The sequence below is a fragment of the Rheinheimera faecalis genome, assembly GCF_021290965.1.
Lineage (GTDB): Bacteria > Pseudomonadota > Gammaproteobacteria > Enterobacterales > Alteromonadaceae > Pararheinheimera > Pararheinheimera faecalis.
In genome coordinates this window covers 346,029-403,699 of sequence record NZ_JAJOYT010000003.1, presented here as the reverse complement: position 1 = coordinate 403,699, position 57,671 = coordinate 346,029, and the positions used below count along the sequence as shown (strand labels likewise).

Here is a 57,671-nt window from a genome sequence, read left to right as displayed (position 1 = left end):
AGCTCCTTGTGTAAACCATCACAACAAAGCTGGTTTAGCTGGTTACAAGGGAATAGCCGTTCTACCCAATTTCATTTTGTTGACTTACTGGAGTTACTGAATCGTTTTGACCGCAGAGGTTAAAATGGATAAAGCACCTAGCTTTAAGCAGGTACTCAAAGCAGTATTAGGCGCTATTGTTGGAGTTCAATCTGAGCAGCAACGTCAACAAGACTTTCAAACCACTACGATTTGGCCTTATTTAGTTGCAGGCATCTTAGCTGTTGTCGCTTTTATTGTGCTCTTGCTATTAGTCGTCAACTGGGTTGTTCCAGGCTGATGAGTTGTTGCGTATAACGCAAAAAGCTCAGCGACCTTGCCGCGTGTTGCCCCCTTCTGACTGATAGAGCGTCCTACCTGAATCGAAGTTAACTTTGCCTTCTCATACAGCTTTCGGGTTAAGGTGGTGTCGTGATTACTGATCACTACACTGACACCGCGGCTTTGGCAGTTTTCCGCTAAATTAGCCAATTGGGCCTGATCGTCTAAATCAAAGCTATTTTTCGCATAAGAGGTAAAACTGGCCGTGCGGCTCAGTGGTACATAAGGTGGATCACAATACACTACTGCCGGTGACTTGATTTGCTGCATCAGTTCGTTGTAATCCATACAAACAAACTTAGCTTTTTGTGCTTTTTCAGCAAAAAACCATAACTCAGCTTCCGGGAAGTACGGCTTTTTATAGCTGCCAAAAGGCACATTAAATTTACCACTGCTGTTATAACGGCATAAACCGTTGTAGCCATGACGATTTAAATACAAAAACAACAAGGAGCGCTGATAGCTGTCTGTGCTTTGATTAAACTCTTCCCGAAATGACAGATAACTACTTTTCTCATTGCTGCTTTGTACAAATAAATTCTGGGCATCCGCAATAAAATCAGCAGGTTTAGTTTGCAACAACTGATAAAGGTTAATCAGATCCGCATTGATATCATTCAGCAAATATTGTGGGTAATCGGTATTTAAAAACACCGAACCAGCGCCGACAAAAGGCTCAACCAATAATGGCGCCTTTGGCAGTTGCAGAGAAATAGCATCTACTAAATTGTATTTGCCGCCAGCCCATTTCAGGAAAGCTCTGGATTTCTTTAGCATATGCCAGCCACCCAAGCGCCCTTCAGCTTTATCACATCAGTTTGCATTGGCGGAACGGATCTCACGCTGAATGTCGCTTAAAGGCTTCACGAAAGGCGTTTGTTGCCTTAGCTCTTCCGGCAAAGACTTCACTTGCTGACGCGCTGCGCCACCATTGACATAAGAAGCCGAGACCACGACAAATTGCGTTTTGCCTTGCTGCTGACGCTTATAAAGCTGCAGATTCAAGCTGGAGTACTGCTGTAAAAACTTTTTCGCAGCAGCTTCCTGGGAGAACACACCTAACTGAATCGCCACAGTATCAGGCAACATTCCTAATAAAGTCGCAGCATCATGTCCGGCAGAAGCATCAGTTGCCTCAGAGTTAGTAGCAGTTGGAGCCGCCTCAGGCAAAGTCTCTGGAACAGCTTCAGCTGCATCAGCTTCCATTTCTGCTACTAAATCATTTTGCTCTGGTGCAGTTTCAACAGCGGCTGGTTTTACAGGAGTTTCAGCTACTGGCTCTGGATCAGTTGCAGCAACTTCTTCGCCTGCTGCTGGTAATGCAGGGATCACAGGCTGTTCGCGCATAGGCTCAGATTCAATAGTCATAGAGACAATTTGCTTCTGAGGTAAGCCGTTATCATCTTTGGCCACTTCCTGCTGAACCGTCATACTGGCGGTGTCGGTGTTTTTTTCCAGTGCCATTTGGGGCATGCCCTGATCGGCAGCATCAGGCTTAGCTTCATTAGTTTTGGCCGCTGTTTGAGTCACGGCAGCAGAAGCTGTCTCTGCAGGAACTTCTTGTTTGATCTCTACTGTAGGTTCGAACTGGCGATCTTTTTGTAATCGCTCTGCCGCGCTTGTATCTGTGGACGATGGGTAATAAGGCACCATATCGTCAGCTATAGGCTGGCGGAATTGCTGTTCAGTCCACAACCAGAACATCACGACTGCTGCAATCAAACCAAAACCCAGACTCAAGACTAAAAAAGGAGAAAAGAACTGCCCTGAAGCTTGTTTTGCTGGTTTTGTCTGTTCAACGGCGCCAGGGCGATAGTCACTGCGTCGCTCTGTTTCTATAGAAAAAGATGGTTGTTCGTCTGTTGTGTCTATAGCGCGCAAACCGAGAGGATTGTCTCTGCTATTTAAATCAAAACTGCTATCCGCTGCACTGGCCACAAAAGCCGGAGCTTCAACCTCTTCGCGGGCTGAAAATGCCAGAGGCGAGGCTGAAGTTTCAGCCTTTGGCTTTGCGCTAACGGCGGTTTTACGTGGCGGGCTTACACTCAAACCATGCAGCAGTAAATGCAAATCACCTGCACAATCTTCAATACGTTCACGTTGTTCACGGCCAGCTAAATTGTAGGGAGCCAATAATTCAGCCGCTTCGTCTTCGCTAAAGGCAGGAATATTCATCGCCAGACGAATATCACTTTTCGCTTTTAAGCTGCTGATAAACACGCTGACAGGCAATTGTTGAATAAGTTGCCAGCTGGCTTCATTCAGTTGGTCTGCATCATCAACCAATAACAGATATTGTTCTGTTTTACTCAACTGAGCCACAAACTCAGTCAGAGTGCGGGGCATAGCTGCTGAGCCAATCCATTGTTGCTGCAGTACTTTTAATACATCCACAGGGGCCAGACCCGGATCGGCCTGCAACAAAGCCACATTAAACTGCTCAGAACAAATTTCGGCTAAAGTCAGGATCAAAGTTGATTTCCCGCTTCCGCTTGAACCTACCAGTTGTAAACGGTCTGGCTGGTTAAACTCCAGTTGTAGCAATAAACGTTGCAATAACTGACGCTGAGAGGCTAAAAGGCCTGAATATTGGGTTAAACGCTGTTGCAGAGCTTGTTTACTCATATGCTGAAGAGAGCCATTAGTTCTTGTTCGGTCACGTCATCGACTATTGCACTTTGTCCCAAGGCGGTAGGGACTATAAAGCGCATTTTGCCGGCCTGTACTTTCTTATCTGTTTTCATATAGGGCATAAAATCTGCAATGCTCATTTGCACCGGTGGCGCCACAGGCAAATCAAAAGCAGACAATAAACCTATAATACGTTGTAATTCTTCTTTACTGACATCACCACGGCTGACCGCCAATTGTGTTGCCATCACCATACCCACAGCCACAGCTTCGCCGTGTAACCATTGGCCATAGCCTAAAAAGGCTTCAATAGCATGACCAAAGGTATGGCCTAAATTTAATAAAGCCCGCTCGCCCTGCTCTGTCTCATCGCGGCTGACAATGTCGGCTTTCATCTGGCAACAATGACGGATCATTTCACCTAACACTGCAGGTTGCAGTTCACGGATAGCCTGTTGATTTTGCTCCAGCCACTTGAAAAATGCCAGGTCGCTGATTAGCGCGTACTTGATGACTTCCGCCATACCGGCAGCGAATTCAGAGGCAGGTAAAGAGCTTAAAACAGAGGTATTAATAAGCACCAGATCAGGCTGCTTAAAAGCACCTATCATATTTTTACCCAGCGGATGATTGACCGCCGTTTTCCCGCCAACAGAAGAATCAACCTGAGATAATAAAGTGGTCGGCAGTTGAATAAAACGTACGCCACGCTGGTAACAAGCAGCAACAAAGCCGGTCAGATCGCCTATCACTCCGCCACCTAAAGCCACCAGCAACACATCACGGTTGATTTTGTGCTCAAGCAAAAAGGACATCACCTGCTCAAAAGAATTGAGGGTTTTGTAGGCTTCGCCGTCAGGTAAAATAAAGGAATGAACTACAGAGTCGGGAAATAATGCAGTGACAGCAGGCAAATACAGCCCTGCAACCACTGGATTAGAAACAATCACCACCTGACGGGCTTTAGGTAAAAACTCCGTCAGAGGTTGACTAAATAACTGGGGGCTGATCAGGATAGGGTAGCTGCGCTCTCCAAGTTGTACTGCAACTTTTTGCATCAACAGCTCTCCTTATATCCCTGAAAAGTTATCTCAAACTAGAAACCAAGTTGTTCAACGATTTGATTCGCCACTGAACGGGCACTTTGCTCGTCTGTACGTACGGTAAAATCAGCGATCTCTTCATACAGAGGATTACGCTCAGCCGCCAGACGTTCCAGCACCTCTTTTGGTGCTTCTTCGGTTTGTAACAACGGACGTCTTTTGTCACGTTGAGTACGAGCCACTTGTTTCTCTATAGGGGTTTCTAAATAAACCACTATGCCACGCGCGGATAAACGGTTGCGGGTTTCTTTGCTCAGCACTGAGCCACCGCCAGTCGCCAGTACTATGCCTTGTAATTCTGTTAAGTCCGAGATCACGTTTTCTTCGCGAACACGGAATCCCTCTTCGCCTTCCAGATCAAATACCCAGGCTATATCTGCACCAGTGCGGCGTTCAATTTCCTGATCTGAGTCGTAGAATTCGAGATGAAGCATGTCTGCTAAATGACGGCCAATTGTACTTTTGCCTGCACCCATTGGGCCTACCAGGAAGATATTGCGTTTTTCTGCCATAGTTCGTAATGCTGCTGCGCTAACTTAGAAGGTTAATTTCAGGACCCGAAAGCTCCCACGAAAATTTGAAGCGGTGAATTATGTCAGCAATAGGCTTGGCTTGGCAAGCGAATTTTCTGCCGGAGCCAGCGTCAGCTCCGGCCTTGCTTTAGGTCCTGCTACAAGCTTTCTGTCAGAATTTTTGGTGTGACAAAAATCAGTAATTCGGTTTTTTCATTAAAGTCATTACGGCGTTTAAATAAATTACCTAAATACGGAATGTCGCCAAAAACCGGCACTTTTGAGGTGGTGTTGGTCATCTGCTGCTGATAGATGCCACCTAAGACTACTGTAGCGCCATTATCGACCAGCACCTGGGTCTGGATGCGCTGAGTGTCTATCGCCTGCGCTGGGCCATTGCCCGTCGATACAGTTTCACCGCGGGTGTCCTGAGTGATCTCTAAATCCAGGATAATTTTATTGTCTGGTGTAATTTGAGGTGTCACTTCAAGGCTTAATACCGCCTTTTTAAAGGTGACTGTGGTGGCTCCGCTGCTGGACGCTTCCAGGTACGGAATTTCAGTGCCCTGCTCTATCCGGGCTTTTTTCTGATTGGCCGTCGTAATACGTGGGCTGGCAATGATTTCACCTTTATTTTCCTGCTCAAGCGCCGACAACTCTAAATCCAGCAAAGTGCCATCGGCAAATTTAGTGACATGAAAAGCTATACTGCCGGCAGGGTTCGCTACGGGTAAATTCACATTCCATCTGTCATTCAGCGCTGGTACTGTGCCGCCTGCCAGATCATTGGCGCCAGGTGCATTACCGGACCAGGCTCTGTCATTTTGCTGATCACTAAAACCCCAGCGTAAACCTATTTCATCCCGCACATTGTCTTTGACTGTGACCATACGGGATTCAATCAGCACTTGTTTCACCGGCACATCCAGACGCCGTAATAAACGCCGCACGTTTTCAATAGTGGTCGCTGTATCTTTCACCAATAAGGTATTGGTTCTGTCATCCACTGCGACATTGCCACGGGCAGATAATAAGGTCGCTTCTTTATTGTTAAGTAAAGCTGCTATATCCGCCGCCTTGGCGTAGTTGATCGGCAGAAACTCAGAGATCAGAGGTTCCAGTTGTTCAACCTGTTGCTGAGCCTGCAGCTCTTTGGCTTCGCGGGCTGCCAGTTCGTCAGACGGTGCTATCATCAGAATATTGCCGTCCATACGTTTATCCAGCCCACGCACTTTCAGCACTATATCCAGCGCCTGATCCCAGGGTGTACCGTCCAGCCGTAAAGTGATATTGCCTGTCACTGAGTCGCTGGTCACCAGATTAAAGCCGTTGTAATCCGCAATGATCTGCAGCACGGTGCGGACCGGAATATCCTGGAAATTTAAAGAAATAGCCCGACCGACATACTGGCCTGCTGCAGCTGATTTGGTCTGTTCTGCAGATTTTTTCTGCACCACCAGATGGAATACTTCGTCAATTTGCTGGTAGCTGTAGCTAAAAGCGTCGAGGGTTTCAATCACTAACCTGGCCTTGTTACCTTCACGGAAAGTTTCAATGCCTTTGACCACAGTGGCAAAATCCAGCACATCCAGTTGGTACAACAACTCATCGCTGATTTTTGTATCGTGGAAATCCAGCTGAATTTGGCCATTTTGTTCAACAACATCCACAGCAGCCGAGTTTTGTTGCAGAAACACCAGCACCTTGCCTTCGCCTTGTTCACCCCGGCGAAAATCTATCGAATCAATTTCATTAATAAAGTCTTTGCTATCTTGCTGCGCGAAAGCCCAAGCCGTCACAAACAAGCAAAGTAAACACATGACTTTACTAAAGTGGAGGAGCCTGCAGCTTGTTTTAATTTTTATCATAATTCAGCTCGCTCAGTTAGTTTCGGCTGCATCAATGGACGCCTCCAATAATTGCAATTTGCTGTTCCTCTGCACAGTGCAACCACTGCCATCAGGAATAAATTCAGTGATTTCAATATAGTCTGGCTTTACAGCAATTACCTTGCCATGAAATAAACCCAGCCGATCGTTAATGCTGATCCTATGCATACTTTGATCGGATGCTTCAATCAAAGCCCATAGCTGATCGGCATGACCTAAAGTGCCGCGCATTTTAAGGTTATCTATAGCGTATTGTTCCAGTGCTTGTTTTTCGCGTTGATTATCCAGTTGAATACAACCCGGCTGATGCAGGGGCTGCTGATTGTAAGCCTCCAGCGACGGCACACTAAAAGGGCTACGCAATTCTGAGCTGGTGTAGGGCAAATGTTCAAAGGCTTTGACAGGGGGCAGAGGCGGAATTTTTGCATTCGAATTTGCTTTCACATCCGCCATAAACTGCTGAATATCTGTGGTATCGTCAAAACAGCCCGCGAGCGTGATCAAGGAGACAATCAAAACAACAGGAGTCCATGTCATTTTTTCAGCTCCTTGTACCTGTAAGTTTTGGCAATCACACTAAAACTCTGATTTCCTTCTTCTCTGCTTTGGATCACAAAATCATGCAAGCTAACAATACGGGGTAATTTGGCAATTTCACTGACAAAGTTACCAATCTGGTGATAATCCCCTATGACTTCAATTTGAATTGGCAGCTCAGTGTAGAACTCTTTTTCAATTTCAGGCATCCAGTTAATACGGACAAAAGTAAGCCCTACTGAAGTACCGGCAAAAGTAATATCATCTAACATGCCAGGCGTTTCATGGGTTGCCGGCAACTGTTTTAATAACACCGAAAAGGTTTTTTCCATTTCCAGCATTTGTTGCTGGTACAACTCCAGATTGATTGCCATCACATATTTTTTTTGGTAATCAACCCGCAGATCCAGCTCTTTTTGTTGCGCTGTTTCCAGGTTCGTCACCTGAGTTTCAATCAGAAAAAAGTAACTCAACAGCATAACGGTTACAGCCACCACCAAAGCCAAGCCGACTTTTCCGGCCTTAGGCCAGGCACCCATGTTATTAAAATCAATTTCAGATAAATCTATATCGGACAAGTTAATGTTCAGGCTCATTTGCTTGCTCCGGTTTTATTCGCTGCTGTGCCAGCCTTGCTTTTAGGTTCTGGTGGCGGTGGTGGAGCTTCTGCGCCGACCAAACCTAAGTGCATTTTGAAATCACTTAATAACCCACTATCATCTTTGCTGGCCTGAATAAACTCCAATACAGGCCGGGTGAGTAAAGGAGACTGCTCAATGACCCGCAGTAAACTGGATAATCTGTTGTTCGATTCACTTTTGCCCGTGATCAGCAACCTGTTAAATTTTTTATCCAAGGACACCAGATAAACGCCTGCCGGAACAGTTTTAGCCACTTCATCCATAATCTGAGTACCCAGATTTCTGCTGCGCTGCAATTGTTCTATCAATGACATGCGTTGCTGCAAACCGGCTTTTTGTTTTTCCAGTGCCCTGATTTGAGCGATTCGCTGGTCCAGCACCTGGATCTCAGTCTCAAGCAAAGCATTACGACTGATTTGCCCTTCCACCCTAGCCTGATACAACCAGTAGACAAAAAACATCAGCACAAAAGCCAACACCGCCACCTGTGCTAACACCGTCAGATAATTCAGTTGTTGTTGTTTGCGCGCGGCTTCACGCCATGGCAGCAGGTTTATTGATGCCATGAGTTAAAACTCCGCAGTGCCAGCCCGGTCGCAATCATTAAATAGGGCGCTTTTTCGGTCAGCTCCTGACGATTGACTGTCGCAGCAGATTCCATATAACGAAATGGATTGGCAATCACAGTCTGGATAGCCAGCTCATCGCTGATCAGTTTATCTATGCCATCCAGCAAGCTGGTGCCACCACTGACCAGTAAATAATCCACCTGCTCTTTGCCGCTGGTGGTCAGGTACATTTGAATAGCACGGCGGATTTGTTGTAATAACATGGTCTGAAAAGGGGCGAGCACTTCAAAGCTGTAGCTCGGAGGCAAATCAACCAGGATTTTCGCCTGCTCCGCTTCTTCGTAGCTTTTATTGTAGTAATTCATAATGCTGCGGCTGTAATGCTCGCCACCAAAGGCAATATCTCTGGTGTAGAGGTTTTTATCCCCCTCCACTATGCTCAGCAAGGTCATAGTGGCGCCTATATCCAACACGGCGACCACTTTTTCTGCGGCGTCTTCTGGAAGTTGATCCAAACATAATTCGGCAGCACGGCTTAAAGCTGAACTTTCAACATCTATGACTTTGGCAGTAAATCCGGCGGACTCCAGTGCAGTCACCCTTGCCTGTACACTTTCGGTGCGGGCGGCACTCAACAACACATTGACTTTACTAGGGTCGGTTTCATTGGCTTCAAGCCGTTCAAAATCTAAACTGACTTCGTTCAGCGGGTAAGGGATTAAACTATCGGCTTCTAATTCAATCTGACGGGCTAATTCAGTGTCTGTTAAACTGGCATCCATAAAAATGACTTTACTGATCACCAAAGAACCTGACACGGCAGCTGCGGCATACTTGATTGATTTATCTATTTTTTTCCTGATATTTAATAAAGCATGGGCAACAGCTTCTATATCCTGAATTTCACGATCCACCATTGTGCCTTTCAGCATAGGTTCTATTGCAAAGGCTTCTACTTTATAATGCTGGTTGTGTTGGCTCAATAACACAGCTTTCACAGCGTGTGAGCCAATATCGACCCCTAACATCAAAGTTTTTTTTGTTTGAAACAGCTGTTTTAGCATAGCGTCCCGTGCACAGGTCAATGATTTATATTGATCTTCTGTCAAGAGCTTAGTCGTTTCATGCAAGATTGCGTAGGGTAGGCAAAAAGCTTTTTAAAAAAAATAGACTAGCATTCCCGCTAGATCCAAAAATATACATTGAGGTTAATCAGTGTCGTGGTTTAAAAAACTAATCATTCTGGTGATTGCAGGTGTTTTTTCCGTTGTAGCTTTAGTTGCAGCAAGTTACTGGTACGTCAAAGATGACCTGCCAAGTGTAGCCACATTAAAAGATGTGAAGCTGCAAACACCTATGCGTGTCTTTAGTCAGGACGGCGAGCTTATTTCACAATTTGGTGAAAAGCGCCGTATTCCGTTAAAACTGGAGGAAATGCCTGATCTATTGATTAAAGCCGTGCTCGCAACCGAAGACAACCGCTTTTATGAGCACCCTGGCATTGATGTCATTGGTATGTTCCGCGCGGCTACAGTAGTTGCTATCAGTGGTGAAGCCAGACAAGGCGCCAGTACTATTACTCAGCAGTTGGCCCGGGTGTTTTTCCTGACCCGCGAGAAAAAACTGATCCGTAAAATTAAAGAAATCTTTTTGGCTTTACGTATTGAACAAGAGCTGACGAAAGATGAAATTCTGGAACTGTATTTAAATAAAATTGAGTTAGGCCAGCGCTCTTTTGGTGTAGGTGCTGCCGCCCAGGTCTATTTTGGTAAAAACATTCAGGACTTAACTTTATCTGAAATCGCTATAATTGCCGGTTTGCCACAAGGCCCTTCGGTACTGAATCCGGTGCGTTCACCAAGCCGCGCCCGTGCCCGTCGTAATATAGTACTGGGTCGTATGCTGAATGAAGGCTACATCACTCAGGCTCAGTATGATGAAGCATTGCAGGAACCTATTTTATCCAAACTGCACGGCGCACAAATCACAGCTTCTGCACCTTATATTGCAGAAATGGTACGTCAGGAAGTGGTGGATAAATACGGCGAAGAAGAAGCATACTCCAAAGGTTTTCAGGTGTTTACCACTGTAGATTCCAGATTACAGGGCAAAGCTGTCGCTGCGGTGCAAAAAAATGTTGTAGGTTATGACGAGCGTCACGGCTATCGTGGTCCTGTTGCAACCTTGTGGCAAGCCACACCAGAGCCACAACAAGATGGCTCTGTGAAGTTCGCTGAAAAAGATCGTCTGAGCGATGAAGCCATTTTGGCTTATCTGGATACACAAGATGGCTTAGAGGATTTAATCCCTGCCGTCATCACTGAAGTAGCAGGTCAGCAGGCTGAAGCCATTTTATCCGGTGGCCGTAAAATTACTCTGCCATGGCAAGGTTTGAACTGGGCCCGTGCTTTTATCAGCCACGACAGACAAAGCCACGCCCCTAAAGCCGCTGCTGATGTATTAGCGCCAGGTATGCATGTGCTGGTGCGCCCTGCTGCAGGCGAATGGCGTTTAGGCCAAATTCCTGGTGTCAGTGGCGCTATTGTGGCTATTAATCCAAAAGATGGTGCTGTACAGGCCTTAGTAGGTGGTTACAGTTTTGCCATGACACAGTTTAACCGCGCTACCCAGGCCAATCGTCAGGTCGGTTCAAACATTAAACCTTTTATTTATTCGGCTGCTTTGGAGTCCAATCTGACGCTGGCGACTTTAATGAACGATGCGCCTATTCATGAATGGGATGAAGGTTCAAATCAGGCATGGCGTCCTAAAAACTCACCTGAAGTTTATGACGGTGCTATCCGTATTCGTGAAGCTTTGGCCAAATCGAAAAACGTGGTGGCAGTACGCTTATTGCGCGCTGTGGGTATAGAAAAAACCCGCCAGCATCTGACGAAGTTTGGTTTCAGAGAAAAAGACTTACCTCACAGTGAAACTCTGGCTTTAGGTTCTGCGTCTTTAACTCCGCTTGAACTGGCGACAGGTTATGCGGTATTCGCCAACGGCGGCTATTTAGTGAAGCCTTATGTCATTACCAAAATTCTGGATGATCAAAACAACCTGATCTTCGAACATGTGCCTGTGCCTGTCTGTTACGACTGTGAACAACAAGACTTAGCAGCCAAAGCGGCTGCGGAACAAGCGGCAAAAGAAGCTGCAGCTTTGGCTGAAACTGCAGATCCTGAAGCTCAGCTCGAAGCTACCTTTGCCGGGCAAACCGCCGCCACTAAACAACCTGTTGTTGCTGCAGCTCCGGCTTATGCTCCACGGGTTTTATCCGCGCAAAATTCCTTTTTAATTGCTGACGCGTTAAAAAGCTCGATTTGGGGTGGCGGTGACTGGAAAGCCGGCACTGGCTGGAACGGCACAGCCTATAAGTTAAAAGAGTTAAAACGTCAGGATTTATCAGGTAAAACCGGTACTACCAATGATGTGAAAGATGCCTGGTTCTCCGGTTTCTCACCTGATTTAGTGGTGACATCCTGGGTAGGTTTTGATGACGCTGAAAGCCGCTTAGGCAAAACAGCCTGGAATAATAATCTGGGTAAAGATCAGATCGCTGGCGGTGAGTCAGGTGCGAAAACCGCATTACCGGCCTGGCAGGAATTTGTAGGTTTTGCCTTAAAAGATAAACCCCAGGTTTTTGTGCAACCGCCTGTAGGTATTACCTCAGTGCGCATCGATTTGAAAACTGGTTTGCTGACTCAGGCGACAGATAACAGCAGTGGTTTTGAGTTTTTTATTCAGGGCACAGAACCTAAAACTTATACCAATTCGTCAGTACAGCAGCTGCCTACACAAAATAATCAGCAACAGCAGGAAGAAATCGAGTTGTTCTGACGGCTAATACCAACTAAAAAACAAGGCCGCTTTTGCGGCCTTTTTTGTCACCAATAAATACTGCATACCCATAGGGATTAAGGTCTGGCGGCGATCACTTCTATCTCAACCAACATGCCGTCAGCCACTAAACCTGCGATTTGCACCGCAGAGCGGGCTGGTAAAGCAGGTTGCTCTTTAGTGCCAAAATACTGAGTGTAGCCTTTCATAAAACCGGCAAAATCCATTTTTCCACCCAAAGCCGGATCGCCTACCAGAAAAACTGTCATTTTAATCACATCGCCCATACCCAAACCTTTTTGCTTTAATGAGCTTTCAATCTGGCTCAGCACACTTAAAGTTTGCTCTTCTGTATTGCCCCAAAACTCCACAGTGCCCTTGGCTGCCTTTGGATCTTTAGGGGCTGGCACTTTGCCACTTTCAAACACCAGCTTGTTCACTTCCACCGCATTGGCAATAGGAAAGGTACTGTTGTCAGGCAAAGGATAACGTTTTACTTCAGCCATCAGGCTGCCACTTGCAACACAAAGTGATAACAATGCTAATTTGGTCAGGCTTTTCATTCGGTAGTTTCCTCTTATTTTTTACTATCCGTGGTTTGAATTTTTGTTGTTTGTATGTCGGTGTTTGGCAGGCTCAGCGTATTGATATAAGCCACAAGATCAGTCAGATCCTGCTCCTGTTGCAGCGTCGCTGCTATTTGTTTCATCACAGCACCACGGCTATCGTTTTCGTCAGCCCCTCGCTGTCCGCTGCGGTAGGCTTGTAACTGACGTAATAAATACCAGCTGTATTGACCAGCCAGAGGTGGAGCGCCCATAGGCTGATTCCCTTGCGCTTCAGCACCATGGCAAGCGGCGCAAGTCTGAAACAGCTGCTTACCATGACTGACATCTCCAGCTACAGTTTCAACCGCTTTGCTGGCCTGAAAGCCCGTGATAAAACCAATAGCACGTTTTACGTCCTCCGTACTCATACTTTTAGCCACTGCCATCATTTCTTTACTGTAAGCATCTGTAGTCTGATGACCCCGCCAGCCGGATTGAAAAGCCTGTAACTGAGCGGATAAATACCAGTCAGGTAAAATAGCCAGATTAGGTGCACTGATGGCTTCATTGCCTTGTGCATTGCTGCCATGACAGACCAGGCAATACTGCGCATCCTGATGAAAAGTCTCAGCCTGAACAGAAGCACAAATCAACAGACAGCCTAAAATCCAGTCCTTCATACCGCCACCTGCTGCTGTTTTTGTTGCTCTTGCTGCTGAAGACTTTCCATCGCATACCAGGCAGAGCGCACAGCCCCTTCCTGCCAGCCGGGGTGATAACTGACCTGATCACCAACCATATAATGCCTTCCCACAGGAGCTTGTAAGGTGGCAAAACTGGTTTTCAGCAAATCTTCCGACCAGACAGCACCACAACCCAACATATGATTCATGCGTTGCCAGCAAATGCTGTTGCCCTGCTCTATGTATTTGCCATAATCCGGATGCAGTTTCGAGCCCTGACTGATAGCAGCGGCTATACGTTCCTGATGGGTCATCGCAGAAAAACGATCCGAGATGGCAGGGTCCCAGCTATAAGCCCCCAGTAAAATGCCTTTGGTTTTAAACATGCCATGTGACGGATACCAGATTTGAGTGATGTCCTGATTGGTCCAGCTGATGCCGGAGTAAATCTGCTCTTTCTCCCAAAAACGCTCTTTGGCCTGCAGGGCTATTTTCGATAACTTTCCACGCTGAAGCTGACGCATCACGCCAACATAATCGGCTGGGAAATTATTTTCTATGCCCGCCATTAACTGGGCGGGAATGCAGTTCAGGCAATAATCGGCCTGCTCTGTCTGCAACTGACCATCCAGCCAGTAACTGACCTCCACCCCTTGTGGCAACAGTTGCACTTTCTGTACCTGAGCTTTTAACTGCACCTTACCAGCTAGACGACTCAAAAAAGCATCAACAATTTTGTCCATGCCACCAACAGGCGTCATCAATGCAGCGGACTGATCCGATATTTCGCCAAAATGCATAGCACCAGCCCAGAAATTACTTTGCAGTAAATCAGCAAAAGCTTTTGGTTTTTTCAGCACACCAGGCGATAAAATACCGCCAGACTGATAACCAGCTCTTTCGCTGCCTTCATAAGTAAAATCACTGGATAAATCGCCGTAAGCACGGCAAAAATCGATCAGTTTTTGTCGGTCTATGTCATCAAAAGGGGCATCCAGTTTGGCTTGTGACTGAATAGATTTCGCCATCAGTTCACTGAAAAAACCCCGGATATCCGCTTCGTATTCACGGATACGTACGGGTTTTCCTGCAAAAGCATTGTCATCCTGGGTGTAGCAGTTTTTGTTGTAGTTACAAAACATCTGCATTTCTACTGCAAACTCGCGACAGTAATGCAAAATGGCAGTGTGATGGGCAGGAATACGGGCCGGGCCTGCATTAAAATACAGATCGGGGTCTTTATCAAAGTTACAAAATTGCGGGGTTCCTAGCTCATCGATAAAATCGCCATGACGAATGGTGAAGTTTCGGCCACCCGCTCTGTGCGAGGCTTCAAGGATTTTGCACTGATATCCTGCTTTGCCCAGTTCATAAGCAGCGACCAGGCCGCTGATGCCAGCTCCGAGTATCAGAACAGTTTTACGCCCCGTGGTCAGAGGTTTTAGTTTCACCAGTTCAGGTTGAGCCGCAACTGGTGCTGTCGAAAGTAAGCCAAATAAACCTGCTGCCTGTAGCATGGCGGCTGAACCACCCACTTTTCCTATCCACAGCAAGGCTTCTCTTCGGCTTAAGCCTTTATTACTTATATGTTTTTGTTCTGGATTTGTCATAGGCTTTGTTACCTCAACATCCTGCAAAAGCAGACGGGTCAACATGAAAGAAAACAGAACTCAGGTTGCGGTATCCCTGATGCAGCCTGAGCTCTGTCCTACTGCTAAATCAGAAGGTGTAAACGCCCCGGAAGTAGTAATAACCGCCATTAAAACCATAAGGCGAAGTGACAGGGTATTTAGCCCCTACAGAATCACCATAAGGATTCAATCCCGGATATTCATCAAAGGCATTTTGTGCACCCACTATCAGTTCTATGTTGTTGCTGAGCATGTAACCCAATTCAAGATCAACCAGAAATGCTGAACCTTCTGACATGCCCTGAGTGGCATCGTAAGTATCGTCCACTTCCCAGAAAGAACCAAAGTAGTTCACCCTGGCCAACGCACGCCAGTTGTCCTCCGAGTGATTAAAGCTGACGCTGCCACGGGTTTTAGGTAAGTTCTCTTCCAGAGTGCGGATTTTGACATCATCAATATTGGTGGTCAGGGGATCAACAGTGACTTCGGTTTTGTTCCAGTTCATTACAAAACTTAATTTGGACGCACCAGATCCCAAATCCAGATCCTGGCTGATCACTAAGTCTGCGCCTGTGGTTTCAGTATCAAAGTCGTTGGTGAAAAAGGTAATAGTGGAATAACTGGTGGCATCGTTAATGCCCATCGCCAGCAGCGCAGCCACATCCTCTGCTGTCAGTTCCAGCGCAGAGGTTTGGCTTAATCTGTCTTCCACATCAATACGGTACATGTCTAACGAAACATGGGTAGAGCCAAACTCACCCACCAGGCCAAAGGAGACGTTTTCCGATTCTTCCGGTGTTAAAGGTTTACCGCCTTTTTGGATGGAAATAGGGTTATCAGGCGGCAAAGTAGCCTGATCCACCAAACCGTTTGGACCAAAAAGTGTACTGACGTTCACCACTTTACTTTGACCTATAGTAGGAGCACGGAAGCCTGTACCAGCAGCTGCACGAACTGACAGACTGTCGGTCATTTTAAATAAACCAGACACCTTCCAGTTGGTGGTATTACCAAAGTCGGAGTAGTCTTCATAACGCACAGCAGCGTTGAGCATCAGGCTTTCAGACACCCAGCTGGACACATCGGTATAAAAAGATAAATTATGACGACTGAACACCCCAGCAGTTTCAGGTTTAAAACCTGGAAAACCATTAGAGCCAATACCAAAGCCTTGATCAGCTAACACACCCACAGAATAAGAGGCAACATCACCGGCTTTGACTTCAAAGGTGTCTTCACGCCATTCCATGCCACCGGCCAAAACCACCGCATCATAGAGGCCCACTTCAAATTCGCGGAACAAATCCATATTTAATCCAAGTTCACTTTGTACATAAGTGCCAGGACTAAAACTGGTCGGCGAATTGGCGCCTAAGGAGGCGTTCACTGTGTTATTAATTTTAAACTCAGCTTCGTTACGGCCGTAAGACGCACTCAAGTCAAAAAACACTTCATCAACCAGTTCGCCTTTTACACCACCAGCAATGGCGCTGTCGGTCACTGTGCCACCAAATGTAGGTGTAAAACCGCCTGGGAACATTTCAACAAAAGACCAGCAATTTGGATCTGCAGTAATAGCGGCCAGATCAGAAGCAATTGGAATGCCGTTAGCATCCAGACGCAGTGGAGCACAACTGTTGCCATCATCCGGTGTCATGTCTCCGACCAACACAGAATTGTAATCGACTCCATCCACAGTGACTTCAGGACCGGCATAAACACCACCCCGGGTATTGGGATTACGGTAATAAAAACCGCCTTCTACATCACGCGAGGCATGGTTACCAAAGGCATAAGCTTCTTTACCGTTTTTTAAATCCAGTTCCAGGTTAGCAAACAGCTTATAGTCATCTTTGATTTCCGGTGAACCCCAGACCTGAGCTGGATTTTTCACGTCGGTATTGCCGGCTTCAATCAAAGCGGCGGCATCAGAGCGCTGCACACTGCGATCGGTAGGATCGGCGTTTTTGTATTCAAAGCTGAAGTTGGCAGAACCTGAATCTGTTAAAGGTAAGCCGATGTTACCGGCCAGAGTTTCGCTGGCGCCGTCGCCTTCATAATGCTGGCCCCACTTGGCTTCCAACACTCCACCTTCACTGTCATTTTTTAGCTGGAAGTTCAATACACCTGCTATCGCATCAGAGCCATACTGAGCGGCAGCACCATCGCGCAACACTTCGACTTGTCGTATCGCCACCGCAGGGATCACAGAGATATCAGGGCCCTGAGCGCCGTCAGAAATACCACCACCAGCAAAGGCAATAACAGAGGCTCTGTGCCGTCTTTTGCCATTCACCAGAACCAGGGTTTGATCCGGACCCAGGCCACGCAAATTGGCTGGGCGGATTAAGGTGGCAGCATCACTGATTGCCTGGGCATTGATATTAAAACTGGGTACAAGAGTACTCAGCATATTGAGCATATCCGGGTTGCCCTGATTGGCGAACTCCTCTGCCCCTATGATATCAATAGGCACAGGAGACTCCCCTACAGAACGTGGTGCGGCGCGGGAGCCGACCACTGCAATTTTCTCTACATTTTCTTTCTCTTTGGCTGCATCGTCCTCTTCGGCCGCTAGAGCAAAACTACTATAGCCCAGTAAAACAGCACCTTGTAATGCGGCACCTATCTGCAGACATAACGCACTTTTTTTTATTTTCATAGTTTTTATCCAGGGTGAGAGGTAAACTGATGTTCCTGCACTACGCGACAAAAACTGCGACGCCGCCTGCTGATTTTCCATTCACTTAATCAACATATAAATACAGTCCTACTTAGTTCCACTCACGTCAATTGAATAAAAATTAACCATCAGATGAAAATTAGTATTTTATATAACATGATGTTTACACTGACTTTTAGCAGGTAAATATCAGAATTAAAGTACTGCACTACAATAAAACAATAAGATAAACACCCTGTCACCGAAATGAATATAAATGCACCACTGCTGCTCATTAATTTACACTTTGATCTTCTTAGTGCAGCCTGCTCAACCCTATTTGGTGCATATTTTTCAAACAAAAAATCCATGTCAAAAACAGCTGTTTTTAACCAGCCTGCTGCCCGTCCAGATACATTCACTTACACAAGCCAATGAATTTTTTAAGAAAACAGCGGTCAGACCTATTAATACAATTCAGGATGATAAAAGATGATGAATACAAAAGGTTTGTTAGAGCAGTTGTTAAAAGCTGGCTCTGATGTGATACAGAAAAAAACATCGGGCACACCGGGAGCTAAAACTGCGGATTTATCCTCTGTCAGTAGTTTACTGTCAGGTTTTGGTGGCGGGGCCTTGTCCGGCGGCGCTTTAGCTATGCTACTTGGTTCAAAAAAAGGCCGTAGTATCGGTGGTAAAGTCATCACTTATGGTGGTCTGGCTGCTTTGGGTGTGCTGGCTTATAAAGCCTATGGCAACTGGCAACAGCAAAACAAAGGCAAAGTTGATCAACACGAACCACAGACTGTGGATCGCTTACCGGCTCCAGAGGCAGAGCTGCACAGTAACGCTATTTTAAAAGCGCTGATTGGTGCTGCCAAAGCTGATGGTCATATTGATCAACAGGAACGCGAATTGATCGACAGCGAAATCGCCAAACTGACCTCGGACTTAAGTCTGCAGCGCTGGTTTGATCAGGAACTGGCCAAAGCTTTAGATCCTGCCGATATCGCAAGCGCAGCCACAACACAGGAAATGGCCGCTGAGATGTATCTGGCGAGCCTGTTGGTGATCAACGAGCAAAACTATATGGAAGGGGCTTATCTGCAGGAACTGGCACGTCAGCTTCAATTACCGGTTGAGCTGAAAGCTGAACTGGATTTTCAGGCCAAGCAGGCGTTAGCCGCTTAACTTTTGGCTGAGGTAAAAAGCAAAAAGCCGGATCAAAAATCCGGCTTTTTTCGTTGGAACAGATTAATTCAGAGTGCTTCAAACCAAACTTTGGTTGCGTCCAGAGCTTCTTTGACCCGCTCAGGACTGGTACCTGCTAAAGAAGCGCGTTTGGCCAGACCTGCTTCAATGGTCAGGGCTGCAAAAACATCATCGCTGATTAAAGGCGATACCTGCTGCATTTCAGCTAAAGCTAAAGCTTCCAGTGGTTTTTGCTGTTTCGAAGCCACCAGCACCAACTCACCGGATAATTCATGAGCGTCGCGGAAGGCGATGCCTTTCCCTACCAGATAATCGGCTAAATCAGTGGCATTGCTGTAGCCCAGCTCTGCAGCTAAACGGCAACGCTCTACATTAACCGATAAATGCGGCAGTACGGTCGCCAGCACCAGCAAGCATTGTTGCCAGCTTGCCATCAAATCGAAAAAGCCTTGTTTGTCTTCCTGCATATCTTTGTTGTACGCCAGAGGCAAACCTTTGAGTACATGCAAAATAGCCACTAAATGACCCAGCACCCGACCGGTTTTGCCACGTAATAACTCAAACACATCAGGGTTTTTCTTTTGTGGCATCAAGGATGAGCCACTGCTGATGGCATCACCCAGCTTAAAGAAAGCCGCTTCGCCTGAGCAGAAGAAAATCACATCTTCAGACAAACGCGATAAATGTGTCATACACAAAGAGGCTGTGGCTGACAGCTCAACCACATAATCCCGATCAGACACTGCATCTAAGCTGTTGAGTGCGGCTGATTTAAAACCTAAACGCTGGGCTAAAGCGGTGCGGTCGATTTGAATACCAGTGCCCGCTAAAGCACCACAGCCTAAAGGACAGACGTCCATCCGCGCTAAAGCATCGTCAATGCGGCTTAAATCCCGTTTAAACATTTCGATGTAAGCCAAAGCCCAGTGACTAACCAGCACAGGCTGAGCCCGTTGCAGGTGGGTAAAACCCGGCATTACAGCACCAAAATGCGCATCAGCAAAAGTAATCAATGCACCAATAGCGGTGATTAACGTGCTGCGAACCTGGCTGGCATTCAGTTTGGTCCACAAGCGTAAGTCGGTTGCCACTAAGTCGTTACGGCTGCGGCCCGTGTGCAGCTTTTTCGCCACAGCACCAATTTTTTGCTGCAACTGAGCTTCCACCCAGCTGTGAATATCTTCTTCCTGCGTCTGCAACGGCAGCTTAGGATTAGATTCCAAAGCTAAAGCTAAATCAGCCAAAGCATGATCCAGTTGCTCTGCTTCGGCTGCGGTAATAATGCCGGCTTCAAGCAAGCCTATGGTCCAGGCTCGGGAGGCCTGAATATCCTGTTGCGCCAGCAGATAATCAAAACTTAATGAGTCATTAAATTCACTGAACTCGGCCAGACTGGCTTCGGTAAACCGACCACCCCACATCGCCATGATAAATACCCCAAAACTTGAAAAGAGAAACGGCTCACAGTTGAGCCGTCTTGATGCTCAGAACCATTAACCTTTGCTATGCAAGGCACGAATACGGCTGGCTAAGCTATACAGGCGGATAAAACCTGCAGCATCTTTTTGGTTGTACACTTCATCGCCTTCAAAAGTAGCGAAGGCTTCAGAGTACAGGCTGTTTGGTGAACGGCGTTGCGTTACAGTCACGTTGCCTTTGTACAGTTTGACCACTATGTCACCTGTCAGTTGATCAGCCAAAGAAGTGGCAGCAGCTAACAAGGCATCTTTTAACGGCGTAAACCAACGACCATCATAGACCAGCTGAGCAAACTCTAAGCCCACTTCTTCACGGTATTTCAGTGAAGTGCGGTCATACACCAAAGATTCCAGTGCACGTAAGGCTGCCACTAAAATAGTGCCGCCAGGAGTTTCGTAACAGCCACGGGATTTCATACCCACTAAACGGTTTTCAACAATGTCGATACGGCCTACGCCATGCTCCGAACCAATAGCGTTCAGCACTTCAATGGCTTTGACAGGAGCAACAGCTTCACCGTTTAACTTGGTCAGTTCACCTTTTTCAAAACTTAACTGAATATGTTCAGCTTTATCCGGCGCCTGCTCCGGAGATTTAGTCCACATCCAGATTTGGTCTGATGGCTCATTCCACGGGTTTTCAATCTCACCACCTTCGTGCGAGATATGCCATAAGTTGGCATCACGGCTATAGATTTTGGTAGCTGAAGCTGTGGTTGGCACATTTTTCTCAGCCAGATAATTTAACAGTGACTGACGTGAGTTAAATTGCCATTCACGCCATGGCGCTATCACTTTTAACTGCGGTGCTAAGGCGGCAAAAGCACCTTCAAAACGCACCTGATCATTACCTTTACCAGTACAGCCGTGGCATAAAGCATCAGCACCTAATTTCAGCGCCAGCTCAACCTGAGCACGGGCAATCACAGGGCGTGCCATAGAAGTACCCAGCAAATACTGGCCCTCATACACTGCACCTGTTTTTAAGGTGGGGTAAATCACTTCTTTGACGAGCTCTTCGCGCAGGTCAACCACGTAGCACGAGCTGGCACCTGACTTAATGGCTTTTTCTTCCACCCCAGCCAGTTCTTCATCGCCCTGACCTACGTTGGCAACAAAAGCTATCACTTCACAGTCATAGTTATCTTTTAACCAAGGCACAATGGCTGATGTGTCTAAACCACCTGAATAAGCTAACACTACTTTTTTGATACTCATGTCCAACCTCAACTAAATAAACTGACTAATACTGCATTCTGAGCGTGCATACGGTTTTCTGCCTGTTGCAACACTAACGAATTATCGCTGTCCAGCACTTCGCTGGTCACTTCATGCCCACGGTGTGCAGGCAGGCAGTGCATAAAATGTTTGATGGCTAAACGCTGCATCACTGCAGTATTGATCTGGTAAGGCGCAAACAGGTTCTCGACCAGTTTAGGGTCGGCCTTCGCGCCCATCGACAACCAGGTGTCGGTGTAAATAGCATCCGCACCAGCAGCAGCTGACACATGCTGACTTAAAGTCAGTTTAGCGCCGCTTTTTTCTGCTATCGCCTGAGCTTTTAACAATACATGAGCATCAGGACCAAAGCCTTGTGGTGTGACCACAGTCAGCGTCATACCCATAATGGCAGCGCCTAACATCAGCGAGTGGCAAACATTGTTACCGTCGCCGACAAAAGCCAGATGCACCTTGCTTAAATCGCCATAATGCTCTTTTAATGTCAGCAAATCTGCCAGAGCCTGACAAGGATGGTACAAATCACTCAGTGCATTAATCACTGGTTTTTTGCTGCTTTGCGACAGCTGCACTAATGTTTTCTGAGAATAGACCCGCGCCACTATGGCGTCACACCAACAGGCCAGGTTACTGCCAAAATCTTCCACTGATTCGCGTACGCCCATAGCTCCGTTTTGCTGATCCAGATACACACTGTGACCACCCAATTTATTGATCCCTACATCAAAGCTGACGCGGGTTCGCAAAGAAGGTTTTTCAAACAACAAGGCAATGCTTTTGCCTTTGAGCGCAGAGCTGTACTGCTCTGGTTTTTGTTTGATCTGAAGCGCAAGCTCCAGCAGGTCGGATAATTGCTTCTGATCTAATTCAGCTAAACATAAAAGCTGGGTTAATTTACTCATAAAAACACACTGCATGTCCGCTAGGCGGCATCCTTATCGTTGCAACACACCCTTATGGTGTGTTTTGTTTCGGGATCAATACACGATGCAAGTACCTACTGCTTCTTGTTGCATCAACTTTAATAAATCGTCCGGATGCTGCCATCCTGCCACTGTAATATTACGTTTCAGTGCTTGGGCTGTTTCCAGCGCTGCATCCAGTTTTACTTTCATGCCACCTTTAATCACGCCATCTGTGACCAGTTGCTGGGCTTCTGCTGCAGTTAAGGTTGGGATCAGCTGCATATTGGCATCAAGAATGCCAGGCACATCGGTCAGCAAGACCAGTTGGCCCTGCACCAGCTGACAAATAGCAGCGGCTGCGATATCGGCATTCACATTGAGTAACTGACCATCGGCACTTAACCCAATAGAGCTGAATACAGGCGTAAAACCCTGGGCCAATAAGGTATTCAGCAGTAGTGGATTATTAGGTTTGGCAATACCAACAGCGCCCAATTTATGATTAATATCAAAAGCTAAACTACCACCTGCTGCCAGACTTAAACCCACTGGATTTAAGCCCTGTAATGTGGCACGGGCCACCATATCAGCGTTGACCGCGCCATCTAAAGCACCGGTGATCACAGGCATTTGTTCTGCTGGTGATACCCGCTGGCCATCAATTTTTTCAGTGGTAAAACCAAATTTTGCCAGCCACTGATCCACCTGATCGCCACCACCATGCACCAACACGATCGGATACTGAGTTTTCAACTGAGCACAGACTTTTAATAAGGCATCTAAAGCGGCCTGATCCTGTAATAAACGGCCACCCATTTTAAGTACTAAAGGTGTCTGGCTCATTCTGCTGCTCCTGCAAATAAACCTGCGGTTTCAGGAGCACCAAATTTAATATTGGCCGCCTGCATCGCCTGAGCGGCAGCACCTTTGAGCAAGTTATCAATACAAGAGACAATCACCAGTTGCTCACCATCCTGTTGCCAGTGGATATCACAAAATGGCGTGCCTGCCACATCAGCCACATTAGGCGAATGTTTGACTAAACGCACTAATGGCTTAGTTGCATAAGCCTGCTGGAAAGCTGCAGCCACTTGCTCTGCAGTGACACCAGATTTTAAGGTCACCACGCTGGTGGCCAGAATGCCACGTTTAAAGTTGCCTAAATGCGGTGTAAACACCACTTTGCGGCCTAAATTCTGCTCGATTTCAGGTCTGTGTCTGTGTTTAAAAAAGCCATAGGCATTCAGGCCCACTTCGCAAAATGACGTGCTTAATGCCGCTTTACGGCCAGCACCTGACACACCGCTGGTGGCGTTGATCACAGGAATACAGCCATCGGCCACTAAACCTGCTTTTAATAAAGGCAATAAGGCCAGCGAACAGGCCGTTGGGTAACAACCAGGCACAGACACCAGCTGTGGCAACGGCTTATCCAGCCACTCCATCAGTGAATACACAGCTTGATCCAGCAGTTCTGGATGCTGATGCTCATAGCCATAATATTTAGGATACAAAGCCGGATCTTTTAAACGGAAAGCACCGGATAAATCAAACACGGCTATGCCTTTAGCCAATAACAAAGGTGTAACAGCTTCACTGACTTCATGTGGTAAAGCTAAAAAAGCTACATCCAGCTTGCCTGCTAAGTCTTCCACTAAATCATCTGTCCAAGGCTGAACCTGGATATCCACAACACTCTGATAACGTGGATATAAATTCGAAAAAGGTTCAGCAGCGCGGCCTGCGGAAGCAAAAGCGTAACTCAACTCAAAATACGGGTTCCGTGCCAACATAACGGCCAGTTCGGCGCCGCTATAGCCGGCAGCACCTAAGACAGCGCTGCGCAGTTTGGTGGTAGGGGAAGTGGATTGAGTGGACATAGGTCGCTGAGTCTCCGAAAACAAAAATAATAAATTAAGGCCACGCCAAAAAAGTGTGGCCAGTGTAGTGGCTTCGCCATGCAGTTTCAAGAATTATTATGCTGAATTAGTGAATTTTTATTTTATTTAATTCATAAATCCAAACAAGCACCAGATCCACTGCAGAAAGACCACAGCTTAGACCAAAATGGCCCAAGGCAGAAGTCGAACTGACTTAAATCAAAGACCCACAGCTTCGTCCTGAGGATCAATGTTCTGACCCGGCAGGCTGTTTAGCGCATCAGCTAAGGTTGAATAAAAACTCAAAATACCAGGCAAAGGTTGCACCTTGGCTTTCGCCAGAGTTTTTAGCGGTTGAAAGGTTAAGTCTGTCACCAATAAATGCGTGCCCTGCTTTTCAGCCAGACTGACCAGTTTGGTAAAAGCTGAGAGTCCACCCGCATCCATCAAAGTCACGGCATCCATCACTAAAATAGCGCCTTGCTGCTGTTTAAGTTTGACCGATAGCTCACCAAAAACCCGGTCTGCTGCAGCAAAAAACAAAGGACCACTGACCCGAAATGCTTTCCAGCCTTCAGGCAAAGGCTCTGTCAGGTATTTTCTGTTATGACTGATATCCGCTACGCGGGTCATATCGGCCACTTGCTTCACAAAGAAAAAAGCCGCTATGACCATGCCACAGCTGATGGCAATGACCATATCAAACAGCACTGTACAGCCAAAACAAATCAGGAAAATAATGATGTCGTTACGGGGCGCTGTTTTTAGCAGATGCACAGCTTTAGGCGCTTCACTCATATTCCAGGCCACAACCAACAGCAAAGCGGCCATAGCCGCCATAGGCAAATAGGCCAACACAGGCGCCAGCACCAGCAGGGCCAATAATACCACCAGCGCATGGATCATGGCGGCTACAGGTGACTGAGCACCAGCCCGCACATTGGCAGCAGAGCGGGCTAAAGCCGCTGTTGCAGTAAAACCGCCTAAAAATGGCGCCACTATATTGCCTATGCCTTGACCCAATAATTCGCTGTTCGCACTGTGCCTGCGCCCTGTCATACCATCCAGCACTACAGCGCAAAGCAAAGACTCTATAGCGCCTAACATTGCCATTGCAAAAGCTGCTGCCAGTAAGTCTTTCACCATTTGAGTGCTGAACTCTAAGGCTTGCCCGTCCGGGCCAGCTTGCAACCAGGGCCAGGTGAATTCGGGTAATACAGCAGGTATGCCCTGCCCTTGCGAGCCATCAGGCAATAGATAACTAAATCGACTGCCTATGGTATCCAGCTCCAATCCGAAATGAGCCAGCGCTAAAGCCAAAGTTGTAGCTACAACAATAGCGGGTAAATGCGGTGGTAAAGGCAGTTTGAGTTTTGGCCAGAGCCACATCACAGCTAAAGTGACAACTGCCACCAGCAAGGATGGCCAGTGCAGATCGGGTAAAGCGAAAGAGAGTTGCTGTAATTTTTCCAGATAATGCTCTGACATTTTGTCTATCGGCAAACCAAACACATCTTTAATTTGCAAAGTGGCAATCACCACAGCAATACCGCTGGTAAAACCTAAAGTGACAGCTTCGGGAATATATTCGATAAAGCGGCCAAAACGCATAGCAGCCATCACAATCAACATTACACCAGACAAAATGGTCGCCAGCAGCAATCCGGCCAGACCATAACTTTGGGCCACAGGGTACAATATCACCACAAAAGCAGCGGTAGGCCCGCTAATGCTGTAACGGGAGCCACCGGTCAGGGCGATCAGAAAACCTGCGATCACAGCTGTATACAAACCGTATTGCGGCGGTACACCACTGGCTATCGCCAGCGCCATCGCCAGAGGAATGGCGATAATACCGACAGTGATACCAGCCAGCAGATCCAGCTTAAAAGCGCTAAAGCTATAACCTTCAGCCAGACATTCCCGTAGCGCATGACCAATACGCAAAGAAAATAAATAAGAGCGGTGCGACATCTGAATCCGTCCAGTGGCAAAACACAAGCTGAGTGTAACTAAGTCTAGCTGCTAAGGTGTTGATCTAGCATAAAGGTTTAGCCCTTTGGGACTAAAGTATAAGTTTCGACACTCTGATAGCTAACGCCCTGCTCTGAGCTGATGGAATGATACAAAGCAACTTCTGTACAAAGCAGACTCAAAGGCTCAACAGATAAAGGAAAAGCATCTACAGACTGAAACTTACGTGCAAGGGTGACATGAGGCACAAAAATTTCCGGCACAGGCGCATTTAGAAAAGGCAAAGCCAGCTGTTGCAGCTGTTGTTGTAAGGCCATCAGAGCTGCAGGAGGTTGTGAGATCCCCAGATACAACACTTTGGCGTGGCTGAACTGATCCAACTGGTCAAAACAGAGTTCGAAAGGCGGTAGCTCGTGAAGCAACTCCAGGCTTTGTGACCATAACTGCTGTTGCACAGTGAAAGCTTGCTGACCTAAGAACACCAATGTCAGATGCAGATTATTGGCTGGGTGCCATTTGGCGTTCTGACAAGAAACCGGCTGCTGATAAGCATGTAGCAGCCGTTGTTGCTTTGGGCTGAACTTCAGACTAAGGAAGCATCTGTCGTTCATGCTATCAATGATGTCAGGCAATGGCGCTCTGCGGCCGTACGCCTAACAAATGGCAGATGGCATAACTTAATTCGCAGCGATTTAAGGTGTAGAAGTGGAAATGATTCACCCCTTCACGGCTTAAAACTTTGACCATATCCATGGCTATATTAGCGGCGACCAGATTACGGGTCGTTGCGTCCTGATCCAGGCCCTCATAGGCTTTATTCATCCAACCTGGTATAGCCACGTTCGTCATAGTGGCGAATTTGGTCAGTTGCTGGAAATTAGTCACAGGCAAAATGCCCGGTACTATTTCGACATCTATACCAATAGCGGCGCAGCGATCGCGGTAGCGTAAGTATTTTTCCGGTTCAAAAAAGAACTGGGTAATAGCACGGGAAGCGCCGGCATCCACTTTGCGTTTTAAGTTCAGTAAATCAAACTGAGCGTTTGGTGATTCAGGGTGTACCTCAGGGTAAGCCGCCACTGAAATATCAAAGTCGGCCACTGAACGTAAAATTTCTACTAAATCTGCAGCGTACAAAGCTGGTTTTTCTTTATTGCCTGGCGGTAAATCACCACGCAAAGCGACAATATGACGAATGCCATTGTCCCAGTAGTCTTTGGCGATACGCTCAAGTTCAGCAGGGCTGGCATCAACGCAGGTTAAATGCGGTGCAGCTATTAAGCCGGTACGCTGTTTAATCGACTTAATAATGTCGTGTGTACGGTCGCGTTCACCTGAATTGGCACCATAAGTCACAGAGACAAAAGAAGGTGCCAAAGGCGCTAAACGTTCAATCGATTGCCATAAGGTGTTTTCCATCTGCTCTGTTTTTGGTGGGAAAAACTCAAAGCTGACGTTGACCTTGCCTGCCACATCCTGCAGGTTGCGGTTTATGGACTCTAAATACTGTGCGCTGACAAAAGACATATTATTTCTCACTTCACCCAGGCTGCGGCCTGAGCCTGACTATGTTTAGCTGCTTTGGCAGCGGCAATTTTTTGTTTGGCTAAAATGGCTAAGTCGGCATGAACACCACCAGCCGTCACCTGACGACCAGCGCCAGGGCCTTTTAACACCAAAGGATTTTGTTGATACCAGTCGGACTCAATGACAAAAATATTGTCACAAGGCAAAATGGCCGCCAGCGGATCAGTCTGCTCTACAGCCACTAAAGACACCTGCGCTTTGGCTTTGCCTGCTGCTATCTTTAAATCGGCGACATAACGTAAGACTTTACCCGCAGCCTGAGCTTGTTGCTGTAGCTTAGCTAATTCCTGATCAAGCACTTCACGCCCTGCCCAAAAGTTATCAATGCTGCCAGCGCTTAACGAAGCGGGTAATAAAGGCTCCAGCTCAATCTGATCAATGTCTAAATCTAAATCCAGCTCACGGGCCAGCACCAGCAATTTACGTTGTACATCTTTACCCGATAAATCATCGCGTGGATCAGGTTCAGTTAAACCTAATTGCTGTGCTTCTAATACAAAGTTGGAAAAGGCTTTGCTGCCATCAAATTTCGCCAGTAACCAGGACAAAGTACCGGAGAAAATACCGCTGATTCTATGCACTGTATCGCCGCTGCTTTTTAATTCCTGCAATAAACGCTGTACCGGTAAACCTGCACCTACAGTGGTATTACTCAGCCACTGCACCTGCTGCTGTTCAGCCGCTTGTTTAATCTGCTGATACTGTGCCAGTGGCAAGGTCACACCTTGTTTATTGGCACTGATTAAGTCTAAACCTGCGTTGATAAACTGCGGATAACGTTCAGAAAAAGCACGACTTGGCGTTAAATCCACCAGCACTTTAGGTTCAGGCAACTGCTGCAGTGCCAGCTCCAGTTGAGCTTCAGTATAAGCAGGAGCTAAAGACAGCGCCTGTTGCCAGTTGTGAATATCAATTTTTTCGGCAAAAAGCGCCTGACGGGAATTAAATAAACCCGCCAGCTTTAAATTGATCTGACCGGCAAAGGCTTGCTGCTGCTTCGCCAATAAAGCTAAAAACTCAGCGCCCACATTGCCTGTGCCTGCCACGACTATATTCAGCTGAACTTGAGTTGGCAGTAATAACTGGTGCAGCTCTGTCAGTTCCAAAGAGGTTAAAGCGCTTTGGAATAACCACAAAGCCAGTTGTTCGTCTTCAAAACTAAAGGCTGCTTGCTGACGATCTAACCAACGCCCTGCTGCTGCATTGACTTGTTTTTGCTGACGGGCTGCAGGTTTCACCCAGACCACAGCATGAAATGCATGAGGATTCACCCGTGCAAATACTTGCTGACCTGCCAGATAACTTAACAAGCTGTCGACCTGATTACTGGCCACTATCCACTGATCCGCAGCTTTAGGGGCTGCAAAGACAGTAATTTGTAAGGCGGAAGCCACAGCTGCAGCAGTTAATTTGCAACTTGCAGGCACAGTCACTAAGGCAGCTTGTGTTAAGTCAGTTAAAAACTGCACTTCGATAGCAGCTTGTTGGCTGACTTTGCAGCCAGGGTGATTAGGTTCAAAACTGCTGCGGACTATTAAATCGGCAGGAGCATCCAATAAAGGACTTAAAGTTTTGGCATGTAATACCGGATTACCCAACTGAGCCAAAGTTAAAGCCTGTTGCCATGGCACCTGACGATAAGCCCGGGCTGAAGGCACTTTACGTGGGTCGGCGCTGTAAATTGCATCCACATCAGTCCAGATATGAATAGCCTGAGCTTTGACTAAACGGCCCACTATAGTGGCTGAATAGTCACTGCCATTGCGGCCTAAGGTGATGCTGTTGCCTTGTAAATCACGGGCTATATAACCAGTAACCACTTTAATGCCACTGGTTTCAAAAGGTGCCAGCCATGAAGAAGACACTTCGTATTGCACTTCGCTGCCATCTAAACGTAAAAAATCACGGGCATCAATAGCAGTGGCGGTCAGACCTTGTTGATTAAGTAAAGCTGCTAATAACTGGCTGGATAAACGCTCACCAATGGCCAATACATCATTAAACTGAGCCGCGGCTAAAAAGCCCGGCACTTCAGCGAACCAGCTTTGTACTTTGCTGATCAGCACTGCCGCGTTTTGTTCATTTAAAGTGCGCTGAATAAGTAAACCCAGCTTTTCAGTCAGTTGCTGTAACAGTGCAGCAAAAAGCTCTGGTTGTTCACGGCTGTCGATTAACGCCAGTAACTCATCAGTGGTGTCGCCAGGTGCGGATACCACCACCCAGGCTTCAGGCTCTTTTGCCACAATAGCGGCGACCGCAGAAAAACGCTCAGCACTGGCTAAGCTGCTGCCGCCAAATTTATGCACTGTGTTTTTATGATTTAATGGACTACTCATCACTCACCACTACTTACCACAACACGCTAAGTGCTGGGTTTAATCTGAATTGCTGCTGTTCGTCTTTTGCTTTGTCTGCGGTTGCAGGCTCTGACAGAACCTTTTGTGTTTTAGTGTTTTGCTTTACCGCTGCATCTACAGCAGCAAAAGCCTGAGCCAGATCGGCTATTAAATCCTGGGCTTCTTCAATACCCACAGATAAACGAATTAAAGTCGGGCCTATGCCAGCGGCTTTTTGTGTGGCTGCATCCAAAGAAGCATGAGTCATAGAACCAGGGTGACAAATTAAGCTTTCAATGCCACCTAAAGACTGAGCCAAAGTGAAACACTGCAAGGCTTCAAAAAATACCGCTAAATAGGCCTCATCGGCAGCCAGATCAAAACTCAGCATGGAACCAAAACCGTGCTGCTGTGCTTTGGCAATGGCATGGCCTGGATGATCTTTTAAACCAGGGTAATAGACACGACCCACCAGTGGCTGTTTTTGCAGGAAATCCACCACCAGCTCTGCATTGTGCTGATGTTGTTTAATACGGGGTAATAAAGTGCGCAGGCCACGTAGGGTCTGATACGCATCAAAAGCGCCACCTGTTACACCTAAACAATTCGCCCACCATTTCAGCTCGTCCCCCACCGCAGCATCTTTAGCAATTAAAGCACCACCTATGATATCGCTGTGGCCATTAATAAATTTGGTCGTGGAATGAACCACTATGTCAGCACCCAAAGCTATAGGGTTTTGCAAAGCTGGTGATAAGAACGTGTTATCCACCACCAAAATCGCATTCAGTGTTTTTGCCAGCTCTGCAGCGGCTTTGACATCAGTAATTTGCAGCAATGGGTTACTTGGCGTTTCGACCCAAATCATTTTAGGCTGCGCTGCTTTAATTTGTTCTGCCCAGTCGGTTTGCTGGAAGTTCACCACAACCAGCTTAAAAGCTTTTTTGCGATTAGCTAAATTCAGGAATAAACGATAACTGCCACCATAACAATCATGGGGGATCACTAAGGTATCTTCCGGGCCAATCAGTTGCAGCGCCAGCAGACAAGCGGACATGCCAGTGCCGGTAATTAAACCTTTGGCACCACCTTCCAACTCTGCCAACGCATCGCCTAACAAATCCCTTGTTGGGTTATTCGAGCGTGAATAATCGTATTTGCCAGGCTGCTTAAAGGCTTTGAGTTCATAAGTTGAGGTTAAATACAAAGGCGGCGTAACAGCACCATATGCAGAGTCCTGCGCTATTCCGGCGCGGGCAGCTACTGTGGCTGAGTGTTGTTTGCTCATAAAAAACCTCAAATTTAGATGTTTAGACGTCTAAAAGTATACTCAGCAAAAATAAGAAGTCAAAACATTTAGACGTCTGTACTATTAAATCTTGCGCAGAGTTTGTACTCGGGAGTATAAAGAAGTAAAATTTCGTCCAATTACGTGCGCAACGTAGCAAAGGTCAGCAGACCATATAACTAAATTCAATCAAGGTATCCCTATGGCAAAGTGGAATGGTGAGTATGTTCACCCTTATGCGGAACACGGAAAGAAGTCCGAACAGGTGAAAAAGATTACAGTCTCTATCCCGTTGAACGTATTGAAAGTGTTAACAGATGAAAGAACCCGCCGCCAGGTAAACAACCTGCGTCATGCCACCAACAGCGAATTATTATGTGAAGCTTTTTTGCATGCGTTCACTGGTCAGCCTTTGCCGGCAGATGAAGATTTACGCAAAGACAATCCACATCAAATTCCAGTGGAAGTGCGTAACATTTTAACCAGTATGGGTAAGCCAATTCCTGTGATCCAGGAAGCGGATTCAGACGAAGAGTAATACTGGGTCAGAGCCTTGGCTCTGACCCACAAATCAGCTGATTAGCTCAGATAAGGGGTCAGAACTAAAGTTCTGACCCCTTTTTATTTACTGCATATAGTTTTCAGGCATTGGCAAACGCGCCACTCCTGATGCCACAGCTGCTTCTGCCACTGCGCGGGCGACACGGGATAATAAACGTGGGTCCATTGGCTTTGGAATAATATACTGTGCACCAAACTCCAGCGACTCAACCTGAGCAGCTGTCAAAACTGCCTGCGACACCGGCTCTTTGGCGATAGCGCGAATCGCATGTACAGCTGCCAATTTCATCTCATCATTAATGACTTTGGCGCGCACGTCCAAAGCACCGCGGAAAATAAATGGGAAACACAAGACGTTGTTGACCTGATTCGGGTAATCCGATCGGCCTGTCGCCATAATTAAATCGCTACGCTGGGCATGCGCCAGTTCAGGTTTAATTTCCGGATCCGGGTTCGAGCAGGCAAAAATCACCGGCTTGTCCGCCATCAGTTTTAAGGCTTCGGCTGGCAAGGCATCAGGTCCAGATACACCAACAAATACATCAGCGCCATCCATTGCATCTTCCAGCGTGCGTTTGTCGGTGTTATTCGCAAACAGCTCTTTGTATTTATTTAAGTCATTACGACGGGTGTGGATCACGCCTTTGGTGTCGAGCATATAAATATGTTCGCGTTTTGCACCACATTTGATCAGCAGCTCCATACAGGCAATAGCAGCAGCGCCAGCGCCTAAGCAAACAATAACGACTTTACTGATGTCTTTGCCCTGAATTTCCAGCGCATTCAATAAGCCTGCCGCAGTAACAATAGCTGTGCCGTGCTGATCGTCATGGAATACCGGAATATTGCAGCGTCTGATCAGCTCTTTTTCGATTTCAAAACATTCAGGCGATTTAATATCTTCAAGGTTAATACCACCAAAGGTATCGGCAATATTGGCCACAGTATCGATAAACTCTTCTGTAGTGCGGTGAGTTACTTCGATGTCGATGGAGTCCAATCCAGCAAAACGTTTAAACAACAAGGCTTTGCCTTCCATCACTGGTTTAGAGGCCATAGGGCCTAAGTTACCTAAACCTAAAATAGCTGTGCCATTGCTGATCACAGCCACCAGATTGCCTTTGCCTGTGTACTTGTAGACATCATCAATATTATTGGCAATTTCACGCACAGGCTCAGCCACACCAGGGCTGTAAGCCAACGCGAGATCTCTGACGGTTTCAGCTGGTTTACTGATTTCAATACTGATTTTGCCTGGTTTAGGTTCGGCGTGATACTTCAGCGCCTGTTCTCGAAAGTCTGACATAGGTAAGAGGTTCCATGAGTAGGTAAGTATGCCCTGTGGGCTATTTTCTTCTATTTGCTATGAGTTGTGGTGCAACCCAAAAGGTGGCTCATTCTAAAGAGCAACACCCTCCTTTAGAACTACTAATTTTCAGATCGTACCAGTAACAAGTTACTGTTTAGCAGAACTCACTCTGCTGTTTTCATTGTTCCGTCAGGTATTTTTGTAGGGTAAACCTGTCAGGAACAGACTGCCGAAAACTTCAACAGTGGAGCTCTACACGTCTTTTATAACAAGTTTTATGAGGTGCGCCAAGCGCTAAAATGAAACTGATCAGACCAGATGGTGCAAAATGATAAAGCATGCAGTTTTATGCCATCTTTAGCCGGATAGTTTTGACAAAAAATTGCTTAGCCATGCAATCGAGGAAAAAATTCAGTAAATAAAATGATTAATATCAAATAGATGAACAAATAGATGGGTAAATAACAAGCAAACAGTTTATGCAGAATAAATTTTTTCTCTTCTAAAAACTAAAGGCCGGAAACCGGCCTTTAGTTGCTGCTACCATTTAAAGAATTAAAGAGAAGGTGTATTTTCGCCTTCTTTTTCAATCACTTCAGGTAACAAATCTTCGCGGCTTGCGCCTAATAACACAGCAATAGAGCTTGCTACGTAAATTGAAGAATAAGTACCAATGGCAATACCAAATAACAGAGCTGCCGCAAAACCGTGTAACAACGGACCACCTAAATAAAACAGTGCCACTAATGACAATGCTGTAGTGCCAGAGGTAATAGTAGTACGGCTCAGTGTGGAGGTAATTGCATCGTTCACCGTCTCTTCGACTGAGGCTTCACGCAGCTTACGGAACATCTCCCGGATACGGTCAAATACTACAATAGTATCGTTAATGGAATAACCCACCAGCGCTAACAAGGCTGCCAGCACAGTTAAATCAAACTCCATTCCCGTAATCGAAAACATCCCCATAGTCACAATCACATCGTGAATTAACGCAAGCACAGCACCTACTGAATAACGCCATTCAAAGCGGAAAGCGACGTACATCATGATGCCGATAAAAGAGGCCAATAAAGCCAACATACCGTCTTCTTTTAGCTCGTCACCTACTGAAGCACTCACGTTTTCAACGCGACGCTTGGTTACCTCGCCCTCTTCCACTTTTTGAATAGACTCAATAATCTGCTCTCCCACCACAGCCTGTTCAACATCATCGCGTGGCGCAATGCGGATCATTACTTCAGTTGAAGTACCAAAATATTGCACTATTGCATCAGGAAAACCATCGGCTGCTAAAGCAGTGCGAATTTTTGGCAAATCGGCCTGTTGCTCAAAACCAGCTTCAACCACTATACCGCCGGTAAAATCCAGACCAAAGTTAATACCTTTAGTAAAGATGCTGAATAACGAGCCCAACACCAACAACAAAGAAATAATGATGGCCGGCGATTTGAAACGCATAAAGTTGAGCGGTTCTTTAAAATCAAGAAACTTCATCATAATTCCTTATATCGGTAACTTTTCAACTTTACGGCCACCCCAGATCAGATTGACAAACAATCTTGATACGGTCACAGCGGTAAAGATAGAAGTGATAATACCTAAGGCTAAAGTCACGGCAAAACCTTTCACCGGGCCAGAACCCAAACCAAACAGGATGATCGCCACTAAGAAAGTAGTGATGTTGGAGTCGGTAATAGTAGCAAAAGCTCTGTTATAACCTTCGTGAATGGCTTGCTGTACAGAACGACCATTCGCCAATTCTTCACGAATACGCTCGTTAATCAACACGTTGGCATCAATCGCCATACCTATGGTCAACAGGATACCGGCCATACCAGGTAAAGTCAGAGTAGCGCCAGGCACCATAGACAATACGCCTATCAGCAATACCACGTTACAGGCCAAAGCCAGATTGGCCACCATACCTACGCCTTTGTAGTAAATTGCCATAAAGATCACAGTCAGCAACATACCCCACATGATAGCGTTGGTACCCAGCTCAATGTTTTCCTGACCCAGACTTGGGCCTATGGTGCGTTCTTCTACAATTTGAATAGGAGCAATCAAAGCACCTGCACGTAATAACAGTGCCAGATTTTGTGCTTCAGCAGGACTGTCCACACCAGTGATACGGAAGCTGCGACCTAAACGCGCCTGAATAGTGGCGACGTTAATCACTTCTTCTTTTTTCTCAAGAATAGTGCGGCCCTGTGCATCTTTTTTATCTGTTGGTTTGTATTCAATGAATACGGTTGCCATCGACTTACCAATAGCTTCTTTAGTGGCTTGCGAGAAGGTATTACCGCCTTTCGCATCCAAATCGATATTCACCTGAGGACGGCTGTATTCGTCGAAGCTGCTGTTGGCACCAATAATATGGTTACCTGTCAGCATCACGCGTTTTTGCAGTAATACAGGACGACCCTGACGGTCGTTATACAACTGAGCATTAGGAGGTACACGGCCATCTATCGCACTTTGTAAATCACCTGCTTCATCCACCATACGGAATTCAAGAGTGGCTGTTGCACCTAAAATTTCTTTGGCACGAGCCGTATCCTGTACACCTGGTAACTGAACCACAATACGTTCAGCGCCCTGACGTTGCACTAGAGGTTCAGCTACACCAATGGCATTGACGCGGTTACGGATGATCGTGATGTTTTGTGCTACCGCATCTTCACGTAAGGCTTTTATTTTGATTTCACTAAAACCAGCGGTCAGCGTCAGATCGTCAGTTTCAGTAAAGGTCATATCCCGGTCTTTACCACTTAATAAGGTTTTAGCAGCAGCTAAATCTTCGGCGGTACGGAAACTCAGATTCACCTTTAAATTCGGCACATCAGCAGTCACTGCACGGTAACGTACTTTGGCTTCACGTAAATCTGTGCGGTAGAGCAGCACTAAATCGTTGACGTTTTTTTCCATCGCGGTTTTCATGTCCACTTCCATCAGGAAATGCACACCACCACGTAAGTCCAGACCCAATTTCATTGGTGCTGCACCTATAGCATCCAGCCAGGCTGGTGTAGCCGGAGCCAAATTTAACGCAGTAACGAAGTTATCGCCCAGAGTATCATTGGCAACTTCACGAGCCTTCAACTGATCTTCTGTGTTTAAAAAACGAACCAGCACCTGGCCTTTTTCCAATACAGCAGATTTAGGTGTTAAACCTTGTTCAGTAAAAGATTTTTGCAGTTGTTCCACAGTTTGCTGAGTGACATCAGCACCACGGGTCGCACTGATTTGTAAGGACGGATCATTGGGATATAAATTCGGTAGGGCGTACAGCATGCTGACGCCCATCACGATGATCACCAATAAGTACCGCCAGATGGAGTTCTGGTTTAACACATTAAAATCCTTTTACAGTGATTTCATCGTGCCTTTCGGCAGTACGGCAGCGATAGCAGATTTCTGCACTGTCACTTCAGTGGTATCGTTTAATGCGATAGCAACAAAGTCTTTATCGTCAGCAATTTTGGCGATACGGCCAACTAAACCACCTTGTGTTAATACTTCGTCACCTTTGCCTAATGCCGACATCAGGTTTTTATGCTCTTTTACGCGTTTAGCTTGTGGACGGTAGATCAGGAAATAGAAGATCAGACCAAAGGCCACCAGCATAATCAGTAAATCCCAGCCGCCACCAGCAGGTGCTGCAGCTGGTGCGCTAGCGTGTGCATTAGAAATAAATAAACTCATAACATGTCCCCTAAAGTTTTTAATTAAAAGTTTTAAAAATGAAATCTTATTGTTCTGTAAGGCTAGCTTCCAGCGGAGGTACTTCCATACCCCGTTTCTGGTAAAACTCAGCCACAAAGTCTTCCAGCTTTTGTTCAGCTATAGCTGCACGTAAGCCCTGCATTAATTTCTGATAATGATGCAAGTTGTGCATGGTATTCAAGCGAGCGCCCAAAATCTCATTGCATCTGTCCAGATGGTGTAGATATGACCGAGAATAATTTTTACAAGTGTAGCAATCACATTCTGCATCTAAAGTAGATGGATCATCTTTGTGTTTGGCGTTGCGGATCTTAATCACACCAGTGCTGACAAACAAATGACCATTACGGGCATTACGGGTTGGCATCACACAGTCAAACATATCAATACCACGGCGCACCGCTTCCACTATGTCTTCTGGTTTACCCACACCCATTAAATACCGTGGCTTGTGCTGCGGCATCTGGCCTGTGGTGTGATTAAGAATTTTAATCATATCCTCTTTCGGCTCACCAACAGATAAACCTCCAATGGCATACCCATCAAAGCCAATCTCTTCAAGGCCTTGCAAAGAGATATCACGCAGCTGTGGATACATTCCACCTTGAATAATACCGAACAGCGCAGACGGGTTATCACCATGCTCATCTTTACTGCGTTTGGCCCAGCGCAAAGACATTTCCATCGACTTTTTCGCTTGCTGCTCAGTCGCTGGGTACGGCGTACATTCGTCAAAAATCATCACTATGTCTGAGCCCAAATCACGTTGCACCTGCATAGAACGCTCAGGAGTTAACATGATTTTTTCGCCATTCAGCGGCGAGCGGAAGGTCACACCTTCTTCTTTAATTTTGCGTAGTTCACCTAAACTGAACACCTGAAAACCACCAGAGTCGGTCAAAATAGGTTTGTGCCAGTTCATAAAGTCATGCAAATCACCATGTTTTTTGATGATTTCAGTACCTGGACGCAGCATTAAATGGAAGGTATTGCCTAAGCAGATCTGTGCACCTGTCGCATCCAGTTCTTCAGGTGTCATACCTTTGACTGTGCCATAAGTGCCCACTGGCATAAATGCAGGAGTTTCAACAATGCCGCGCTCGAATACAAGACGGCCACGACGGGCTTTACCGTCGGTTTTTAATAATTCAAATTTCACGTTCTACCTCAGTATCAGCCAGAAAAACAGTCCGGCTTTTTTCGCGCCCGATTGTAGCAGAAGATAAGGCCAAACCCCACCCTTAAAGCGGTATAGCCTTTGTACTTGACGCTACATCGAAATGGGCGCGGCTAAACCGCGTGAGATTGAATTGCAATTGGAGGTCGGAGGGGTTGTAGGGGTTGCGGCTTGCCCCAACCCGCCGATGGACATCGCGCTATTAATAGACGGGCGGGTACAAGACCCGCCCCTACGATCGATTGAGGAAAATTTACAGGATCAGCATCGCATCGCCATATGAATAAAAGCGATACTGCTGCTCTATAGCGGTTTGATAGGCCTGCATCACATAGTCCTTTTGACTAAAGGCGCTGACCAGCATAATCAGAGTGGATTCAGGTAGATGGAAGTTAGTCACTAAGCCATCAATCACCTGGAACTGGTAACCTGGGTAGATAAAAATTTTGGTATCACCGCTGTATGGCTGTAAGTTTTTGCCTTGCTGTAATGCGATTTGAGCAGCAGACTCCAGTGAACGCACCGACGTAGTCCCGACAGCAACCACTCTGTTACCGCGGGCTTTACAGGCGTGAATTGCATCCACCACAGCCTGATCCACTTCGATGTATTCAGCATGCATCTGATGGTCCAACACATTGTCTACCCGCACTGGTTGAAAAGTACCAGCCCCGACATGCAAAGTGACATAAGCAAACTCGACTCCTTTGGCTTTTAATGCAGCCAATAAAGGCTCATCAAAATGTAAACCCGCAGTGGGTGCAGCTACAGCACCAGGTTTTTGGTTATACACCGTCTGATAACGTTGTTTGTCTTCGTCACTGTCAGGTCTGTCTATGTAAGGAGGCAGCGGCATATGCCCCAGCCTGTCCAGCATCACCAACAAAGGTTCTTCGCCCAGCAGCTCCAACTCAAATAAGGTATCGTGACGCTGCAGCATTTTCAGCTTTGTGTTGTCATCGACCAGAATAATAGTATCTGGTTTAGGCGCTTTACTGGCGCGCACATGAGCTAAAAAGCGCTGGCTATCAAGTACCCGCTCCACCAGAATTTCGACTTTGCCACCTGACTCTTTTTGACCAAATAAACGGGCTGGTATAACGCGGGTATTGTTAAATACCAATAGATCGCCGCTATTAAGTTGAGCCAATAAATCAGTGAACACCAGATGGGATAACTCACCAGTCTGGCGCTGCATTTTTAATAAACGACTGCTGGAACGTTCAGCCTTAGGGAAACGTGCGATCAGCTGCTCTGGCAGCTCGAAGGAGAAATCTTTTACTTGCATATGTCTAGTCCGCTTTACCGACAAACTGTATCAAATCGGCATTGAAGCCGACACTAGGTGCGCTTTTACAGCGCGGCGGCAGTCTACAAAGATGTTTTTTTCAACACAAGCTATTTTTCCTTTGACAAGCAATGAGCGAAATTTCAGCTAAGCTTTGGAAAAGTCCAGAGATTACAACGGATGACCTACCGCCTGAGTTTGCTGCTGTTTTGTTTTTTAGTGTTGCAACCCGTCATGGCAGAGCAAAAAAACCCAGCAGAGCTTCACATCAGTACACCTGTCTGGCCTGGTTTTACCAATGCAGATGGCTCTGGTGCTTACGCCAATTTGTTCCGGCTGATTTACCCAAAAGAACAAGTACAACTGGTATGGCATTTTAGTAATTACGGCCGAGCCATAGCTCTGGTACAACAAGGTAAGCATCATATGGTACCAGGCCTGTCAGCGCATGAATCGATAAAGCAACACAACTCAGTACTGCTCTCTGCTCATCCTTTTGATTTTGATTTAATTGTGGCAATTTATCACCCTGAACACACAGCGCCCCCCAGGTTGGAACAGCTAAAACAACATAAACTAGCCTGGGATCTGGCCTATGACTTACATCTGGTTTTAGGTTTAAAGGAAAAAGGTTACGAAGTGCTGGATATAAAACAAGGACTGGAACTGGTTAAAAACAGGAGAATTGATATTTATCTGGCGGAAAAAAGTGAGTTGCAACAATACTTGCAAGGCGAAACGCCAATGAAGCTGCAACCTCTGGAATACAAAGAACTGTTAAAAGATCCTATTTATCTGGCTTTTGCGGATAATGAGGCTGGACGTTCATTTAAAGAAATCTGGGATCGACGTTTTATCGATTTATATAAAACAGGTCAGTTGAAACAGTTTTACCGTGACTACCCACAACTGACCTTACCCACACTAGATTAATCTTTAATCACTGCATTTTTGCTGCAAAACTTCTGTGATTAACTGCGCCATCTGACGGTAACTGCGTAATTTACTGGACGTAGGACGCCATGCGATACCTATATCCCGGTAGGCCTGACCTGAACTCGGTTTTTGCGCGACCAGTTCGGTCCCCCGCAATAAACCACTGTTGATCGCCATCTGGGGCATAAAAGTCACACCCAGCTTGTTATTTACCATTTGGCTTAAGGTATGCAAACTAGTGGCGAAAAACGGATTTACTTTGCGGTTATCATCCAGCTCACAAGCTTTTACCGCATGACCTGTCATACAGTGCTCACGCTCCAGCAGGAAGATACTTTCATCTGGCCACTGGCTGATATCCTGCTGAAAACCACGGTCCAGCCAGTCTTTATGCAGTACCAGTTTAAAGGCATCCTGCGCCAGCACTTCGGTATGCAAAGTGCCGGTGTCATAAGGCAGAGCTAACAGCACTAAATCCAGACGGCCTTCAATCAATGACTGTAAGGAGTTTTCCGTCGTGTCTTCCCTCAGCAATAATTGCAGTTCAGGAAAACGCTCACGGGCCAAAGCCATCACTTCACTCAGCACAAAAGGTGCAATGGTAGGAATACAACCTAAACGCAAAGGCCCAGCCATTGGCTTGCCCTGACATTTGGCGAATTCAGTCAGTTCTTCACACTGCTCCACTATATAACGGGCCTGACGTACCACATCTTCACCCAAGGGGGTAAAAATAAAGGTTTTATGATCACGCTCCAATAGCTGCGCATTCATGGTTTCTTCTAAGTTGGCAATAGCAGCGCTTAAGGTCGACTGACCTATATAACAAGCTTCGGCGGCACGGCCAAAATGCTGATGTTCATGCAAGGCAAGCAAATACTGCAGCTGTTTGATACTGGGTACGCGTTTCATCTTTTATTCCGATGACTAAACTCAATTAAAACCAATTTAAGCGAATAGCTCCCAAAAGCAAAGTGACATTTAAAATAATAAAAAAATCCCGGCATAAAGCCGGGATTTTTATCTAACTACAGTTAACATCAGGCGCCAAAAATCGCTTTGATGATATAGAAAAATACGATAGCTAAACCAGCACCTACAGGCAAAGTAACAACCCATGAAATAAAGATGTTACGGATAACCCCAAGGTTCAGCGCAGCTATACCACGGGCCATGCCCACACCTAAAACAGCACCCACTAAAGTTTGAGTGGTAGAAATAGGTAAACCTATACCAGAGGCAATCACCACTGTACTGGCTGCTGCAATTTCAGCAGCAAAACCGCGGCTTGGGGTCAGGTGAGTAATGTTTTCACCTATAGTGCGGATCACTTTGGCGCCTAAAGTTGCCAGACCAATCACTATACCAATGGCACCTAAAGGTAAAATCCACCAGGCCAAAGACACTTTATCCAGAATTTGACCACCGGACTGAATGATACCCACGACTGCAGCCAAAGGTCCTATAGCGTTAGCTACATCGTTTGAACCATGAGCGAAAGCCATACAACAGGCCGTGAAAATCATCAGAATACCGAAGATACGCTCTACGTTATTAAAATGCATTTCTTTGTCAGCTTCCGGGTCGATTTTCAGGCGACTAATGGCGATTTTACCAATGATACCTACCACTAAAGCGATGGCTACACACAACATGAAACCTTCAGTGGATGTCAGGTGCAGACCTACGTGTTTTAAGCCTTTGCTGACGGTCACAAAAGCCATCATAAAAGCAGCGAACACCATATAGAAAGGCACGTATTTTTTAGCGGCTTCGAGTGGATTATCTGTATCAAAAATCAGGCGCTGCGCACTCATAAAGATCAGATATGCCAGAATACCAGCCAGCACAGGAGTAACAACCCAGCTGCCTACTATGCTACTGACTTCATCCCAGCGTACATATTCCATCCCTACGCCAACAGAAGCGAAGCCAATGATAGCGCCAACAATAGAGTGAGTAGTAGAGACAGGCCAGCCAAAATGGCTTGCTACCAATAACCAGGTACCAGCAGCTAATAAAGATGCAATCATGCCGTACACAAGCAATTCAGGCACAGCCTTAAAGGCTTCAGCATCAACTATGCCGCTGCGGATAGTGGAAGTCACTTCACCACCAGCCAACCAGGCACCGGCCGCTTCAAAAATTGCAGCAACAATAAGAGCCTGTTTCAGAGTTAAAGCTTTAGAACCAACAGAAGTCCCCATAGCGTTGGCAACGTCATTCGCCCCTACACCATAGGCCATAAAAAAGCCAAATAAAGCGGCAATAATAATCAGCAATAAGCCGTATTGAGAAATAATTTCCATCGTTGAATTACCTTGAGAATTAACGAGCTAACATGATTTCAAGACGTGAACCTACTTTTAAGGCTGAATCAGCTAAATCGCCAACCCATTCCAAAGTACGGTACAGGAACATCACATCAACCGGATTCATTTCGGCTTCAGCTTTGCGTACATACTTGCGCAGACTGATTTGCAGCTGGTCAGTGTCGTGTTCAATTTCGTCGATACGTTCAACCATTTTGATCACCAACTCGACTTCACGACCACGGAAACCAGTTTCCAGCAGCTCGTCCAGCTCGTTGATTGCTTCACAGGCTAATTCAACTGCGTCGATACAACGCTGTAAATACGCCTTAAATTCCACCTGAATAGGGGCAGGAATTTCTAACTCACGACCTAAAACACGGCCGGTAATATCTTTGGCTTTGTTAGCAATTTTATCTTGCTGAGAAACCAGCTCTAACAAGTCCGTTCTGTCTACAGGTAAAAACAATCCACGTGGTAAATGCACACGGATATCACGCTTTAATTTGTCAGCATCCTTTTCTAACGCTACAAGTGCCTTACGAACTTCAGCCGCCTGTTCCCAATCCTTTAAAAATACTGCGTCAAAAAACGGCAGTAATAACAGACTGGCATCAAATACCTTCTTGATGTGTTCTTCTAAAGGCTTGATTGGTGATTTCGCAAAAACCGCCAAAAAGTGATTTGGCATAAGTGTGCCTCTTGCTGTTGAGTTAATGAAAACCGGCGCGCATTGTACTGCAATCAAAGTGTAATAAAAACTTATTAAACAGCCACAAAATAAAAAATCGTCTGGAACGATTTTTAACAGCTTTAGCTGGCCCGAAGGGTGAAGCCGGAAACAGCATTGCCAATAGTTTGGCAATGCCCGGCTGAACGCCAGTGGCTCTGCCCACTGGCCGGAATGCGCCAGGATAGCAGAGTATAAAAAGCCTGATAAAACATAGGTTTTATCAGGCTTTTATGACAACTTTATGGGGTAGTTTTTTAACTACGCGCGTCTTGCTCTAATTTTTCATCATCAGCATGGCGCACATCTTTGCCTTTCACCAGAAATACGATGTATTCAGCGACGTTTTTGCAACGATCGCCGATACGTTCCATCGAACGGGCTGACCACAATACGTTCATGATTTTAGGAATAGAACGTGGATCCTCCATCATATAAGTCATTAACTGACGGGTGATGGCTTCGTATTCACGGTCTACTTTTTTATCTTCACGGTGCACAGCTAAAGCCGCTTCCACGTCCATACGGGCAAAAGCGTCTAATACATCGTGCAGCATTTGCGCGACATGGCGGCCCATATTATCCAGATTGACCAGCAAGTCTTGCTGCGCACTGTTAAAGGACTCCAGCGCCACTTTAGCGATACGTTCAGCTTCATCACCAATACGTTCTAAATCAGAAATCGTTTTGATAATCGCCATAATCAAACGTAAATCACTGGCTGCAGGCTGACGCTTGGCAATAATACGGGTGCACTCGTGGTCAATTTTAATTTCCCAGTCGTTCACCTTTAAATCGTTGGCAATCACCTGACGGGCTAACTCAGCATCACTGCTGGCAATAGCGTTCAGCGCATCCGCCAGTTGTTGCTCGATTAAGCCGCCCATCGCCATCACATGGTTGCGAACCTGTTCAATTTCTTCGTTGAACTGGCTGGAAATGTGCTTCGTTAAATTCATTTTGTCCATCGCTCTCTCCTCGTGGGGCTAATCCGTTAACCAAAACGGCCTGTGATGTAATCTTCAGTTTGTTGCTGCGATGGATTGGTAAACATCTTATTGGTGGCATCAAACTCAATTAAATCACCCATATACATAAAGGCAGTATAGTCGGATACACGGGCAGCCTGTTGCATATTGTGGGTAACAATCACAATAGTGTATTTATCTTTCAGCTCATAAATCAGCTCTTCAATTTTCAGCGTGGAAATTGGATCCAAAGCTGAGGCTGGTTCATCAAGCAATAACACTTCTGGTTCTATTGCGATAGCACGGGCAATGACCAAACGTTGCTGCTGACCACCTGATAAACCAAAGGCATTGTCATGTAAACGATCTTTTACTTCATTCCACAAGGCAGCGCCTTTTAATGAAGTTTCGACCACCTCATCCAGAATACGCTTGTCTTTTACACCTTGCAGACGCAGGCCATAAGCCACGTTCTCATAAATGCTTTTTGGAAACGGATTAGGTTTCTGGAATACCATGCCGACCTGACGGCGAAGCTCTGCTACGTCAATTTTCGGGTCATAAATGTTCTGGCCATCCATTAAAATCTGACCTTCAATACGACAGATATCCACTAAGTCGTTCATCCGGTTAAAGCAGCGCAGCAGAGTGGATTTACCACAACCTGAAGGACCGATAAAAGCAGTAACGCGTTTTTCCGGGATCGTCATATTGACGCTTTTTAATGCCAGCGCATCACCGTAGTACAGCTTCAGATCATTGACCTGAAGTTTGATTTTTTCATCCGACAGTTTCAATTCGGTTTCTACTGGTGGAGCTGTTAATTTATCTTGATTCATCTTCGTTACCATTCTATGAAATTGGGGTCAGCTTATAACCGTCGTCCTTGAAGCTGCAGCATTGTTGACTGCGCTACTCGCCCCAGTCACATAGGATTACTATGCTCCTGGGTTCTCGCTCACTTGTCGCCTCCCTGCAACTCCAAGCTACTCGGTTATAAAAATCTTGGTTTCTAATCTGTATCGCTGCGGTATTTCTCACGTAATCTGTTACGCATATAAATAGCCGCCATATTCAGCACCACAATCAATAGCACCAGCACCAGTGCTGTTGCATAGAGTAAAGGACGCGAGGCTTCAACGTTTGGACTCTGGAAACCCACATCAAACACATGGAAACCTAAGTGCATAATTTTTTGGTCTAAATGAACAAAGGGAAAGTTGCCATCTATAGGTAAAGTAGGAGCTAACTTCACCACACCAACCAGCATCAGCGGAGCTACTTCACCTGCAGCGCGAGCCACAGCCAAAATTAAGCCTGTCATCATAGCCGGAGTAGCCAGTGGTACTACGACTTTCCATAAGGTCTCAGATTTCGTTGCACCCAACGCCAGACTACCCATACGAATAGTACTTGGAATACGGGATAAACCTTCTTCTGTGGATACAATGACCACAGGCAAGGTCAACAGCGCAAGCGTTAACGAAGCCCAGAATAAACCCGGAGTACCAAAAGTCGGGCTTGGTAAAGCTTCAGGGTAAAACAGTTGATCTATGCTGCCACCCATAATGTAAACAAAGAAACCTAAACCAAAGACACCATAAACGATTGAAGGTACACCAGCCAGGTTGTATACCGAAATCCGGATAATCTTCAACAGCGGACCTTGTTTGGCATATTCACGCAGGTAAATGGCTGCCAGCACACCAAAAGGCGTGACGATAATGGCCATTAAAATAACCATAGTGACAGTACCAAAAATGGCCGGGAAAATACCGCCTTCGGTATTGGCTTCACGTGGCTCTTCAGTCAGGAAGTTGCCAATGCCACCGACATAATGTTTGGTTTTTTGCCAGACCGACATATCGTTAGGTGCATAAGCATTAACAATATTTGCCAGTGACACAGTGACTTCACGACCTTCAGCTGTACGTGCAATCAAGGTGTCACGATTAGATTCAGCGCGCAGTTGATCCAGTTTTTGCTGTATCACTTCGTATTCATCGCTCAGAATTTTGTTTTCTGCAGCAGCCTGAGCTTTAAACTCCGCAAGTTCTGCATCTGACACTTGGTCCAACACCAGACGGCGTTCAGTTAAACGCAACTCTTCAATCTGATTGTTGATGCGGCTGATGTCATTTTTTTCGATATCTTTCATTTGCTGGAAGATAGCGTTGGCGCGTTCAACCCGTTGCAACAGCTCTGGCCACATGGCCACACCTTCAGCAATCAGTTTGTCGCCTTCAGTTAATTTCAGCGGAAAACCATAAAAGTTACCACGTTCACGACGTTCCAGTGCAATAGCACCTTCTGGCACTGACCAACCGGTGATTTCATAATCCATATACCAGGAGAAATCACGGCCATATACATCGCGGTTACCCACTTTCACCAGATAACGGGTTACCGCCTCCAGTTCTGCCGGTACTGTAGCGCCCGATTCACGCAGCATCACAGCAGATACTGTTTCAGCGCGAACTAATTCGCCCATAATAACTTTTTTCTGACCAGATTCAGGTGTCCATTCCGTCTGCTGTAAATCCGCAGGCCAGAAATGACTGCCACCACGCACCACAATCAAACCCAACACACCCACTACCATCACCAGACACAAGGCGATGGCACCGGCGTTTAACCAAATCCAGGGAGTCCCTGATCTGAACCAGGCTCTTACGCCAAATAAAGATTTCATCAAAGTGCCCCTTAATTACAGATTGCTGAAGCGTTGACGTAAACGCTGCCGTATGACTTCGGCGAGGGTATTAAATACAAAGGTAAATACAAAGAGCACCAGCGCTGCCAGGAACAACACACGGAAGTGAGTGCTGCCTACCGCTGTTTCAGGAAGCTCAACCGCTATATTGGCGGATAAAGTACGCATACCTTCGAAGATATTAAAGTTCACTACAGGGCTGTTACCTGTTGCCATCAGCACTATCATGGTTTCACCCACAGCACGGCCAAAACCCACCATCACCGCAGCGAACACACCAGGACTGGCCGTTGGTAACACGACACCCACCATGGTTTGCCATGGTGTCGCCCCCAAAGCTAAAGAGCCCTGAGTTAAATGGCGAGGCACGTTAAAAATCGCATCTTCAGCAATAGAGAAGATATTTGGAATAACAGCAAAACCCATGGCTATACCTACAATCAGCGCATTACGCTGGTCGTAGTTAATGCCATTGTCGGTAAACCATTGGCGTAAGCTGCCATCAAAAAAGGTGTTGTCAATCATTGGGCTGGCACTGATAGCCAGATAACCAAACAGGATAATCACAGGCACTAAAAACGCCGCTTCCCAGCCTAAGCCAAAACGGTTACGGATAGATTCAGGCATATAACGCCACAGATAAGCTGCAGCGAGCATCATAAATGGCATCAGGAACAAGATGGCGAATACAGCACTTAAATATTCTTCAATAAAAGGCGCTAACCATAAACCAGCCAGGAAACCCAAAATTACCGTAGGCAATGCCGCCATAATTTCGATGGTAGGTTTGACTTTGCCGCGCAAGACAGGAGTCATAAAATAAGCTACGTAAATAGCGCTCATAATCGCCAGCGGAGTGGCAAATAACATGGCAAAAAAAGCCGCTTTTAAGGTACCAATAGCCAGCGGCACCATGCTCATTTTGGCTTCAAACTCATCAGAACCAGCAGAGGCTTGCCAAATATAACGGGCTTCATCGCGACCTTCGTACCAGACTTCGTTCCACAGTGCAGTGTAAGACACATCAGGGTGCGCATTTTCCAGCTCAAACTTATGCATCTGACCTTTGTCATCCAGCATCAGGAAATTAGTATTGATTGGCGATATAGCAATTTGTTTTGCCACCAAGCCATCATCAAAGCTTTCTAAAAATAAAGTGCGGGCTGAAGTACCGTAATGAATGCCTAAATGACCTTTGTCATCTATGGCCATAAAGCCTTTGCGGGAGTATTCAGATTCAATTTGAGTGATAGCACCAGGGTGCTGTTCAAAGTCACGGATTTGTTTTAAGTCGAAGTTGTTGTGCTGATCACGCACTAAAAACCACTGACTCAGCTCGCCTTTAGATGAGCCCACCACCAGAGACACAGTACCCACCAGAAACTCCATGGCGGTAATTTGTGAACCTGATGAAACGGCATTTACGCTTTGAACTAAACGCGCCTGCTCTGGATTATTAATGGCGTAATAATGAATATGCCCTGTCTTATCAGCAACAAACAAGTTCTGAAAGGTATTATCAATCAGTACCTTACTCGCTGAAGCTGGTGCATCCGGCAGGGTGTAATCGGTGCGGACTACTGTAGTTTCACCTGTCAGGAACACAGTTTCAGCCACCATATTCGACAGCACTAAACGGCCATCAGCAGTGTAAGCACTTAGCATCCGGTTTTCGTCTTTTTCCTGAATGGCGACAGCCAATAAAGCCTTGCCCTGAGCGTCTACCTGCACAGGCGCTTCACCTAGCGGGAAGCTAACCTTAGGATTAACCTGACGTTTATCATTTGGGTAGCTCAACAGGTATTCGTGTTTGGCTATTAAAGCCTGGCCGTTGGATAAACCTAAAATGATGGTACCAGTGCGAGGGTCTGCTTTACCAAAAGCGGTCACAGTGACATTAGCAGGCAAAGCAAGTTGCACTTCCTGGGTCAGCGCACCAGTGTCTGCATTAAAAAATTGCAGCTTCGCATCTGATGTAATGGTTAAACCTACTTCACCATAACGTTCAATATTGCTGTGCAGCGGTTGCGCCGCAGGGCTCTGGTAGCTGGTTTTCTGCTCCACTGAAGCAGAAGAAAACAAAGGCCCTACTTCAGAAAACAGATAAACAAATATAGTAGCAAAAGCCAGCACCACACTGATGCCGGCGAAGCTGATACCATATTTGGAGATTTTATCTTTAATAGCACGCCAGCGCCGTAATCGGGCCCGACGTTCACCAGTTGGCAGCAAAGAACGCGGTGAATCACCGGCTGACTGCTGACTTGGATGGGTTGAGTGCATAGTTGCGATACCACCAGTTACTTTAAGATGCTGGCAACTATAGTAGAGTTTTATGACGGAAATATTACAGAGTGGTTTTTTGTCATATAAATGACACATTTGAAATGCAAAAAATTCCATCGTCTGGAATCAATAAAACAGCCATAGCTGTGACTATCAGAAACAAACAAGGCACCTTACGGTGCCTTGTTTTTGTCATACTAGCTTATTTAATACCTAAGTCAGCCAGAGCTTTAGCTGCTACTGAAGCTGGTACTGGCACATAACCGTCATGAGCTACTACGTCCTGGCCATTTTTTGACAGTACGAAGCGAACAAATTCACGCTCTAAAGGCAGCATTTCTTTGTTTGGGTGCTTGTTGACATAAACGTACAGGAAACGTGATAACGGATATTTACCATCTAAAGCGTGGTCTGCATTTGGTGCATAAAACGGCTCGCCTTCTTTTTTCGCTAAAGGTAAAGCACGTACGCTTGATGTGATATAGCCGATACCTGAGTAACCGATACCGTTGATAGACTCACTGATGCCCTGCACTACTGAAGCTGAACCTGGCTGTTCGTTGATGCTGGATTTAAAATCGCCGCCACATAAAGCAACGTCTTTAAAGTAACCATAAGTACCAGAAACAGCGTTACGGCTGTACACAGTAAAATCACGGTTCGCCCATGCGCCTTCCATGCCTAACTGGCCCCAACGTGTCACATCTTCTTTGTAACCACATTTACGGGTTGCAGAGAAAATAGCATCCACCTGAGCAATAGTCAGACCTTTTAACGGGTTGTCTTTGTTCACGTATACAGCTAACAAATCGATAGCTACAGGAATAGCCATTGGCTTATAACCGTACTTGGCTTCGAAATCCTGCACTTCTGATGGTTTCATCGCACGGCTCATTGGGCCGAAGTTTGATGTGCCTTCAGTTAAAGCTGTAGGAGCTGTAGAAGAACCGGCGCCCTGAATTTGGATATTCACGTTCGGGTATTGCTTACGGAATTCTTCAGCCCATTTGGTCATCAGGTTGTTTAAGGTGTCAGAACCAATGCTTGAAATGTTGCCTGAAACACCAGTCGCTTTTACATAAGCTGGTAATTTAGGGTCGGCTTCGATAATGGCTGCCTGAGCTGTCAGGCCTAAAGTGGCTGCGATCAGACTTAAAGAAGTTAATAACTTTGCTACTTTCACGTTGCTCTCCTCACAACAGACAAATGCCTGTTCGTGGTTCAGGTTGTTTTCTGAGGCTCATCATAAGAAAGAAATATGACATTAATATGACGAAATAAAAGAACATCTTTTAAGCGAGATAAGTTTTTTTGAATTTGTCAGGAGAATTGCGACGACTTGACTGTCAAAAATTGGCCAGGGGTCTACAATGGGGTAAGCCAAATCTGGCTAACCCACTGTTTTTCAAAAGGTGTTTTGCATTTTTATCAGTTTTCCGCCGTTTCCGGGAGTAAGGTTGTATGAAGCAGTTGATTTTAACCGTTATAGGTCAAGATAAAGCAGGTTTAGTAGAACAACTCGCCACAGTCATTGCCAGTCATCAGGGCAACTGGATGGCCAGTAACTTAAGTCACTTAGGTGGTTACTTCGCGGGTATATTGCAGCTGGAAGTCCCTGAAGAACATCTGTTTGCACTGACAACAGAACTGGAACGTATGGCTGATCTGGATATTAAAATTCAGCAAGGCTTACACTCTGAAGTCCATCTGGATAAACAGCTGCAATTTGTCATCACAGGCAACGACAGACCCGGCATAGTGCGTGAGCTATCCAGCGTGATCAAACACAAAGGCGCTAATATTATCCACTTTGAAAGCTCTAAACAAAGTGCGCCCAACTGGGGAGTACCTTTGTTTCATGCGATAGCTACAGTAGAACTGCCTGCAGGTCTGAATAAAGATGAAGTCGTCAAAGCTCTTGAGGCTATAGCATCTGACGTAGTGGTTGATATTGAACACTAAATTCTCTGAAAAAAATATTTCTGTAATAGAGGATCAAGCCCTTGATCCTTTCATCAGTCTGTCATAAAACTGCCATAGAGTAGCTCCAGAACCCGATCAGGAGCGCGTTATGGTCATTACAGAGCTAATACATACTGTGAGCGATACGAATTATTTTCCCCGCGAATTAAGCTGGTTGTCATTTAATGGCCGTGTACTGCAGGAAGCAGCTGACGAACGTAACCCTTTAATTGAACGTTTACGTTTTTTAGGTATTTATTCCAATAACATGGATGAGTTTTTCCGGGTCCGGGTAGCGGACGTGAAACGCCGTATCCTGCTGAAAAAATACCATGCGAACGAGCAGGAAGATGCCGAGCAGTTGCTGCATGATATTCAGAATATTGTGTTACATATGGGTGAGCGTTTTAATAAAATTTATGACGACTTACAACAAGAACTACGTAAACATAATATTGAGCTGATTGATAATTTTAAGCTGACTGATGCTCAGGCGCAGTGGGCCAGAAGTTTTTACCGCAGTGAAATACAGCGGCATTTATCGCCTATTATCCTGTCGGCCGAAGAAGTGAAACTGGCCAAGCATTTAGAAGACAACGCGACCTACCTGATGGTGGAGATGACCGGCTCTAATAAAGCCGAATACGCCATAGTGCAGGTGCCTACTGGTGTGATGTCACGTTTTGTTGAACTGCCGCTGCATTTAAATAAAAGCAAAAAGAAAGGCCGCTACCGCCGGCAGATTATTTTGCTCGACGACATCATAGTGCACTGTTTAAAAGACTTGTTTAACGGCTTTTTTGACTTCTGCGAAATTCAGGCCTTTTCACTGAAACTGACCCGTGACGCCGAATACAATATCAGCGATACGCTGGACCAGTCCTTGATCGACAAAATGTCCAAGGGTATCAAGCAGCGCTTAAAATCTGAACCTGTCCGTATGGTGTACGACAGCCATATGCCTGAGCATATGTTGAAAATGCTGAAAAAATTACTCGGCTACAGCTCTTATGACTCCTTAATTCCAGGCGGTAAGTACCGTAACTTTAAAGACTTTATTGGTTTTCCAAATATTGGCCATCCCTCTTTAGAGTTCCCAGCCATGCCGGTATTAAAAAGTCCGGAATTTGAGCGTCATACCACCAGCTTTGAAGCGATACGCACCTGCGACATTCTGCTGTATTACCCTTATCATAGCTTTGGCTATTTCACCGAGTGGGTGCGTCAGGCCTCCTTTGACCCTAAAGTCACCACTATCAAAATGACCATGTACCGAGTGGCAAAAAACTCACGGGTCATTCGTTCTTTACTGGATGCTGTGCGTAACGGTAAACAGGTCACAGTAGTGGTTGAACTCAAAGCCCGTTTTGATGAAGAAAATAATATCAACTGGGCACGGCGCATGACTGAAGCTGGTATTGAAGTGATCTTTGGCCTGCAAACCTTAAAAATTCACTCCAAGCTGTGTTTAATCACCCGCCAGGAAAAAGGCAAAACCGTGAAGTTTGCCCATATAGGCACTGGTAACTTTAACGAAAAAACGGCCCGCATTTATACCGATATGAGCTTATTCACCTGCCACAGTGAAATTTGTGATGAAGTGGATCAGGTGTTTGAATTTATTCAGTACAGCTACAAACCTTTCCAGTTTAACCATTTGATTGTCTCCCCAACCTGGAGCCGTCCTAAACTCAGTGCCCTGATAGAGCGGGAAACCAGTTTTGCCACTTCCGGTCGTAAAGCTGAAATTACGCTGAAAATTAATAACCTGGTTGATAATCAGATCATTGATTTACTCTATAAAGCCAGTATGGCCGGTGTGAAGATCCGTATTATGGTACGGGGTATGTGTTCGCTAATTCCTGGCGTTAAAGGCCGCAGCGACAATATCCATGTATTAAGTGTGCTGGACAGATACCTTGAACACGCCCGGGTTTATGTATTTAACAATGGTGGTGACACTGATTTGTATATCTCATCAGCCGACTGGATGACCCGTAACCTGGATCAGCGGGTGGAAGTAGGTGTGCCTATTTATGATGCGGCTATTAAACAGCAAATCATGACCACGCTGGATATTCAGTGGCATGACAATGTGAAGGCGCGGATTATTGATAAAGATCAAAGCAACCACTATGTAAAAAGAGGCAATAAGCGTAGCATTCGCTCCCAACAGGAAATCTACGATTATTTTGCTCAGTTGCAGCAATCCACTCAGGCCGGAACATGATCCACTGGACCAGCGCAGACGCTACTAGCGATACACAAAAAGCCGCTTATATGGCGGCTGTTGATTTAGGCTCGAACAGCTTTCATATGGTGATAGCTCGCGTGGTGGATGGCGCTTTGCAGCTGTTACACCGTGAAAAACAAAAAGTCCAGCTGGCTGAGGGTTTAACAGAAGATTTACTGCTGACTGAAGAAGCCATGTTACGCGGTCTTGCTGTACTGGCACAGTTTGCTGATACCTTAAAACCTGTTCCGACAGAGTCAGTGCGTGTTATAGCCACGTACACTTTAAGAAGGGCGAAAAACAGTTCTATGTTTTTACGCCGTGCTCAGGCTGTATTCCCTTTTCCTATTGAAGTGATTTCAGGTCAGGAAGAAGCTCGTTTTATTTATCAGGGTGTGGCCCATTTTGAACATTATCAGGGCCGTCGACTGGTGATGGATATTGGCGGTGGCAGTACTGAGTTTGCTATAGGTGAAGGCTTTCAGCCGCTCAAACTGGCCAGCCGTAATATGGGCTGTGTCAGCTATGCCCAGTTTCATTTCCCGAGTGGCCGCATCAGTCCCAAGAAGTTTGAACGCGCCATTTTACAGGCCGAACAGGAACTGGAGCCTATAGTCTCAGCTTACCGTGAAACCGGCTGGCAACAGGCGGTCGGTACTTCAGGCACGATAAAAACCATTCGCGATATTATTGTCGGTTTAGGCTGGCATCCGGTTTGTATTGAACTCGAACACCTGCTGCAGTTAAGAGACTTGCTGATCGCACAGGAAAATAGCCTGCAGCTGGATTTACCTGGCTTGGCTGATGATCGTAAGCTACTGATTTGTTCAGGTTTAGCTATTCTGATCGCTGCTTTTAATATGCTTGGCATTTCACAAATGTATTATGTCGATGCCGCCTTACGCGAAGGTGTACTCTATGAAATGAGTGACCGCCTGCATCATCACGATATTCGCGAACATACCATTCAAAGTCTGATTAAAAGATACAGCATAGATACAGCTCAGGCCGACAGAGTACGCGGCACTGCACTGGAATTGTTTGCTCAGTTGCGGACAAGCTGGCAATTGACCGATGAAATGGCCGATTTACTCAGTTGGGCTGCCACTGTTTATGAAATTGGTTTACACATCAATTCCTCCAGCGTGCAGCGTCACTCGTCTTATATTTTAAAAAATGCCAATTTGCCCGGCTTTAACCAGGAACAGCAGCAGTTGCTTGCGACCTTAGTCCGCTCTCACCGCCGCAAAATTAAAAGCGAAGATTTGTCGCAATTTTATTTGTACAACACAAGCACAGTCGTGTCCCTACTGGTGCTGCTGCGGCTGGCCGTTTTACTGAATCAAAAACGCCGTGACGACTTTTTACCAGAGCTCAAAGCACAAGGCCAAAATCAGCAGCTTAGCCTGCAGTTACCTAAAGAATGGCTGGAGCAACAGCCCTTATTGGTTGCTGATCTCCAGCAGGAGCAATTGCATCTGAAAAAGATTGCCTTTGTGCTCGACTGCCCCTATTTAATAGAGTGCAGTTTGCAAAGTCCGGGGTTTGATCCATCCAATCTGGATGAGGAGTAATCACATAACGCCCAACAGGCAAAAGGAAAAGTTACAGATGCCACAGATTTTTAGTAACGACGCTATTAGCAGAGCCTTATTGTTGGTGATCCTCTGTGCTGGCGTATTCTTTTTTATTGGCTTTCTGGTTCCTGTATTGGCTGCATTGATTATTTGTTTTGCCAGTTGGCCTTTATACCGTCATCTGCTGAACTACTGCCGCAATAACTCAACCCTTGCCGCTAGCGTCGCTATTATTGCTATTGTGTTAGGTTTGGTGATCCCACTGGCCCTGGTATTCAGTTATGCGATGGAAGAAATACGTGCCTGGATTGAGTGGTTGAAGTATGCCAATGAACATGGTGCTGCTGTGCCTGAATGGTTAAAAGCCCTGCCAGCTGTCGGTGAAACTTTAGCGACTTACTGGCAAACCTACTTAGGTGAACCTCATCAATTAGGTCAGGTGGTCAGTTTAGTCAGTGGTGAACAAATAGGCGGCATCTCAAAATGGGTGCTTAATTTTGGCTGGACTACAGCAGGCTTTATGCTGACCTTGTTGTTTATGCTGATCACCTTGTTTTTCCTCTATAAAGATGGTGAACGTTTGGCCTGGCAACTGGATACTGTAGGCGAGCGCATTTTACCTGACCGTTGGAACCGCTTCTCCCGTGTTGTGCCTGCCACCGTAAGCTCTACAGTCATAGGTATGACGATAATCGCTATAGGTGAAGGTGTGGTGTTGGGTATAGCTTACTGGATAGCTGGTGTACCCTCCCCTGTAGCTTTTGGTGTGCTGACTGGTTTTATGGCACTGATCCCGGGCGGTGCTCCTTTATCTTTTAGTTTAATTTCCATTTATCTGATTGGCACAGGCGATTTAACAGCTGGGGTTGGCTTGTTTTTATGGGGCAGCATTGAGCTTTTTATTGTCGATAAAACCATTAGACCCAATCTGGTGGGTGGCCCGGTCAAACTACCGTTTTTACCCACCTTTTTTGGGTTAATAGGGGGTGTAAAAACTATGGGCATGGTCGGTTTGTTTGTGGGGCCTGTACTGATGGCGCTGTTAGTAGCGATTTGGCGCGAATGGCTCAGAGAACCCAAAATCATAGTTGACCCCGTTGAGGCAACACCAGCACCCGCTAAGCACGAATAATAGTGAAGTTGTCGAGCGAACAGATTCTGACGCTTTGCTTTTTTGACCACAAGCAGTATGGTAAGGCTCAAAGACTTTAAGGACCTTACCATGCTCAGAACTTTAGTTTCGTTGCTGGTTGCCAGTGCGTTTTCAGCTCAGGCAGCCATTGATTTAAAACCTCAAACTGAATCTGCTATTAAAACTATCCAGCCACAAATGCTGGAATGGCGCCGTCATTTTCATCAATACCCTGAACTGTCGAACCGCGAAGTCAATACAGCCAAAAAAGTAGCAGCGCACTTAAAATCTCTTGGTCTGGAAGTGCAAACCGGCATTGCTCATCATGGTGTGTTGGGTGTATTAAAAGGCGCTAAACCCGGACCTACAGTGGCCTTACGGGCTGATATGGATGCGTTACCTGTGACTGAGCAGGTCGATTTACCTTTTGCGTCTAAAGTGCGCAGTACCTTTAATGGCCAGGATGTAGGTGTAATGCATGCCTGTGGTCATGATGCCCATACTGCCATGCTGATGGCGACAGCCTCAGTGCTGACAAAGCTAAAAGCAGAGCTTGCAGGCACCATTTTATTTGTGTTTCAACCCGCCGAAGAAGGCCCGCCTGCAGGTGAAGAAGGTGGTGCTAAGCTGATGCTCAAAGAAGGTGTGTTTGCCAAATACAAACCTGACGCCATTTTTGGCCTGCATGTTTGGCCGGGCCCTGCCGGCCAGTTGCAGGTAAAAAGCGAAGGCATTATGGCAGCAGCTGACAGTTTTAATATCACAGTCAAAGGCAAACAGGTGCATGGCTCCAGCCCATGGCGTGGTGTCGACCCTATAGCAGTCACTGGTCAGCTCATCACCGCCTTACATCAAATTCCAGCCCGACAGTTGGATGTGACTCAGGCGCCTGCTGTGTTATCTGTAGGTCAGGTGCATGGTGGCGTGCGCTGGAACATTATTCCGGATGAAGTAAAACTTGAAGGCACAATACGGACTTTTGATCCTGTTATGCGTGAGCAGTTATTACAAAAAATGCAGCACACTTCAGAACATATAGCAGCGGCCAGTGGTGCTACGGCAGAATTTCATAACCATGGTTTTGCCGCTGTGACCTGGAATGACGCCAAACTAACAGAGTGGGCTATGCCGAGCTTAGAATGGGCTGCAGGCAAAGCTGGTGTGGCGCCAATCAAACCTATTACCGCCTCTGAAGACTTTTCATTCTTCCAGCAAGAAGTACCAGGCGTATTTTTCTTTTTGGGCATAGCACC

At 46.2% G+C, this 57,671-nt stretch carries 48 protein-coding genes (2 of these 48 cut by a window edge); 11 read left to right on the top strand and 37 right to left on the bottom strand.

Annotation, left to right across the window (positions count from 1 at the left end; all coding sequences use genetic code 11):
- A protein-coding gene (locus LSG34_RS08115) for a hypothetical protein (protein WP_233008324.1) crosses the window boundary here: on the top strand, nt 1-123 show its final stretch. It extends 144 nt beyond the left edge of the window; 123 of the gene's 267 nt are visible here — the last part of the coding sequence; its start codon lies off the left edge, out of view; its stop codon occupies nt 121-123.
- A 1-nt stretch (nt 124) separates the two neighbouring features.
- Nucleotides 125-319: a DUF2970 domain-containing protein gene (locus LSG34_RS20900; RefSeq protein ID WP_408636162.1), complete on the top strand. Its 195-nt coding sequence runs from the start codon at nt 125-127 to the stop codon at nt 317-319.
- Here LSG34_RS20900 and LSG34_RS08110 read toward each other — a convergent pair.
- The 9 genes from LSG34_RS08110 to LSG34_RS08070 form a co-directional block, all read right to left on the bottom strand.
- The gene (locus LSG34_RS08110) at nt 238-1,137 is read right to left on the bottom strand and encodes a Dam family site-specific DNA-(adenine-N6)-methyltransferase (protein ID WP_233008323.1); all 900 of its coding nucleotides are present in this window, start codon (nt 1,135-1,137) and stop codon (nt 238-240) included. The genes LSG34_RS20900 and LSG34_RS08110 overlap by 82 nt on opposite strands.
- A gap of 36 nt (nt 1,138-1,173) precedes the next feature.
- A complete protein-coding gene (locus tag LSG34_RS08105; protein ID WP_233008322.1) occupies nt 1,174-2,985 on the bottom strand; it encodes an SPOR domain-containing protein in 1,812 nt (603 codons plus the stop codon).
- Nucleotides 2,982-4,049, bottom strand: a complete 1,068-nt coding sequence (aroB, locus tag LSG34_RS08100) for a 3-dehydroquinate synthase (RefSeq protein WP_233008321.1) — start codon at nt 4,047-4,049, stop codon at nt 2,982-2,984. Before aroB ends, LSG34_RS08105 begins: the two co-directional genes overlap by 4 nt.
- A 38-nt stretch (nt 4,050-4,087) precedes the next feature.
- A complete protein-coding gene (gene aroK, locus LSG34_RS08095; protein ID WP_008900467.1) occupies nt 4,088-4,606 on the bottom strand; it encodes a shikimate kinase AroK in 519 nt (172 codons plus the stop codon).
- A gap of 158 nt (nt 4,607-4,764) precedes the next feature.
- Nucleotides 4,765-6,405: a type IV pilus secretin PilQ gene (locus tag LSG34_RS08090; protein ID WP_233008320.1), complete on the bottom strand. Its 1,641-nt coding sequence runs from the start codon at nt 6,403-6,405 to the stop codon at nt 4,765-4,767.
- Nucleotides 6,406-6,486: 81 nt separating this feature from the next.
- The gene (locus LSG34_RS08085) at nt 6,487-7,032 is read right to left on the bottom strand and encodes a pilus assembly protein PilP (protein WP_233008319.1); all 546 of its coding nucleotides are present in this window, start codon (nt 7,030-7,032) and stop codon (nt 6,487-6,489) included.
- Nucleotides 7,029-7,628 carry a type IV pilus inner membrane component PilO gene (locus LSG34_RS08080; protein ID WP_233008318.1) on the bottom strand — a complete coding sequence of 200 codons (600 nt, stop codon included), beginning with the start codon at nt 7,626-7,628 and terminating at the stop codon, nt 7,029-7,031. The genes LSG34_RS08085 and LSG34_RS08080 overlap by 4 nt, the downstream gene beginning before the upstream one ends.
- A complete protein-coding gene (locus LSG34_RS08075; RefSeq protein ID WP_233008317.1) occupies nt 7,625-8,239 on the bottom strand; it encodes a PilN domain-containing protein in 615 nt (204 codons plus the stop codon). Before LSG34_RS08075 ends, LSG34_RS08080 begins: the two co-directional genes overlap by 4 nt.
- The gene (locus LSG34_RS08070) at nt 8,227-9,306 is read right to left on the bottom strand and encodes a pilus assembly protein PilM (RefSeq protein ID WP_233008316.1); all 1,080 of its coding nucleotides are present in this window, start codon (nt 9,304-9,306) and stop codon (nt 8,227-8,229) included. The genes LSG34_RS08075 and LSG34_RS08070 overlap by 13 nt, the downstream gene beginning before the upstream one ends.
- A gap of 151 nt (nt 9,307-9,457) precedes the next feature.
- Between LSG34_RS08070 and LSG34_RS08065 the strand changes: the two genes are divergently transcribed.
- Entirely contained in the window at nt 9,458-12,082 is a 2,625-nt protein-coding gene (locus LSG34_RS08065) for a penicillin-binding protein 1A (protein ID WP_233008315.1), read from the top strand.
- 77 nt (nt 12,083-12,159) lie between these two features.
- Here the strand turns inward: LSG34_RS08065 and LSG34_RS08060 are convergent, their stop codons facing one another.
- The 4 genes from LSG34_RS08060 to LSG34_RS08045 form a co-directional block, all read right to left on the bottom strand.
- Nucleotides 12,160-12,645 carry a RidA family protein gene (locus tag LSG34_RS08060; protein ID WP_233008314.1) on the bottom strand — a complete coding sequence of 162 codons (486 nt, stop codon included), beginning with the start codon at nt 12,643-12,645 and terminating at the stop codon, nt 12,160-12,162.
- A 14-nt stretch (nt 12,646-12,659) separates the two neighbouring features.
- Nucleotides 12,660-13,310 carry a c-type cytochrome gene (locus tag LSG34_RS08055; protein WP_233008313.1) on the bottom strand — a complete coding sequence of 217 codons (651 nt, stop codon included), beginning with the start codon at nt 13,308-13,310 and terminating at the stop codon, nt 12,660-12,662.
- Nucleotides 13,307-14,923 carry a flavin monoamine oxidase family protein gene (locus tag LSG34_RS08050; protein ID WP_233008312.1) on the bottom strand — a complete coding sequence of 539 codons (1,617 nt, stop codon included), beginning with the start codon at nt 14,921-14,923 and terminating at the stop codon, nt 13,307-13,309. Before LSG34_RS08050 ends, LSG34_RS08055 begins: the two co-directional genes overlap by 4 nt.
- 109 nt (nt 14,924-15,032) lie before the next feature.
- Nucleotides 15,033-17,606 (bottom strand): TonB-dependent receptor plug domain-containing protein, encoded by a 2,574-nt coding sequence (locus LSG34_RS08045; RefSeq protein ID WP_233008311.1) that lies wholly within the window; start codon nt 17,604-17,606, stop codon nt 15,033-15,035.
- 492 nt (nt 17,607-18,098) lie between these two features.
- Here LSG34_RS08045 and LSG34_RS08040 point away from each other — a divergent pair, with 492 nt between their 5' ends.
- A complete protein-coding gene (locus tag LSG34_RS08040; RefSeq protein ID WP_233008310.1) occupies nt 18,099-18,797 on the top strand; it encodes a tellurite resistance TerB family protein in 699 nt (232 codons plus the stop codon).
- A 68-nt stretch (nt 18,798-18,865) separates the two neighbouring features.
- Here the strand turns inward: LSG34_RS08040 and argH are convergent, their stop codons facing one another.
- The 10 genes from argH to metB form a co-directional block, all read right to left on the bottom strand.
- Entirely contained in the window at nt 18,866-20,245 is a 1,380-nt protein-coding gene (gene argH, locus LSG34_RS08035; RefSeq protein WP_233008309.1) for an argininosuccinate lyase, read from the bottom strand.
- Between the two features lie 66 nt (nt 20,246-20,311).
- The gene (locus tag LSG34_RS08030) at nt 20,312-21,520 is read right to left on the bottom strand and encodes an argininosuccinate synthase (protein ID WP_221411410.1); all 1,209 of its coding nucleotides are present in this window, start codon (nt 21,518-21,520) and stop codon (nt 20,312-20,314) included.
- A gap of 2 nt (nt 21,521-21,522) precedes the next feature.
- A complete protein-coding gene (locus LSG34_RS08025; RefSeq protein ID WP_233008308.1) occupies nt 21,523-22,437 on the bottom strand; it encodes an ornithine carbamoyltransferase in 915 nt (304 codons plus the stop codon).
- Between the two features lie 75 nt (nt 22,438-22,512).
- On the bottom strand, nt 22,513-23,283 hold the full coding sequence (gene argB / locus LSG34_RS08020; protein ID WP_233008307.1) for an acetylglutamate kinase: 771 nt from the start codon (nt 23,281-23,283) through the stop codon (nt 22,513-22,515).
- The gene (gene argC, locus LSG34_RS08015; protein ID WP_233008306.1) at nt 23,280-24,320 is read right to left on the bottom strand and encodes an N-acetyl-gamma-glutamyl-phosphate reductase; all 1,041 of its coding nucleotides are present in this window, start codon (nt 24,318-24,320) and stop codon (nt 23,280-23,282) included. Before argC ends, argB begins: the two co-directional genes overlap by 4 nt.
- A 219-nt stretch (nt 24,321-24,539) precedes the next feature.
- Nucleotides 24,540-26,294, bottom strand: coding sequence for a C4-dicarboxylic acid transporter DauA (gene dauA / locus LSG34_RS08010; RefSeq protein ID WP_233008305.1), 1,755 nt, complete (start codon nt 26,292-26,294; stop codon nt 24,540-24,542).
- 77 nt (nt 26,295-26,371) lie between these two features.
- Nucleotides 26,372-26,926, bottom strand: coding sequence for an RNA 2',3'-cyclic phosphodiesterase (thpR, locus tag LSG34_RS08005; protein ID WP_233008304.1), 555 nt, complete (start codon nt 26,924-26,926; stop codon nt 26,372-26,374).
- A complete protein-coding gene (gene metF, locus LSG34_RS08000; protein ID WP_233008303.1) occupies nt 26,919-27,821 on the bottom strand; it encodes a methylenetetrahydrofolate reductase in 903 nt (300 codons plus the stop codon). Before metF ends, thpR begins: the two co-directional genes overlap by 8 nt.
- Before the next feature lie 8 nt (nt 27,822-27,829).
- The gene (metL, locus tag LSG34_RS07995) at nt 27,830-30,217 is read right to left on the bottom strand and encodes a bifunctional aspartate kinase/homoserine dehydrogenase II (RefSeq protein WP_233008302.1); all 2,388 of its coding nucleotides are present in this window, start codon (nt 30,215-30,217) and stop codon (nt 27,830-27,832) included.
- 13 nt (nt 30,218-30,230) lie between these two features.
- On the bottom strand, nt 30,231-31,505 hold the full coding sequence (metB, locus tag LSG34_RS07990) for a cystathionine gamma-synthase (protein ID WP_233008301.1): 1,275 nt from the start codon (nt 31,503-31,505) through the stop codon (nt 30,231-30,233).
- 202 nt (nt 31,506-31,707) lie between these two features.
- On the opposite strand from metB, the gene metJ reads away from it, so the two are divergent.
- Complete coding sequence (gene metJ / locus LSG34_RS07985) at nt 31,708-32,043, top strand: met regulon transcriptional regulator MetJ (RefSeq protein WP_008900448.1); 336 nt, start codon at nt 31,708-31,710, stop codon at nt 32,041-32,043.
- Between the two features lie 87 nt (nt 32,044-32,130).
- On the opposite strand, the gene LSG34_RS07980 is transcribed toward metJ, so the two are convergent.
- The 6 genes from LSG34_RS07980 to queA all read right to left on the bottom strand — a co-directional run bounded on the left by LSG34_RS07980 (nt 32,131) and on the right by queA (nt 39,569).
- Nucleotides 32,131-33,372, bottom strand: a complete 1,242-nt coding sequence (locus LSG34_RS07980; protein WP_233008300.1) for a malic enzyme-like NAD(P)-binding protein — start codon at nt 33,370-33,372, stop codon at nt 32,131-32,133.
- Nucleotides 33,373-33,930: 558 nt separating this feature from the next.
- Nucleotides 33,931-34,872, bottom strand: a complete 942-nt coding sequence (gene secF / locus LSG34_RS07975) for a protein translocase subunit SecF (protein WP_233008299.1) — start codon at nt 34,870-34,872, stop codon at nt 33,931-33,933.
- Nucleotides 34,873-34,881: 9 nt separating this feature from the next.
- The gene (gene secD, locus LSG34_RS07970) at nt 34,882-36,732 is read right to left on the bottom strand and encodes a protein translocase subunit SecD (RefSeq protein ID WP_233008298.1); all 1,851 of its coding nucleotides are present in this window, start codon (nt 36,730-36,732) and stop codon (nt 34,882-34,884) included.
- A gap of 12 nt (nt 36,733-36,744) precedes the next feature.
- Nucleotides 36,745-37,083, bottom strand: a complete 339-nt coding sequence (gene yajC / locus LSG34_RS07965; protein ID WP_233008297.1) for a preprotein translocase subunit YajC — start codon at nt 37,081-37,083, stop codon at nt 36,745-36,747.
- Nucleotides 37,084-37,129: 46 nt separating this feature from the next.
- A complete protein-coding gene (gene tgt / locus LSG34_RS07960) occupies nt 37,130-38,263 on the bottom strand; it encodes a tRNA guanosine(34) transglycosylase Tgt (protein ID WP_233008296.1) in 1,134 nt (377 codons plus the stop codon).
- A gap of 271 nt (nt 38,264-38,534) precedes the next feature.
- Nucleotides 38,535-39,569 carry a tRNA preQ1(34) S-adenosylmethionine ribosyltransferase-isomerase QueA gene (queA, locus tag LSG34_RS07955; RefSeq protein ID WP_233008295.1) on the bottom strand — a complete coding sequence of 345 codons (1,035 nt, stop codon included), beginning with the start codon at nt 39,567-39,569 and terminating at the stop codon, nt 38,535-38,537.
- 180 nt (nt 39,570-39,749) lie between these two features.
- Here queA and LSG34_RS07950 point away from each other — a divergent pair, with 180 nt between their 5' ends.
- Nucleotides 39,750-40,502 carry a hypothetical protein gene (locus LSG34_RS07950; RefSeq protein WP_233008294.1) on the top strand — a complete coding sequence of 251 codons (753 nt, stop codon included), beginning with the start codon at nt 39,750-39,752 and terminating at the stop codon, nt 40,500-40,502.
- A 3-nt stretch (nt 40,503-40,505) separates the two neighbouring features.
- On the opposite strand, the gene LSG34_RS07945 is transcribed toward LSG34_RS07950, so the two are convergent.
- The 8 genes from LSG34_RS07945 to LSG34_RS07910 all read right to left on the bottom strand — a co-directional run bounded on the left by LSG34_RS07945 (nt 40,506) and on the right by LSG34_RS07910 (nt 50,697).
- On the bottom strand, nt 40,506-41,417 hold the full coding sequence (locus tag LSG34_RS07945; protein ID WP_233008293.1) for a hydrogen peroxide-inducible genes activator: 912 nt from the start codon (nt 41,415-41,417) through the stop codon (nt 40,506-40,508).
- A 128-nt stretch (nt 41,418-41,545) separates the two neighbouring features.
- On the bottom strand, nt 41,546-42,814 hold the full coding sequence (locus LSG34_RS07940) for an inorganic phosphate transporter (protein WP_233008292.1): 1,269 nt from the start codon (nt 42,812-42,814) through the stop codon (nt 41,546-41,548).
- Between the two features lie 19 nt (nt 42,815-42,833).
- Nucleotides 42,834-43,508, bottom strand: coding sequence for a TIGR00153 family protein (locus tag LSG34_RS07935; protein WP_233008291.1), 675 nt, complete (start codon nt 43,506-43,508; stop codon nt 42,834-42,836).
- A gap of 296 nt (nt 43,509-43,804) precedes the next feature.
- Nucleotides 43,805-44,515: a phosphate signaling complex protein PhoU gene (gene phoU / locus LSG34_RS07930; protein ID WP_233008290.1), complete on the bottom strand. Its 711-nt coding sequence runs from the start codon at nt 44,513-44,515 to the stop codon at nt 43,805-43,807.
- Nucleotides 44,516-44,541: 26 nt separating this feature from the next.
- The gene (pstB, locus tag LSG34_RS07925; RefSeq protein WP_233008289.1) at nt 44,542-45,354 is read right to left on the bottom strand and encodes a phosphate ABC transporter ATP-binding protein PstB; all 813 of its coding nucleotides are present in this window, start codon (nt 45,352-45,354) and stop codon (nt 44,542-44,544) included.
- A gap of 173 nt (nt 45,355-45,527) precedes the next feature.
- Nucleotides 45,528-47,207, bottom strand: a complete 1,680-nt coding sequence (gene pstA, locus LSG34_RS07920; RefSeq protein ID WP_233008288.1) for a phosphate ABC transporter permease PstA — start codon at nt 47,205-47,207, stop codon at nt 45,528-45,530.
- Between the two features lie 15 nt (nt 47,208-47,222).
- Nucleotides 47,223-49,511 (bottom strand): ABC transporter permease subunit, encoded by a 2,289-nt coding sequence (locus LSG34_RS07915; protein ID WP_233008287.1) that lies wholly within the window; start codon nt 49,509-49,511, stop codon nt 47,223-47,225.
- A 205-nt stretch (nt 49,512-49,716) separates the two neighbouring features.
- Nucleotides 49,717-50,697 carry a PstS family phosphate ABC transporter substrate-binding protein gene (locus tag LSG34_RS07910; RefSeq protein WP_233008286.1) on the bottom strand — a complete coding sequence of 327 codons (981 nt, stop codon included), beginning with the start codon at nt 50,695-50,697 and terminating at the stop codon, nt 49,717-49,719.
- Between the two features lie 278 nt (nt 50,698-50,975).
- Here LSG34_RS07910 and LSG34_RS07905 point away from each other — a divergent pair, with 278 nt between their 5' ends.
- The 5 genes from LSG34_RS07905 to LSG34_RS07885 all read left to right on the top strand — a co-directional run.
- A complete protein-coding gene (locus LSG34_RS07905; RefSeq protein ID WP_233008285.1) occupies nt 50,976-51,476 on the top strand; it encodes a glycine cleavage system protein R in 501 nt (166 codons plus the stop codon).
- A 109-nt stretch (nt 51,477-51,585) separates the two neighbouring features.
- The gene (gene ppk1, locus LSG34_RS07900; protein ID WP_233008284.1) at nt 51,586-53,706 is read left to right on the top strand and encodes a polyphosphate kinase 1; all 2,121 of its coding nucleotides are present in this window, start codon (nt 51,586-51,588) and stop codon (nt 53,704-53,706) included.
- Nucleotides 53,703-55,283: a Ppx/GppA phosphatase family protein gene (locus tag LSG34_RS07895; protein ID WP_233008283.1), complete on the top strand. Its 1,581-nt coding sequence runs from the start codon at nt 53,703-53,705 to the stop codon at nt 55,281-55,283. Before ppk1 ends, LSG34_RS07895 begins: the two co-directional genes overlap by 4 nt.
- A gap of 37 nt (nt 55,284-55,320) precedes the next feature.
- Nucleotides 55,321-56,418: an AI-2E family transporter gene (locus LSG34_RS07890; protein WP_233008282.1), complete on the top strand. Its 1,098-nt coding sequence runs from the start codon at nt 55,321-55,323 to the stop codon at nt 56,416-56,418.
- 90 nt (nt 56,419-56,508) lie between these two features.
- Nucleotides 56,509-57,671, top strand: the 5' portion of a protein-coding gene (locus LSG34_RS07885) for an amidohydrolase (protein ID WP_233008281.1). 148 nt of this gene lie beyond the right edge of the window; only the first 1,163 of its 1,311 coding nucleotides appear in the window; the start codon lies at nt 56,509-56,511; the stop codon falls past the right edge of the window.

Coding starts and splice junctions, on each gene's coding strand:
- LSG34_RS20900 (WP_408636162.1), top strand. CDS start 125: ATGGATAAAGCACCTAGCTTTAAGCAGGTACTCAAAGCAGTATTAGGC.
- LSG34_RS08110 (WP_233008323.1), bottom strand. CDS start 1,137: ATGCTAAAGAAATCCAGAGCTTTCCTGAAATGGGCTGGCGGCAAATAC.
- LSG34_RS08105 (WP_233008322.1), bottom strand. CDS start 2,985: ATGAGTAAACAAGCTCTGCAACAGCGTTTAACCCAATATTCAGGCCTT.
- aroB (WP_233008321.1), bottom strand. CDS start 4,049: ATGCAAAAAGTTGCAGTACAACTTGGAGAGCGCAGCTACCCTATCCTG.
- aroK (WP_008900467.1), bottom strand. CDS start 4,606: ATGGCAGAAAAACGCAATATCTTCCTGGTAGGCCCAATGGGTGCAGGC.
- LSG34_RS08085 (WP_233008319.1), bottom strand. CDS start 7,032: ATGACATGGACTCCTGTTGTTTTGATTGTCTCCTTGATCACGCTCGCG.
- LSG34_RS08080 (WP_233008318.1), bottom strand. CDS start 7,628: ATGAGCCTGAACATTAACTTGTCCGATATAGATTTATCTGAAATTGAT.
- LSG34_RS08075 (WP_233008317.1), bottom strand. CDS start 8,239: ATGGCATCAATAAACCTGCTGCCATGGCGTGAAGCCGCGCGCAAACAA.
- LSG34_RS08070 (WP_233008316.1), bottom strand. CDS start 9,306: ATGCTAAAACAGCTGTTTCAAACAAAAAAAACTTTGATGTTAGGGGTC.
- LSG34_RS08060 (WP_233008314.1), bottom strand. CDS start 12,645: ATGAAAAGCCTGACCAAATTAGCATTGTTATCACTTTGTGTTGCAAGT.
- LSG34_RS08055 (WP_233008313.1), bottom strand. CDS start 13,310: ATGAAGGACTGGATTTTAGGCTGTCTGTTGATTTGTGCTTCTGTTCAG.
- LSG34_RS08050 (WP_233008312.1), bottom strand. CDS start 14,923: ATGACAAATCCAGAACAAAAACATATAAGTAATAAAGGCTTAAGCCGA.
- LSG34_RS08045 (WP_233008311.1), bottom strand. CDS start 17,606: ATGAAAATAAAAAAAAGTGCGTTATGTCTGCAGATAGGTGCCGCATTA.
- LSG34_RS08040 (WP_233008310.1), top strand. CDS start 18,099: ATGATGAATACAAAAGGTTTGTTAGAGCAGTTGTTAAAAGCTGGCTCT.
- argH (WP_233008309.1), bottom strand. CDS start 20,245: ATGGCGATGTGGGGTGGTCGGTTTACCGAAGCCAGTCTGGCCGAGTTC.
- LSG34_RS08025 (WP_233008308.1), bottom strand. CDS start 22,437: ATGAGTAAATTAACCCAGCTTTTATGTTTAGCTGAATTAGATCAGAAG.
- argB (WP_233008307.1), bottom strand. CDS start 23,283: ATGAGCCAGACACCTTTAGTACTTAAAATGGGTGGCCGTTTATTACAG.
- argC (WP_233008306.1), bottom strand. CDS start 24,320: ATGTCCACTCAATCCACTTCCCCTACCACCAAACTGCGCAGCGCTGTC.
- dauA (WP_233008305.1), bottom strand. CDS start 26,294: ATGTCGCACCGCTCTTATTTATTTTCTTTGCGTATTGGTCATGCGCTA.
- metF (WP_233008303.1), bottom strand. CDS start 27,821: ATGTCTTTTGTCAGCGCACAGTATTTAGAGTCCATAAACCGCAACCTG.
- metL (WP_233008302.1), bottom strand. CDS start 30,217: ATGAGTAGTCCATTAAATCATAAAAACACAGTGCATAAATTTGGCGGC.
- metB (WP_233008301.1), bottom strand. CDS start 31,505: ATGAGCAAACAACACTCAGCCACAGTAGCTGCCCGCGCCGGAATAGCG.
- metJ (WP_008900448.1), top strand. CDS start 31,708: ATGGCAAAGTGGAATGGTGAGTATGTTCACCCTTATGCGGAACACGGA.
- LSG34_RS07980 (WP_233008300.1), bottom strand. CDS start 33,372: ATGTCAGACTTTCGAGAACAGGCGCTGAAGTATCACGCCGAACCTAAA.
- secF (WP_233008299.1), bottom strand. CDS start 34,872: ATGAAGTTTCTTGATTTTAAAGAACCGCTCAACTTTATGCGTTTCAAA.
- yajC (WP_233008297.1), bottom strand. CDS start 37,083: ATGAGTTTATTTATTTCTAATGCACACGCTAGCGCACCAGCTGCAGCA.
- queA (WP_233008295.1), bottom strand. CDS start 39,569: ATGCAAGTAAAAGATTTCTCCTTCGAGCTGCCAGAGCAGCTGATCGCA.
- LSG34_RS07950 (WP_233008294.1), top strand. CDS start 39,750: ATGACCTACCGCCTGAGTTTGCTGCTGTTTTGTTTTTTAGTGTTGCAA.
- LSG34_RS07945 (WP_233008293.1), bottom strand. CDS start 41,417: ATGAAACGCGTACCCAGTATCAAACAGCTGCAGTATTTGCTTGCCTTG.
- LSG34_RS07940 (WP_233008292.1), bottom strand. CDS start 42,814: ATGGAAATTATTTCTCAATACGGCTTATTGCTGATTATTATTGCCGCT.
- LSG34_RS07935 (WP_233008291.1), bottom strand. CDS start 43,508: ATGCCAAATCACTTTTTGGCGGTTTTTGCGAAATCACCAATCAAGCCT.
- phoU (WP_233008290.1), bottom strand. CDS start 44,515: ATGGACAAAATGAATTTAACGAAGCACATTTCCAGCCAGTTCAACGAA.
- pstB (WP_233008289.1), bottom strand. CDS start 45,354: ATGAATCAAGATAAATTAACAGCTCCACCAGTAGAAACCGAATTGAAA.
- pstA (WP_233008288.1), bottom strand. CDS start 47,207: ATGAAATCTTTATTTGGCGTAAGAGCCTGGTTCAGATCAGGGACTCCC.
- LSG34_RS07915 (WP_233008287.1), bottom strand. CDS start 49,511: ATGCACTCAACCCATCCAAGTCAGCAGTCAGCCGGTGATTCACCGCGT.
- LSG34_RS07905 (WP_233008285.1), top strand. CDS start 50,976: ATGAAGCAGTTGATTTTAACCGTTATAGGTCAAGATAAAGCAGGTTTA.
- ppk1 (WP_233008284.1), top strand. CDS start 51,586: ATGGTCATTACAGAGCTAATACATACTGTGAGCGATACGAATTATTTT.
- LSG34_RS07895 (WP_233008283.1), top strand. CDS start 53,703: ATGATCCACTGGACCAGCGCAGACGCTACTAGCGATACACAAAAAGCC.
- LSG34_RS07890 (WP_233008282.1), top strand. CDS start 55,321: ATGCCACAGATTTTTAGTAACGACGCTATTAGCAGAGCCTTATTGTTG.